The 55,807-nt window shown below is 69.6% G+C and carries 57 protein-coding genes (2 of these 57 cut by a window edge); 18 read left to right on the top strand and 39 right to left on the bottom strand.

Annotated features, from left to right (window positions below):
- The 4 genes from ACWDOP_RS19695 to ACWDOP_RS19680 all read left to right on the top strand — a co-directional run.
- Window positions 1-126: the 3' portion of a molybdopterin molybdotransferase MoeA gene (locus tag ACWDOP_RS19695; RefSeq protein ID WP_456346244.1), read on the top strand. 1,080 nt of this gene lie to the left of the window's left edge; only the last 126 of its 1,206 coding nucleotides appear in the window; its start codon lies off the left edge, out of view; the stop codon is at window positions 124-126.
- Between the two features lie 2 nt (window positions 127-128).
- Window positions 129-515, top strand: a complete 387-nt coding sequence (locus tag ACWDOP_RS19690; protein ID WP_456346243.1) for a nuclear transport factor 2 family protein — start codon at window positions 129-131, stop codon at window positions 513-515.
- Between the two features lie 212 nt (window positions 516-727).
- The gene (gene moaCB / locus ACWDOP_RS19685; protein WP_456346242.1) at window positions 728-1,906 is read left to right on the top strand and encodes a bifunctional molybdenum cofactor biosynthesis protein MoaC/MoaB; all 1,179 of its coding nucleotides are present in this window, start codon (window positions 728-730) and stop codon (window positions 1,904-1,906) included.
- Window positions 1,899-2,327 (top strand): molybdenum cofactor biosynthesis protein MoaE, encoded by a 429-nt coding sequence (locus ACWDOP_RS19680; RefSeq protein ID WP_454203284.1) that lies wholly within the window; start codon window positions 1,899-1,901, stop codon window positions 2,325-2,327. Before moaCB ends, ACWDOP_RS19680 begins: the two co-directional genes overlap by 8 nt.
- Window positions 2,328-2,452: 125 nt before the next feature.
- On the opposite strand, the gene ACWDOP_RS19675 is transcribed toward ACWDOP_RS19680, so the two are convergent.
- The gene (locus ACWDOP_RS19675) at window positions 2,453-3,817 is read right to left on the bottom strand and encodes a uracil-xanthine permease family protein (protein ID WP_454203283.1); all 1,365 of its coding nucleotides are present in this window, start codon (window positions 3,815-3,817) and stop codon (window positions 2,453-2,455) included.
- 182 nt (window positions 3,818-3,999) lie between these two features.
- Here ACWDOP_RS19675 and pucL point away from each other — a divergent pair, with 182 nt between their 5' ends.
- On the top strand, window positions 4,000-4,920 hold the full coding sequence (gene pucL, locus ACWDOP_RS19670; protein WP_456346241.1) for a factor-independent urate hydroxylase: 921 nt from the start codon (window positions 4,000-4,002) through the stop codon (window positions 4,918-4,920).
- Window positions 4,921-5,171: 251 nt separating this feature from the next.
- On the opposite strand, the gene ACWDOP_RS19665 is transcribed toward pucL, so the two are convergent.
- Window positions 5,172-6,695 (bottom strand): helix-turn-helix domain-containing protein, encoded by a 1,524-nt coding sequence (locus ACWDOP_RS19665; RefSeq protein ID WP_456346240.1) that lies wholly within the window; start codon window positions 6,693-6,695, stop codon window positions 5,172-5,174.
- A 107-nt stretch (window positions 6,696-6,802) separates the two neighbouring features.
- Here ACWDOP_RS19665 and ACWDOP_RS19660 point away from each other — a divergent pair, with 107 nt between their 5' ends.
- Window positions 6,803-7,948 carry a CobW family GTP-binding protein gene (locus tag ACWDOP_RS19660; protein ID WP_456346239.1) on the top strand — a complete coding sequence of 382 codons (1,146 nt, stop codon included), beginning with the start codon at window positions 6,803-6,805 and terminating at the stop codon, window positions 7,946-7,948.
- A gap of 86 nt (window positions 7,949-8,034) precedes the next feature.
- Here the strand turns inward: ACWDOP_RS19660 and ACWDOP_RS19655 are convergent, their stop codons facing one another.
- The 5 genes from ACWDOP_RS19655 to ACWDOP_RS19635 form a co-directional block, all read right to left on the bottom strand.
- A complete protein-coding gene (locus ACWDOP_RS19655; protein ID WP_456346238.1) occupies window positions 8,035-9,030 on the bottom strand; it encodes a sulfate/molybdate ABC transporter ATP-binding protein in 996 nt (331 codons plus the stop codon).
- Window positions 9,027-9,836 (bottom strand): sulfate ABC transporter permease subunit CysW, encoded by an 810-nt coding sequence (cysW, locus tag ACWDOP_RS19650; RefSeq protein ID WP_354985048.1) that lies wholly within the window; start codon window positions 9,834-9,836, stop codon window positions 9,027-9,029. Before cysW ends, ACWDOP_RS19655 begins: the two co-directional genes overlap by 4 nt.
- Window positions 9,833-10,627, bottom strand: coding sequence for a sulfate ABC transporter permease subunit CysT (gene cysT / locus ACWDOP_RS19645; RefSeq protein WP_456346256.1), 795 nt, complete (start codon window positions 10,625-10,627; stop codon window positions 9,833-9,835). The genes cysW and cysT overlap by 4 nt, the downstream gene beginning before the upstream one ends.
- 137 nt (window positions 10,628-10,764) lie before the next feature.
- A complete protein-coding gene (locus ACWDOP_RS19640; RefSeq protein WP_456346237.1) occupies window positions 10,765-11,805 on the bottom strand; it encodes a sulfate ABC transporter substrate-binding protein in 1,041 nt (346 codons plus the stop codon).
- A 194-nt stretch (window positions 11,806-11,999) separates the two neighbouring features.
- Window positions 12,000-12,089 carry an Ms4533A family Cys-rich leader peptide gene (locus ACWDOP_RS19635; RefSeq protein WP_324192512.1) on the bottom strand — a complete coding sequence of 30 codons (90 nt, stop codon included), beginning with the start codon at window positions 12,087-12,089 and terminating at the stop codon, window positions 12,000-12,002.
- A gap of 65 nt (window positions 12,090-12,154) precedes the next feature.
- Between ACWDOP_RS19635 and ACWDOP_RS19630 the strand changes: the two genes are divergently transcribed.
- Entirely contained in the window at window positions 12,155-13,210 is a 1,056-nt protein-coding gene (locus tag ACWDOP_RS19630) for a M48 family metallopeptidase (RefSeq protein ID WP_456346255.1), read from the top strand.
- Window positions 13,211-13,234: 24 nt separating this feature from the next.
- Here the strand turns inward: ACWDOP_RS19630 and ACWDOP_RS19625 are convergent, their stop codons facing one another.
- Both ACWDOP_RS19625 and ACWDOP_RS19620 read right to left on the bottom strand, forming a co-directional pair.
- The gene (locus tag ACWDOP_RS19625) at window positions 13,235-13,489 is read right to left on the bottom strand and encodes a hypothetical protein (RefSeq protein ID WP_454203277.1); all 255 of its coding nucleotides are present in this window, start codon (window positions 13,487-13,489) and stop codon (window positions 13,235-13,237) included.
- A gap of 151 nt (window positions 13,490-13,640) precedes the next feature.
- Window positions 13,641-13,877 carry a hypothetical protein gene (locus tag ACWDOP_RS19620; protein ID WP_454203276.1) on the bottom strand — a complete coding sequence of 79 codons (237 nt, stop codon included), beginning with the start codon at window positions 13,875-13,877 and terminating at the stop codon, window positions 13,641-13,643.
- A 65-nt stretch (window positions 13,878-13,942) separates the two neighbouring features.
- Here ACWDOP_RS19620 and ACWDOP_RS19615 point away from each other — a divergent pair, with 65 nt between their 5' ends.
- Window positions 13,943-15,997 carry a glycoside hydrolase family 15 protein gene (locus ACWDOP_RS19615; protein WP_456346236.1) on the top strand — a complete coding sequence of 685 codons (2,055 nt, stop codon included), beginning with the start codon at window positions 13,943-13,945 and terminating at the stop codon, window positions 15,995-15,997.
- A gap of 65 nt (window positions 15,998-16,062) precedes the next feature.
- Here the strand turns inward: ACWDOP_RS19615 and ACWDOP_RS19610 are convergent, their stop codons facing one another.
- From ACWDOP_RS19610 to lepA, 3 genes are all read right to left on the bottom strand, one after another.
- Window positions 16,063-17,847, bottom strand: a complete 1,785-nt coding sequence (locus ACWDOP_RS19610) for a hypothetical protein (RefSeq protein WP_454203274.1) — start codon at window positions 17,845-17,847, stop codon at window positions 16,063-16,065.
- 23 nt (window positions 17,848-17,870) lie between these two features.
- The gene (locus ACWDOP_RS19605; protein WP_456346235.1) at window positions 17,871-20,036 is read right to left on the bottom strand and encodes a hypothetical protein; all 2,166 of its coding nucleotides are present in this window, start codon (window positions 20,034-20,036) and stop codon (window positions 17,871-17,873) included.
- A gap of 365 nt (window positions 20,037-20,401) precedes the next feature.
- Complete coding sequence (lepA, locus tag ACWDOP_RS19600) at window positions 20,402-22,246, bottom strand: translation elongation factor 4 (protein ID WP_456346234.1); 1,845 nt, start codon at window positions 22,244-22,246, stop codon at window positions 20,402-20,404.
- Window positions 22,247-22,402: 156 nt separating this feature from the next.
- Here lepA and ACWDOP_RS19595 point away from each other — a divergent pair, with 156 nt between their 5' ends.
- Complete coding sequence (locus ACWDOP_RS19595; RefSeq protein WP_454203268.1) at window positions 22,403-22,978, top strand: type II toxin-antitoxin system PemK/MazF family toxin; 576 nt, start codon at window positions 22,403-22,405, stop codon at window positions 22,976-22,978.
- Window positions 22,979-23,044: 66 nt separating this feature from the next.
- Here the strand turns inward: ACWDOP_RS19595 and ACWDOP_RS19590 are convergent, their stop codons facing one another.
- From ACWDOP_RS19590 to ACWDOP_RS19575, 4 genes are all read right to left on the bottom strand, one after another.
- Entirely contained in the window at window positions 23,045-23,824 is a 780-nt protein-coding gene (locus tag ACWDOP_RS19590) for an aquaporin (protein WP_456346233.1), read from the bottom strand.
- Between the two features lie 64 nt (window positions 23,825-23,888).
- Window positions 23,889-24,731, bottom strand: a complete 843-nt coding sequence (locus ACWDOP_RS19585; RefSeq protein ID WP_454203266.1) for a transglutaminase family protein — start codon at window positions 24,729-24,731, stop codon at window positions 23,889-23,891.
- Window positions 24,728-25,696 carry an alpha-E domain-containing protein gene (locus ACWDOP_RS19580; protein ID WP_454203265.1) on the bottom strand — a complete coding sequence of 323 codons (969 nt, stop codon included), beginning with the start codon at window positions 25,694-25,696 and terminating at the stop codon, window positions 24,728-24,730. The genes ACWDOP_RS19585 and ACWDOP_RS19580 overlap by 4 nt, the downstream gene beginning before the upstream one ends.
- A 54-nt stretch (window positions 25,697-25,750) precedes the next feature.
- On the bottom strand, window positions 25,751-27,391 hold the full coding sequence (locus ACWDOP_RS19575; RefSeq protein WP_454203264.1) for a circularly permuted type 2 ATP-grasp protein: 1,641 nt from the start codon (window positions 27,389-27,391) through the stop codon (window positions 25,751-25,753).
- A 213-nt stretch (window positions 27,392-27,604) separates the two neighbouring features.
- Here ACWDOP_RS19575 and rpsT point away from each other — a divergent pair, with 213 nt between their 5' ends.
- Complete coding sequence (gene rpsT, locus ACWDOP_RS19570; protein ID WP_454203263.1) at window positions 27,605-27,868, top strand: 30S ribosomal protein S20; 264 nt, start codon at window positions 27,605-27,607, stop codon at window positions 27,866-27,868.
- A gap of 174 nt (window positions 27,869-28,042) precedes the next feature.
- Complete coding sequence (locus tag ACWDOP_RS19565; protein ID WP_454203262.1) at window positions 28,043-28,786, top strand: LGFP repeat-containing protein; 744 nt, start codon at window positions 28,043-28,045, stop codon at window positions 28,784-28,786.
- Window positions 28,787-28,849: 63 nt separating this feature from the next.
- On the opposite strand, the gene holA is transcribed toward ACWDOP_RS19565, so the two are convergent.
- From holA to ACWDOP_RS19520, 9 genes are all read right to left on the bottom strand, one after another.
- Window positions 28,850-29,821 (bottom strand): DNA polymerase III subunit delta, encoded by a 972-nt coding sequence (holA, locus tag ACWDOP_RS19560; protein WP_456346232.1) that lies wholly within the window; start codon window positions 29,819-29,821, stop codon window positions 28,850-28,852.
- A gap of 10 nt (window positions 29,822-29,831) precedes the next feature.
- Window positions 29,832-30,770: a ComEC/Rec2 family competence protein gene (locus ACWDOP_RS19555; protein ID WP_456346231.1), complete on the bottom strand. Its 939-nt coding sequence runs from the start codon at window positions 30,768-30,770 to the stop codon at window positions 29,832-29,834.
- Between the two features lie 1,216 nt (window positions 30,771-31,986).
- Window positions 31,987-32,814, bottom strand: coding sequence for a ComEA family DNA-binding protein (locus ACWDOP_RS19550; protein ID WP_456346230.1), 828 nt, complete (start codon window positions 32,812-32,814; stop codon window positions 31,987-31,989).
- Window positions 32,815-33,343: 529 nt separating this feature from the next.
- On the bottom strand, window positions 33,344-34,186 hold the full coding sequence (locus tag ACWDOP_RS19545; RefSeq protein ID WP_456346229.1) for a DegV family protein: 843 nt from the start codon (window positions 34,184-34,186) through the stop codon (window positions 33,344-33,346).
- Window positions 34,187-34,203: 17 nt separating this feature from the next.
- Complete coding sequence (octT, locus tag ACWDOP_RS19540; protein WP_456346228.1) at window positions 34,204-35,061, bottom strand: diglucosylglycerate octanoyltransferase; 858 nt, start codon at window positions 35,059-35,061, stop codon at window positions 34,204-34,206.
- Window positions 35,051-35,713: a histidine phosphatase family protein gene (locus ACWDOP_RS19535; RefSeq protein ID WP_454203256.1), complete on the bottom strand. Its 663-nt coding sequence runs from the start codon at window positions 35,711-35,713 to the stop codon at window positions 35,051-35,053. Before ACWDOP_RS19535 ends, octT begins: the two co-directional genes overlap by 11 nt.
- Entirely contained in the window at window positions 35,713-36,126 is a 414-nt protein-coding gene (gene rsfS / locus ACWDOP_RS19530; RefSeq protein ID WP_454203255.1) for a ribosome silencing factor, read from the bottom strand. The genes ACWDOP_RS19535 and rsfS overlap by 1 nt, the downstream gene beginning before the upstream one ends.
- Entirely contained in the window at window positions 36,123-36,767 is a 645-nt protein-coding gene (gene nadD / locus ACWDOP_RS19525) for a nicotinate-nucleotide adenylyltransferase (RefSeq protein WP_454203254.1), read from the bottom strand. Before nadD ends, rsfS begins: the two co-directional genes overlap by 4 nt.
- A gap of 71 nt (window positions 36,768-36,838) precedes the next feature.
- Window positions 36,839-37,534, bottom strand: coding sequence for an RsiV family protein (locus tag ACWDOP_RS19520; protein WP_456346227.1), 696 nt, complete (start codon window positions 37,532-37,534; stop codon window positions 36,839-36,841).
- 207 nt (window positions 37,535-37,741) lie between these two features.
- Here ACWDOP_RS19520 and ACWDOP_RS19515 point away from each other — a divergent pair, with 207 nt between their 5' ends.
- Window positions 37,742-38,392, top strand: coding sequence for a Uma2 family endonuclease (locus ACWDOP_RS19515; protein WP_456346226.1), 651 nt, complete (start codon window positions 37,742-37,744; stop codon window positions 38,390-38,392).
- A 62-nt stretch (window positions 38,393-38,454) separates the two neighbouring features.
- On the opposite strand, the gene ACWDOP_RS19510 is transcribed toward ACWDOP_RS19515, so the two are convergent.
- Entirely contained in the window at window positions 38,455-39,237 is a 783-nt protein-coding gene (locus tag ACWDOP_RS19510; protein ID WP_456346225.1) for an SDR family NAD(P)-dependent oxidoreductase, read from the bottom strand.
- 96 nt (window positions 39,238-39,333) lie between these two features.
- Here ACWDOP_RS19510 and ACWDOP_RS19505 point away from each other — a divergent pair, with 96 nt between their 5' ends.
- Entirely contained in the window at window positions 39,334-39,969 is a 636-nt protein-coding gene (locus tag ACWDOP_RS19505) for a TetR family transcriptional regulator (protein WP_454203248.1), read from the top strand.
- Between the two features lie 19 nt (window positions 39,970-39,988).
- Here the strand turns inward: ACWDOP_RS19505 and ACWDOP_RS19500 are convergent, their stop codons facing one another.
- The 5 genes from ACWDOP_RS19500 to ACWDOP_RS19480 form a co-directional block, all read right to left on the bottom strand.
- Window positions 39,989-40,387, bottom strand: coding sequence for a hypothetical protein (locus ACWDOP_RS19500; RefSeq protein WP_456346224.1), 399 nt, complete (start codon window positions 40,385-40,387; stop codon window positions 39,989-39,991).
- A gap of 187 nt (window positions 40,388-40,574) precedes the next feature.
- Window positions 40,575-40,844 (bottom strand): DUF6959 family protein, encoded by a 270-nt coding sequence (locus tag ACWDOP_RS19495; RefSeq protein WP_456346223.1) that lies wholly within the window; start codon window positions 40,842-40,844, stop codon window positions 40,575-40,577.
- A 592-nt stretch (window positions 40,845-41,436) separates the two neighbouring features.
- Window positions 41,437-41,607 carry a hypothetical protein gene (locus tag ACWDOP_RS19490; protein WP_456346222.1) on the bottom strand — a complete coding sequence of 57 codons (171 nt, stop codon included), beginning with the start codon at window positions 41,605-41,607 and terminating at the stop codon, window positions 41,437-41,439.
- Between the two features lie 145 nt (window positions 41,608-41,752).
- Window positions 41,753-42,205 carry a hypothetical protein gene (locus ACWDOP_RS19485; protein ID WP_456346221.1) on the bottom strand — a complete coding sequence of 151 codons (453 nt, stop codon included), beginning with the start codon at window positions 42,203-42,205 and terminating at the stop codon, window positions 41,753-41,755.
- Between the two features lie 85 nt (window positions 42,206-42,290).
- Window positions 42,291-42,977, bottom strand: a complete 687-nt coding sequence (locus ACWDOP_RS19480) for a hypothetical protein (RefSeq protein ID WP_454203245.1) — start codon at window positions 42,975-42,977, stop codon at window positions 42,291-42,293.
- 125 nt (window positions 42,978-43,102) lie between these two features.
- On the opposite strand from ACWDOP_RS19480, the gene ACWDOP_RS19475 reads away from it, so the two are divergent.
- Complete coding sequence (locus ACWDOP_RS19475; protein ID WP_456346220.1) at window positions 43,103-43,888, top strand: RNA ligase family protein; 786 nt, start codon at window positions 43,103-43,105, stop codon at window positions 43,886-43,888.
- Between the two features lie 57 nt (window positions 43,889-43,945).
- On the opposite strand, the gene ACWDOP_RS19470 is transcribed toward ACWDOP_RS19475, so the two are convergent.
- From ACWDOP_RS19470 to ACWDOP_RS19450, 5 genes are all read right to left on the bottom strand, one after another.
- The gene (locus tag ACWDOP_RS19470) at window positions 43,946-44,278 is read right to left on the bottom strand and encodes an MmcQ/YjbR family DNA-binding protein (protein WP_456346219.1); all 333 of its coding nucleotides are present in this window, start codon (window positions 44,276-44,278) and stop codon (window positions 43,946-43,948) included.
- Window positions 44,279-44,293: 15 nt separating this feature from the next.
- The gene (locus ACWDOP_RS19465; RefSeq protein ID WP_456346218.1) at window positions 44,294-45,796 is read right to left on the bottom strand and encodes a vWA domain-containing protein; all 1,503 of its coding nucleotides are present in this window, start codon (window positions 45,794-45,796) and stop codon (window positions 44,294-44,296) included.
- Window positions 45,797-45,800: 4 nt separating this feature from the next.
- Window positions 45,801-46,685 carry an AAA family ATPase gene (locus tag ACWDOP_RS19460; RefSeq protein ID WP_454203241.1) on the bottom strand — a complete coding sequence of 295 codons (885 nt, stop codon included), beginning with the start codon at window positions 46,683-46,685 and terminating at the stop codon, window positions 45,801-45,803.
- Window positions 46,686-46,710: 25 nt separating this feature from the next.
- A complete protein-coding gene (locus ACWDOP_RS19455) occupies window positions 46,711-47,979 on the bottom strand; it encodes a glutamate-5-semialdehyde dehydrogenase (RefSeq protein WP_456346217.1) in 1,269 nt (422 codons plus the stop codon).
- Between the two features lie 93 nt (window positions 47,980-48,072).
- Window positions 48,073-48,729 carry a TetR/AcrR family transcriptional regulator gene (locus ACWDOP_RS19450; protein WP_454203239.1) on the bottom strand — a complete coding sequence of 219 codons (657 nt, stop codon included), beginning with the start codon at window positions 48,727-48,729 and terminating at the stop codon, window positions 48,073-48,075.
- A gap of 137 nt (window positions 48,730-48,866) precedes the next feature.
- Here ACWDOP_RS19450 and ACWDOP_RS19445 point away from each other — a divergent pair, with 137 nt between their 5' ends.
- Together ACWDOP_RS19445 and ACWDOP_RS19440 are read left to right on the top strand one after the other, a co-directional pair.
- On the top strand, window positions 48,867-50,906 hold the full coding sequence (locus tag ACWDOP_RS19445; RefSeq protein WP_456346216.1) for a CocE/NonD family hydrolase: 2,040 nt from the start codon (window positions 48,867-48,869) through the stop codon (window positions 50,904-50,906).
- A gap of 88 nt (window positions 50,907-50,994) precedes the next feature.
- Entirely contained in the window at window positions 50,995-52,530 is a 1,536-nt protein-coding gene (locus ACWDOP_RS19440) for an MFS transporter (RefSeq protein ID WP_456346215.1), read from the top strand.
- Window positions 52,531-52,544: 14 nt separating this feature from the next.
- Here the strand turns inward: ACWDOP_RS19440 and ACWDOP_RS19435 are convergent, their stop codons facing one another.
- Both ACWDOP_RS19435 and ACWDOP_RS19430 read right to left on the bottom strand, forming a co-directional pair.
- Window positions 52,545-52,955, bottom strand: coding sequence for a hypothetical protein (locus ACWDOP_RS19435; protein WP_456346214.1), 411 nt, complete (start codon window positions 52,953-52,955; stop codon window positions 52,545-52,547).
- Window positions 52,956-53,009: 54 nt separating this feature from the next.
- The gene (locus tag ACWDOP_RS19430; protein WP_454203235.1) at window positions 53,010-53,726 is read right to left on the bottom strand and encodes a helix-turn-helix transcriptional regulator; all 717 of its coding nucleotides are present in this window, start codon (window positions 53,724-53,726) and stop codon (window positions 53,010-53,012) included.
- A 112-nt stretch (window positions 53,727-53,838) separates the two neighbouring features.
- On the opposite strand from ACWDOP_RS19430, the gene ACWDOP_RS19425 reads away from it, so the two are divergent.
- Window positions 53,839-54,699 carry a ribokinase gene (locus tag ACWDOP_RS19425; RefSeq protein WP_456346213.1) on the top strand — a complete coding sequence of 287 codons (861 nt, stop codon included), beginning with the start codon at window positions 53,839-53,841 and terminating at the stop codon, window positions 54,697-54,699.
- A 72-nt stretch (window positions 54,700-54,771) separates the two neighbouring features.
- Here ACWDOP_RS19425 and ACWDOP_RS19420 read toward each other — a convergent pair whose 3' ends face one another.
- Complete coding sequence (locus ACWDOP_RS19420) at window positions 54,772-55,353, bottom strand: TetR/AcrR family transcriptional regulator (protein ID WP_456346212.1); 582 nt, start codon at window positions 55,351-55,353, stop codon at window positions 54,772-54,774.
- Window positions 55,354-55,470: 117 nt separating this feature from the next.
- On the opposite strand from ACWDOP_RS19420, the gene ACWDOP_RS19415 reads away from it, so the two are divergent.
- On the top strand, window positions 55,471-55,807 hold the beginning of the coding sequence (locus ACWDOP_RS19415) for a nitroreductase family deazaflavin-dependent oxidoreductase (RefSeq protein ID WP_456346211.1). It continues 1,424 nt past the right edge of the window; 337 of the gene's 1,761 nt are visible here — the first part of the coding sequence; the start codon lies at window positions 55,471-55,473; its stop codon lies off the right edge, out of view.

Genomic DNA, 55,807 nt, shown 5'->3' with positions numbered 1-55,807 from the left:
CGATTGGTGGCGGGCCCCGGATCCCATCTGATCGCCACCATGGCCCAGGCCGATGTGCTCATCGAGATTCCGGGCGACGTCACCGACGTGCCCGCCGGAACACCCGTCACCACCTGGGAGCTGTAGCCGTGACCACCGAGGACGCCACCGCCGCCGAACTGCGCGGGATCGCCGACGACTGGGCGGCGGCCATCGTCGCCAACGACGCGGAACTGATCTCGGTCTTCATGGCCGAGGAATGGGTGATCGTCTCGGAGACGGGCGTGTCCACCAAACGCGAGTTCCTCGACGAGATCCTGTCCGGCCGGCTCACCCATTCGGCCATGGACCGGGTCGGCGAGCCGCACATCCGGGTGTACGGCGACACCGCGATCGTCACCGCCCGCGTCACCAATACCGCGCACTACGAGGGCAGGCGCTTCGACGCCGACGAGTGGACCACCGACGTCTTCCGCCGCCGCGACGACTGCTGGTTCTGCGTCCACAGCCACATCACCCCGGTCCGCCCGGCCTGACGTCCCGCCCCGGCGAGCCCGGGGTGCCGGTGCGCCCTACGCGATGTGCCCGGCGAGTATCCACCGCGACCGACTGTGCAGACCCCGGTGCTGCGGCGCGGACTTCGGCGCCGACGGCATTCGCACTCACCATCTCGATCCGCCCGCGGTGAGGCCGAACACCGGGCCGCCCCGTGCGACCCGGGCACGGGGCAGTGCCTACGCTTGCGGGTATGAGTGAGTTGTCGCATGTCGACCAGGAAGGTCGCGCGCGCATGGTCGATGTGAGCGCGAAGGCCGACACCGCCCGTGTCGCGGTCGCGGCCGGCGAGCTGCACACCACCGCGGCGGTCGTCGCGCTGGTCCGCGCGGACGACATGCCCAAGGCCGACGTGCTGACCACCGCGCGCCTGGCCGGGATCAACGGGGCCAAGAAGACCTCCGAGCTGATCCCGCTGTGCCATCAGCTGGCGCTGTCGTCGGTGAACGTCAGCTTCGGATTCACCGCGGACACCATCACCATCGAGGCCGTGGCCAAGACCAAGGGCCCGACCGGCGTGGAGATGGAAGCGCTCACCGCGGTCGCGGTCGCCGGGCTCACCCTGCACGACATGATCAAGGCGGTGGATCCGGCCGCGACCCTCAACGGGGTGCGGCTGCTCACCAAAGACGGTGGCAAGCGCGGACATTGGGAACGGTCCGCGGCGACGTCCGGCGCGCCGGGCAGCGACGTCGCGCCGCTGTCCGACGCGAACACCCCGCCGCACGACGCCGGGGCGGACTCGGGCGGCACGCGAGACTCGGAAGCGCCTGCCGGGCGGGCGGACGAGCACGCGCGGCGGCACGGCGATGTTTCCGGTGCCCGAACTGGCCCGAAAAGCGCCGTGGCGCAGGCTGATTCCGGCACGGCGCCGCTGGACGAGTCGGGCTTCGGCGCGGGACGTCCGGCCGTGGTGCTGGTCGCTTCCACCGGCACGGCGGCCGGTACGCGCGTGGACACCACCGGCCCGGTGCTCGCCGAATGGCTGGGCGGACTGGGTTTCTCGGTGCGCGGCCCCCTGGTCTACGCCGACGCCGACATCGCTGTCGGGCTGGCCGAGGCGCTGTCGGGCGAACCGGCGCTGGTGATCAGCACCGGCGGCACCGGCGCCTCCCCCACCGACGGCACCCCGGAAGCCACACTGGCCGTGCTGAATCGGGAGCTGCCGGGCGTGGCGGAGTCGATCCGGCAGCGCGGCACCGCGAAATTCCCGCTCGCGGCCCTGAGCCGGGGCGTCGCGGGCCTGGCCGGGAACACCGTGGTGGTCAATCTGCCCGGCTCACCGGGCGGGGTGAAGGACGGCATCGCGGTACTGGAACCGCTGCTCGATCATCTGCTGGCCCAGGTGGCCGGAGGAGGCAGTCATGAGTGAGGGTCACGCGCTGCTCGCGCGCATCAGCGATCAGCCGCTGAATCCGGACGAGGTGGAGAAGTCGGTGACCGGCCCCGAACACGGGGCGGTCGTGGTGTTCACCGGCAAGGTTCGCAATCATGATGGCGGACAGGCGGTTTCGGCGCTGGAGTACTCCGCCCACCCCGACGCCGAGAAGTTCCTGGCCCGGGTCTGCGCCGAGGTGGCGGCCGAGTCGGGCCTGCCCGTGGCCGCGCTGCACCGGATCGGCGCGCTCACCATCGGCGATATCGCGATCGCCGTGGCGGTCGCGGCCCCGCATCGCCGCGAGGCGTTCACCGTCTGCGCCGATCTGGTGGATCGCATCAAACACGAAGTGCCCATCTGGAAGCGGCAACTGTTCGCCGACGGCATGTCCGAATGGGTCAACGCCTGCGGGTAGGGCTGCTCTCGGAACGCACGGACCCGGCGGCAGAAGACAGCCGAGGCCGCGGGTTCCGGCGGCGCCGAGGTGAGAGCGCACGGCGCGGGAACCCGCGGCCTCGTCCCCGATGAGGAGGCGGGGCTTCAGGCGGCGACCGGGTCCGGCGGCACCGGGTCCACCGGCTCCGGATCGGTTGTGCCGCGGGCTATCTCACCCAATTTGGTGTGATTGAAGAGCAGGTTCAGACCGAACACGGTGACGGCCGCGAGGGTGATGCCGCTGTTGAGCAGAATCTCCGCCGCGCTCGGGAACCGGTCGAACATGCCCTTGGTCAGGACCGGCACCAGCCCGACGCCGACGGCGACCGCGACGATCCCGAGGTTCACCCGATCGGTGAGATCGGCCCTGCGCAGGATGCCGATGCCGATGACCGCGATCGTGGCGAAGAGCATCAAACCCACCCCGCCCACCACGGGTTTCGGCACCGCCGCCACGACCGCGCCGATGCGCGGAACCGCCCCGAGCAGCACCAGGATCGCACCGCTGACCGCCGTCACGTAGCGGCTGTACACGCGGGTGCCCGCGACCGCGCCGACGTTCTGGTTGAAGACGGTGTCGATGAAGGAGTTGAACACGCCCGCCAGGATCGCGGAGAGCCCGTCACCGACCAGGCCGCGCGCGATATCCGCGTGCCGCAGGGGTTTTCCGGTGATCTCGCCGATCGCCAGCATGCTCGCGGTGGACTCGGCGAAGACCACGGCCACCACGATGCTCATGGCCACCACGGCGGTGAGCGGGAACTCCGGCGCACCGAAATAGAACGGGTGCGGGACGCCGAGCCACGCCGCGTCCGAGACGCCGTCGAGCCGGACGAGTCCCATCGGAACGGCGATCAGTACACCGGCCACCAGCGCGATGAGCACCCCGAGCTGCGACCACACCCCGCGCCCGAGCGTGGTGCACGCGAGTGCGATGAGCAGCACCACCGCGGCCAGGGCGATGTTCGACGGCGCGCCGTAGGTCGCCGACTTCGGATCACTGCCGACGATCAGCCCGCCCGCGACGCCGATGAGCGAGATCCCGACGACGGTGAGCACCGTGCCGCTGACCAGCGGCGGGAAGAACCGCACCACCTTGGCGAACGGCCAGGCCAGGGCTACGCCGAGCACGCCGCCGACGAGCATGGAGCCGTACACCGCCGGGAGTCCGTATTCCTTGGCGATGAGGATCATCGGGCTCATGGCGACGAAGGTCGCGCCGGTGACGATCGGCAGCCGTGCGCCCGCGAAACGACCGAGCCCGAGACTCTGCACCAGCGTGATGATGCCCGCGACCAGTAGATCCGCGCTGATCAGCATGGCGATCGTGGACTTGTCCAGGCCGACGGCGGCGCCGAACACCAGCGGGACCGTGACGCAGCCGGTGTACATGATCAGCACGTGCTGGATGCCGAAGGCCAGCAGCCGATGCCAGGGCAACCGGGTGTCGACGGGGTGGGGCGCGGTCATGGTGCCTCCTTGCGGCGCGTCGGTTCCGGTCAGGCTAGGCAGCGGCGACGGAACGGCGGTTTGTCGAAAAGCACTGATACCGGGCCCCGGCGGACGCGGCGTTTTGTGCTCGGAACCAGCGTGTGCGGCGGCGGGGATGGGCCACAGTGGGGCAAGGTGATCATCGACCACGGGAGGCGACCATGTCCGAACTGTCCGGCAAGATCGTGCTCGGCCCGCACCAGTACGGCAAGGCCGAGAACCGGGTGGTGCGCATCTACCGCGACACCGCCCGGCATCGCATTCGCGACTTGAACGTATCGTCCTGCCTGCGTGGGGCTTTCGACGACGCGCACACGGTGGGCGATCAGGGCGCGGTGCTGCCGACCGACTCGCAGAAGCAGACCATCTTCACCTACGCCAAGACGCACGGTGACGGCAGCGTCGAGGAGTACGGGCGGGCGCTGGCCCGGCATTTCGTGAACGACGTCGAGCCGGTGGAGTCCGCCCGCATCGAGATCGAAGAGTATGCGTGGCAACGGGTTCCGGTCGACGGGGTGGGCCACGACCACACCTGGACCCGGCTGGGCCCGGAGGTGCGCACCGCCGCGGTGACGGTGAGCGGTACGGGAACCGCGCAGCGGGAGTGGGTGATCGGCGGTTTCAAGGACCTGGTGATCCTGAAGTCGACCGGTTCGGAGTTCACCGGCTTCCTGACCGACGAGTTCACCGTGCTGCAGCCCGCCGCCGACCGGGTGCTCGCCACCTCCCTGACCGCCCGCTGGCGTTTCGCCGCCGACCCGGCCGACTGGGACGCCACCTACGCCGGCATCCGCTCGACGATGATCACCACGTTCGCCACCCGCCACTCGAAAGCCCTGCAGCAGACCCTGTTCGACATGGGCAGCGCGGCCCTCGAGGCCCACCCCTGCCTCGCCGAGATCCGCCTGTCGGCGCCCAACAAACACCACTGGTCCTTCGACATAGCCCGCTTCGGCGCGGAGAACAACGGCGAGGTCTTCTACGCTGACGACCGCCCCTACGGCCTGATCCACGCGAGCGTCCTGCGCGCCGACGCCCCCGACGCGGGCATCGCCTGGGACCCGTACACCGGCCTGGCTTGACCCCGCCCCGAGGAGCGCGGCCGACGGTCGCACGACTCGCCCGGCACCCGGGCACCGGTGCCCGATCGCACCAACCACTGTCCGGCGGACACCACCGGTGAGGTCGTCGACGCGCCCGATCGGACAGCAATTGACATGCGGTGCAAACGCATTCGGCTGGCGGATCGGCGAATGAGGTCCGCAGGTGACCGGCCACCGTGCCCGCACCGGCCGCATGCTTCGCACTCGAGCGCCCCGCCGAGTTGCGGACTTCACTTCTCGGCGAGGGCTGTCCGGCCCGAGAGGGTCCGGACGGCCAGGTAGAGGTCGAGGCGGTCGTCGAGGCGGTTCGGGTCGCGGCCGGTCAGGTCCGCTACGCGGCCGATCCGGTAGCGAACCGTGTTGAGGTGCAGGTGCATTCGGGCGGCGGACTCGCGCCAGGAGCCTTCGCAGGCGAGGAAGACCTCGAGGGTGTCGAGCAGGCCGGCGTTGTTCTTGCGGTCGTAGTCGAGCACGGGGCCGAGCACGCGTTCGGCGAAGCGGCGGCGCAGGCCGCCGGGGACCGCGGTGAAGAGATCGGCGGCCGTGTCGAGGTCGGCCGCGCGGACGGTGATCGGGCGCTCGTCGTCGCGGACGGTGGCGGCGGCCGCCGCGGCGGCCACGGCGCCCGACATCGATTCGCCGGGCTGCCTCGCGCTGACACCAAGGGTCAGCCGAATCCCGTTGAGCGCGGGGGTCAATCGTCCGAGGCGGCGGCGCAGGTCCCGGACGACCTCGTCCTGCCTTCCGGCGCACACACCGACGAGGCGGCCCTCATGGTCGACGCTCGTCGTGATCCCGGGCAGGGCATCGTGCAGTGCGGCGCGGACAATGGCTACCGGTTCGGAGTGATCAGGTGAGCCACCCTGGCCAGCTTCGAACGGGAACGGCGGGACGCCGGGCAGCTGGACCTCGCAGACCAGCGCGACCGTCGACGCGGCGGGTCGATCCGTGTGCGGGGCGGGGAAGCGGTCGGTCAGTTCCCAGTCCAGGTGCAGGCGGTCGGCGGCGCGGCGGCGATAGAGCTCGGCCACGGCGGCCAGATCCGCGGCGACGGGGGCGGGGTCGGGGGTCGAGGGGCGAACCACCAGGTACCAGGCGGTCATTCGGTCGCCGGTGCCGACCTGGAGCACTCGCATCGCCCCGGCGGTGACGGCGGGGAGGCGGGGGGCGCAGAGGGCGGTGGCGACCACGGGGTCGAGTTCGTCGTCGGTCAGGGGCGCGGTGCCGGCGACGACGCGGCCGGTGGCCGTGACGAGCCAGGCCGAGATCCGCTGGGCGGCGGCGACATCCGCGAGGAGCTCACCGACATCGCTGCCGCCCGCCACCGCGGCGAGCAGCCTGCGCTGCTGTTCGGCGTCCGATCGCACGCGCCCCCAGCGGGCCTCGGCGGCCTGCTCCGCCAGATGTTCGACGACCCGGCTGAACGGCACGCTCTGCGGGGAAGCCAGGAGCGGCAGGCCGCGCCGCTCGCACGCGGCCACCACGTCCTCGGGCACGTGCCCGTGCAGCGCGCGGCCCGCGACCACCCCGGCCACGCCCGCCGCGTCGAGCATCGCGATATAGCGGTCCGAGTCGCCCGGCGCGTGCCGCCACACCAGCCCGGTGCACACCAGCGCGCCCGGCGTCACGAACGGCCGCGGATCGGGCATGTCGGTCGTGCACACGCGGGCGACCGGCCGTTCGAGCGCGGCCTCGTCCCCGTGCAGCAGCCGCATGCCCAGCTGCGGCGCGTCGAGAATGTCCCGCACCCGCACGGCGCACCTCCGATTCGGTCGAATGTCCGACACGCTAGGACGCCCGTATTTCCGCCCCGTTTCCGCCATGCTGCGGGCGCCGTACAGCCCCTCGGTAGGGTGGCCGGGTGAGTCGGCGCATCCCTGTCCTGATCGTGGCCGGATTCCTCGGTGCCGGGAAGACCACCCTGCTCAACCGCCTGCTGCGCCGGCGCGACCTGCGAATAGGCGTGGTGGTCAACGACTTCGGCGCGGTGAACATCGACGCCATGCTGGTCGCGGGCCAGGTCGACGCCATGGTCTCGCTGGGCAACGGCTGCGTGTGCTGCGCGGTGGACGTCACCGAACTCGACGACCTGTTCACCAAGCTCTCGCATCCGAAGCAGAAGATCGACGTCATCGTCGTGGAGGCCAGCGGCCTGGCCGAACCGCGCAACCTCATCCGCATGGTGATCAACAGCGAGAACCCGCGCATCCGCTACGGCGGGCTCGTCGAGGTCGTCGACGCCGAGCACTTCGCCGAGTCCCGCGCCCGCCATCCCGAACTCGCCACCCACCTGCGCATGGCCGACCTGGTGGTCCTCAACAAGTCCGATCGCGTCACCCCCGAGGCCCTGCACGCGCTGCGCACCGAGATCACCGACCTGGTCGGCCAGGTGCCCGTCTACGCCACCACTCGCGGCCACCTCGAGCCCGGCCTGCTCTTCGACATCCCCGCCCGCGACGCCCGCGAGCCCCGCGTCGGCGAGCAACTCAGCTTCGACGAACTGCTCTTCGCCGACGACAACGGTGAAACCGACAGCGACGGCCACGATGCGGACGACTGTCACGACGCGGAATCCCATGGCGCCGAGGGCCACTCGTGCACCGGCACCCACTCCCACCCCGGCCACCGCCACCTGCACGACGACTACACCAGCGTCTCGTTCACCTCCGCCACTCCCCTGAACCCCCGCTCCCTCATCGCCTTCCTCGAAGACCCGCCCGCCGGCCTGTTCCGGGCGAAGGGCGTCCTGTCCTTCGCCGTCCCCGAGGACCCCCGAAAGTTCGTCCTGCACATGGTCGGCCGCCACATCACGATCACCCCGACCCCCCGCCCCCGCCACGAACCCCCCACCACCGACCTGGTCCTGATCGGCACGACCCTGAACTCCGCCGACGCGACCTCGCGCCTGGAGTCCACCGTCCACACCGACCCCACCCCCCTGGACGAGAACGCCCTCCTCCCCCTGTGGCGCTACGCCCCCGCCGACCTGGAGTCGGCCGACAGCTGAGCCCCCAACCCGCAGAGCACATTCGGACCCATAGCGAAAGGCCCGGCCGCAACGGTTCAGTCGCGGCCGGGCCTTCTGTACATGCCTCAGGAAACCGGGAGCTCCGGGATCCGGGTCGCGCGGGCGTACACCGTCTCACCCTCGGCCAGGTGCAGGGCCTCGGCGTCGCCGCGGGTCACCTGGGCGGTGAACAGGTCGCCGGTGGCGGCGTTGCGCAGCTCCACGCGGACCTCGAAGCCCAGGTGCACCACGCGCTCCACCGTCGCGCGGGTGACGCCCGCCGACTGCGCGGTGCCCTCGTGCGCGGCCAGGGCCATGCTGGGGTCGCGGCCCACGCGAATGTCGTGCGGGCGGACCAGGTGGCCGTTGAGCTTGGCCACCGCGCCCAGGAACGACATGACGAAATCGTTGGCCGGACGGTCGTACACATCCTCGGGCGTGCCGACCTGTTCGATGCGGCCCTTGTTCATGACCGCGATCCGGTCGGCCACGTCCAGCGCCTCTTCCTGGTCGTGCGTGACCAGCACCGTGGTGACGTGCACTTCCTCGTGCAGGCGGCGCAGCCACTGCCGCAGATCCGCGCGCACCTTGGCGTCCAGCGCGCCGAACGGCTCGTCCAGCAGCAGCACCTGCGGGTCCACCGCGAGCGCGCGGGCCAGGGCCATGCGCTGACGCTGACCGCCGGACAGCTGGGCCGGGTAACGGTGCTGGAAGCCGTCCAGACCGACGATCCCGAGCAGGTCGTCGACCTTCTTCTTGATCTCCGGCTTGGGCCGCTTGCGAATCTTGAGACCGAAGGCCACGTTGTCGCGCACGGTCATGTGCTTGAACGCCGCGTAGTGCTGGAAGACGAACCCGATGTCGCGCTTCTGCGGCGACACCCGGGTCACGTCCTTGCCCGCGATCACCACCACGCCGCTGTCGAGCGATTCCAGGCCGGCGATCGAGCGCAGCAGCGTCGACTTGCCCGAACCGGACGGGCCCAGCAGCGCGGTCAGCTCACCGGAGGGGATCTCCAGGCTGACGTCGTCGAGAGCGGCGAAGGAACCGTAGTTCTTGTTCGCGTTGGTCACGGTGATCATTTGGCAGTGCCCCGCTTGCGTTCGAGGAGGGTCATCAGGAGAAGGACAACGATGGCGATGGCCATGAGCAGGGTCGCCGCGCTATATGCGCCGAATGTGTTGTGGTCGTCGATGTAGCGGCCGTGCACCAGCAGCGTCAGGGTCTGCGACACACCGGGCAGGCCGGTGGACACCATGATGACCGCGCCGAATTCACCGAGCGAACGCGCCACGGTGAGCACCACGCCGTAGGTCAGGCCCCAGCGGATGGCGGGCAGGGTGATGCGCCAGAAGGTCTGCCACCGCGACGCGCCCAGGGTGGCCGCGGCCTGTTCCTGGTCGTCGCCGATCTCGTGCAGCACCGGCTCGACCTCGCGCACCACGAACGGCAGCGTGACGAAGATGGTGGCCAGCACCATGCCCGGCAGACCGAAGATCACCTTGATGCCGTGGTTCTCGATACCGCCGAACCAGCCGTGCACACCCCACAGCAGGATCAGCGACACACCGACCACGACCGGCGACACCGCGAACGGCAGATCGACCAGACCCTGAACCAGGTTGCGGCCGGGGAACTTTCCGCGCACCAGCGCGATGGCGGTGAGCACGCCGAAGATCACGTTCACCGGCACCACGATGGCCACGATGATCAGCGACAGCTGGAACGCCGACTGCGCGGCGGGGGTGGTGATCGAGTCGAAGAACGCGCCGATCCCACGTTCGAAGGTGCGCCACAGGATGATCACCAGCGGCAGCACCAGCAGTACGGCCAGGTAGCTCAGCGCGACCGTGCGCAGCGAGATACGAGCCCAGGGAGCGAGTTTCATCGCGCCTCCTGCTCCTTTCGCGCGGTGCGATCGGCGAAGATGCGCAGCACCAGCAGGGTCAGGAAGGAAATCGCCAGCAGCACAACCGAGACCGCGGCGGCGTTGACCGGCCGGTCGACCTCGATCTGCTGCTGGATGTACTGCGAGGTCATCTGCGTCTCGCCCGGGATGTTGCCGCCGATGAGCACCACCGAGCCGTATTCGCCGATGGCGCGGGCGAAGGCGAGCCCGGTGCCGCTGATGATGGCCGGGGCCAGCGTCGGCAGCAGCACGGTGCGGAAAGTGGTCCAGTTGTCCGCGCCCAGCGACGCGGCCGCCTGCTCCACTTCCTTGTCGACCTCCATGAGCACCGGCTGCACCGAGCGCACCACGAAGGGCAGCGTCACGAAGGCCAGCGCCACGATGATGCCGGGCTGGGTGGCGTTGAGGTGGACGCCGACCGGGCTCTGCGGCCCGTACAGCGAGAGCAGCACGATGCTGGCCACGATGGTGGGCAGCGCGAACGGCAGGTCGATGAGCGCGTTGACGATCCCCTTGCCGGGGAACTCGTCGCGGACCAGCACCCAGGCGATGAGGGTGCCCATGAAGACGTTGATCAGCGCCACGATGATCGAGACGAAGATCGTCACCTTCAGCGAGTCGATCGCCCTGGGGGCGGTGACCGCGTCCCAGAAGCCGGACCAGCCGTCCTCGAAGGAATTGACGGTGAGGGCCGCCAGCGGCAGCAGCACCATGATGCTGAGCCAGAGCACCGCCGTGGCAATGCCGAGCGGACCGACCGAGCCGGTCACCCGGAGCCACGACCGCGGATCACGGCCGCGTTTCGCGGGTTTCTTGGTTAGCGAAACGCCGGGACCGGACACGGTCCCGGCGTTCGTGCTGCTGTCACTCACGGTATCGAGTATCGCTTGTGCTTCAGGTCACTCGACTACTTGGTCGCCTTGTCGTAGATGATGGCGACGCTGCCGGTGCCCTGCGCGAAGAGCTCCTTGTCGACGGTCTTCCAGCCACCCAGGTCGGCGATGGTGTAGAGCTTGGCCGGGGCCGGGAAGTCCTTGGCGAACTCGGCGGCGACCTTCGGGTCGACCGGACGGAAGCCGGCCTCGGCCCAGGCGCGCTGGCCGGCCTCGGTGAACAGGAAGTCCTTGAAGGCGGTGGCCTTGGCGGCGTTCTTGCCGTTCTTGATCACGGCGACCGGGTTCTCGATCTTGAAGGTGATCGGCGGGTTGATGTGCTCGATCGGGTCGCCCTTGCGCTCGGAGAAGATGGCCTCGTTCTCGTAGCTCAGCAGCACGTCACCGGTGCCCTGCAGGAAGGTCTCGGTGGCTTCGCGGCCCGACTTCGGCTGCACCTTCACGTGCTCCGGGGAGACCAGCTTGGACAGGTAGTCCAGACCGGCCTGCGGGTTCTTGCCACCCTCGCTCTTGGCCGCGTACGGGGCCAGCAGGTTCCACTTGGCCGAGCCCGAGGAGAACGGGTTCGGGGTCACGACCTCGACGCCCGGCTTGAGCAGGTCGTCCCAGTCCTTGATGCCCTTGGGGTTGCCCTTGCGAACCACGATGGACACGACCGAGCCGAAGGGAATTCCCTTGTTGGCGTCGGCATTCCAGCTCGCGTCGACCAGACCGGCATCCACCAGGCGGGTGATGTCGGGCTCGACGGAGAAGTTCACGATATCGGCCTCGGCGCCGTCCTTGACCTTGCGGGACTGATCGCCCGAGGCGCCGTAGGACTGCTGGACCTGCACGCCCTTGCCGGCGTCGGTCTTGTTGAAGGCCGGGACCACCTTGTCGTAGCCCGGCTTGGGCACCGCGTAGGCGTAGAGGTTGATGGTGCCGCCGCTGCCGTCGGCCACGCTCTCGTCGGTGGAGTCGCTCGCGCCGCCGCTGCACGCGGTCAGGACGGTGGCGGCGACCGCGGTGAGGGCGACAGCGAGGGAACGGCGCGAGAGCCGCGAGCTGGGGGACATCTGGGTGGACCTTTCCGGGGGCCCATCGTGCGAAAGATGCTCGACGGGAAGAAGATTCGTACTGCCGTAGACCCGTCCCCGGACAAAGGGACGGTGACGCGAAGACCCGGGAGGGTCCGCCGGGATTCGAACACAGGCCACAGAGGTGCGCGCGCCAGTCTACTCAGAGATGTGCGGCGGTGTTCGGTCAGCGATCAACGACAGTGAATGTCCGCGACCACGAGGCAGCCCACAGCGATCAACGCCAATTCATGGCGGACCTGGGGAACAACACTCGACGACACGCGGCAGACTGTAGCAGAGCAACGCGACACGTCGCGACTCACTGTGAACCTGCACACGGGGGAAGATCATGACCAGTCCCGCACGACTCCGCCGGGAATTTCCCGGAATATCCACGCGCGCTTGGGAACACCCGGCCGACCGGACAGCGCTGGTGATGCTGCGCTCGCTGTCGGGCTTCGACCTGGTGCTGCGCACGCTGTCCGGCCTGCTGGCCGAGCGACAGCACCGGCTGCTCTACCTGGCGACCGCGGTCCGGGTGGACGAACGCCAGTTCAAACAGGTGCATCACCTGCGCCAGGACGCCGTCCGCATCCTGGACGCGCGGACCACGCCGGAGATGTTCGTCCTGCAGGACCCGCACGCCAACGCCTTCACCATCGGCATGGACCGGCCGTTCATCGTGCTGACCACCGGCCTGCTGGATCTGCTCGACCCGGAGGAACTGCGCTTCGTGGTCGGGCACGAACTCGGGCACGCGCTGTCCGGGCACGCGGTGTACCGGACCATGCTGATGCACCTCATGCGGCTGGCCTCGAACGTCGGCTGGATGCCGGTGGGCGGCTGGGCATTACGGGCCATCGTGGCCGCGCTCATGGAGTGGAGCCGCAAGTCCGAACTGTCCGGCGATCGCGCCGGACTGCTCGTCGGGCAGGACGTGGAAGCCTCGGTGCGGGTGCACATGAAGCTGGCGGGCGGCTCGCGCGTGGACGAGATGAGCCACGCGGCGTTCCTGGCCCAGGCCGACGACTACGCGCGCTCCGGCGACCTGCGCGACGGCGTGCTCAAACTGCTGAATCTGGAACTGCAGACGCACCCGTTCTCGGTGCTGCGCGCGGCCGAGCTGCGGCGCTGGATCACGAGCGGGGACTACGACCGGATTCTGGACGGGCGCTACCCGCATCGCGATCAGGACAAGACCGCGAAGGTCAGCGATCAGGTGCGCGAGGCCGCGCGGTCGTATCGCGCGAACTTCGATCAGTCGGAGGATCCGCTGATCCGCACCGTGCGCAACCTGGGCCGCGACGCGGCGGCCACGGTCGGCACGGTGGGTCAGGAGGTCGGCGAAACCGTCACCAAGATCGGCAAGCGGTTCAGCGAATGGCGGGACGCTCAGGGGTGAGCTGACCGGGAACGCCGAGGGTGACTATTCGTCGCCCTCGACCACCGGCGGGGTCTCCAGGATGTCGAGAATCCACTCCTCGGTGGCGGTCTCGGCATCGTCGTCGTCGGGGCGGATGCGGTTGCCGAGCCGGACGCCCAGGCCCAGCAGCTGCGCCGCCTTGACCATTTCCAGGGCCTCGTCGGGCCCGCACAGGTGGGTGGCGATCAGGCGCGGCTCATCCTCGAAATCCTCTTCGGACAGCAGCGTCTCGAGTTCCAAGCCTTCATCGGTTGACATGGTGCAGCAGCGTACGCGCAGCATTCGCCCGACAGGGAGGGAAGTCCGATTCGCCCGATGAACAGCCGGCGAAATCAGCGCGTGAAGAACCAGGCCACCACGAGCAGGACGAGCAGCGCGATCAGGGCGAGCTGGACGCGTGAACGCGGCATCAGGCGGCTTCCTTCTTCAAACGACGCGGTGCGGCGGCGGGCGCCGCGGCCTCCTGAACAGCCACGCGATCCCGGCCCAGCACATGCAGCGCAAAACGCAGCACCCGGTCCAGCGCGTAGGCGATGACGAAACAGACCGGCACCACGGTGACGAGCACCACGGCGAACTGGGGGACGAAGGGCAGACCGGCGACCCACAACTCGACGCCGTCCCACCATCCTGCGATCCGATGCACGACATCAGCCTAGGCCGCGGACCCCATGGTGGACGATTCGGGCCGATCGGACAGAAGATGGGGGTATGGAGTCCTTCGACGAACCGGAGTACGACGACAAGCCCCGGCGCGGGGACAACCCCGCCCTCGACGCCGTCACGATCGGCCCGCCCCGGGACGCCGTGGAGCGGCCAGACACCTCGATCACCGACGACTACCTGCCCTCCGCCATCGGCGGGACCTCGCACAAATCCCCGTTCCCGCCGATCGACGACTACGCGTTCCTGTCCGACTGCGAAACCAACTGCCTCATCGCGCGCAACGGTTCGGTCGAGTGGATGTGCGTGCCGCGCCCGGACTCCCCCAGCATCTTCGGGGCCGTACTCGACCGCAGCGCCGGGCACTTCCGGCTCGGGCCGTACGGGCGCAATGTGCCCGCCGCGCGGCGCTATCTGCCCGGCGGGCTGATCGTGGAGACCACGTGGCAGACCGAGACCGGCTGGCTCATCGTGCGCGACGCGCTGGTGCTGGGCCCCTGGCACAACAACACCCAGCGCAGCCGCACCCACCGCCGCACCCCCATGGACTGGGACGCCGAGCACATCCTGCTGCGCACGGTGAAATGCGTGAACGGCGTCGTCGAACTCGAGGTGAGCTGCGAACCCGCCTTCGACTACCACCAGGCTCCGGCCCGGTGGGAGTACAGCGGCGAGGTCTACGAACAGGCCCGGGCCACCTGCAACATCGAGGGCCTGGCCACCCTGACCCTCACCACCGACCTGCGCCTGGGCCTGGAGGGCCGCGAAGCCCGGGTACGCACGCGGATGAAGGAGGGCGACGAGGCGTTCGTGGCGCTGTCCTGGTCCGAGTTGCCGCCCCCGCGCACCTTCGCCGACGCCGCGCAGAAGATGTGGACGACCATCGAATCCTGGCGGCAGTGGATCACCCTGGGCCGGTTCCCGGATCATCCGTGGCGCGGGTACCTGCAGCGCAGCGCGCTCACCCTCAAGGGCCTGACCTACGCGCCGACCGGCGCGCTGCTGGCCGCCGCCACCACGTCGCTGCCGGAAACCCCCGGCGGGGAACGCAATTGGGACTACCGCTACACCTGGGTGCGCGATTCGACGTTCGCGCTGTGGGGCCTGTACACGCTCGGGCTCGATCGCGACGCCGACGACTTCTTCGCCTTCCTGCACGATGTGACCACCGGCGGCAACGGCGAACCGCTGCCGCTGCAGGTGCTCTACGGCATCGGCGGGGAGCGCGAACTCACCGAGGTCGAACTGCCGCACCTGACCGGCTACGACGGCGCGCAGCCGGTGCGGATCGGCAACGGCGCGTACAACCAGGATCAGCACGACATCTGGGGCACGCTGCTGGATTCGGTGTACCTGCACGTGAAGTCGCGCCAGCAGGTCCCGGAAACGTTGTGGCCCATGCTGGAACGGCAGGTGCAGGCCGCGATCAGCAACTGGGACAAGCCCGATCGCGGCATCTGGGAGGTGCGCGGGGAACCGCAGCACTTCACCTCGTCGAAGGTCATGTGCTGGGTGGCGCTCGATCGCGGCGCGAAACTGGCCGAGTGGCACGGGGAATACGACTACGCCAAGAAGTGGCACGACATCGCGGATCAGATCCACCAGGACATCCTCGATCACGGCGTCAACGCCGACGGCGTCTTCACCCAGACCTACGGCGGGGACACCCTGGACGCCTCGCTGCTGCTGGTGCCGCTGCTGCGCTTCCTGCCGCCCACCGACCACCGGGTGCGCGCGACCGTGCTCGCCATCGCGGACGAACTCACCGAGAACGGCCTGGTGCTGCGCTACCGGACCGCCACCACCGACGACGGCTTGCTCGGTGAGGAGGGCTCGTTCACGATCTGCTCGTTCTGGCTCGTCTCGGCCCTGGTGGAGATCGGCGAGCTCGACCGCGCCCGCCAGCTCTGCGAACGCCTGCTCGGCTACGCCAGCCCTTTGAAGCTGTACGCCGAGGAGATCGACACCCGCACCGGCAGGCACCTGGGCAACTTCCCCCAGGCCTTCACCCACCTGGCCCAGATCAACGCCGTCATGCACGTCATCCGCGCCGAGGAGTCACACAACGCCGGCCAGTTCAACCCGGCCCACCCGGGCCGGTGAGATCCGCTCGAAACGACGGAACCGGCCGCATCGCAGCCGGTTCCGTGGTTCGTCGAGCCCGTTGATCAGTACGGCCGCGCGTCGCCCTGGGCGTCGGCGCGCTCCCGGAGGTCGCGCAGGCGGACCAGGGACGACTCGATCTCGGTGAGGCGCTGTTCGCGGCGCTGGCCCGAATGCACGGCGGCGGCCTCCTCGGCGGCGCGCAGCGACGCGTCCACCGACCGCAGCGTCTCGTTGGCGATCTCGGTGAAATGGTCACGGAGACTGCGCTGTACCCCGCGCAGGCGGTAGCGCGACTCCTTGCTCACCTGGAAGATCACGTCGTCCATGAGCCGCGCCACGGCCACCTTCGCCTCGGTCTGACGGCGCTGGCGGCGGGCCTTGCGGTCGTCCCAGAGCGCGTTGACGCCCAGCAGCACGCCCGCGCCCGCGGAGTACCAGTTGACCAGCGACATACCCAGCAGGCTGGTGGCCAGGCCGACCATGAGGATGCCGCCGTAGGAGCCGCGCAGCGCGCTCAAAGCCTGTTGCGTGACACTGGGTTTCGCGCTGTCCAGGGAATCGATGGGCGCGACCGGTTCCAGCACCGCCCCGACCTCGCCCGGATTGTCCAGGCGCAGTTCGGGTGTCGGGATGCCCCGGTCCGGGAACTTCGCCGCCACCTGTTCGGCCAGTTCGACCGAGCGGTAGTGGGCGATGACGAAGTTCTCCTCCACCGCCTCGCAGATCTTCGCGTCCAGCTCGGCCCCGAACTCGGGCCAGCGCCGCGCCGGATCGCGCTGCATGATGTCGGCCTCGGCGTCGCGAATGAGACTGCGCAGGCGATGGCGCAGATCGTGTTCGGTGTCCGCCATCAGCTCACCCGCGCCATCGGCCAGGGTGACCTGCCAGTTGGCCGACCGCTGGCGCAGCTGCTCGGCCTCCTCGCGGGTGCGGCGCAGCTGCTCGGTGATGACGCTGTACCGGCGCGGGTCGCGCAGCGTCTCGGCCTCGGTGCGCAGCGAGAGCGCCAGATGATCGGTGATGAGCCCGATGTCGCGGACCGCGGCCTCCGCGGCCACCACGTCGGCGCGCCCGAGCACGTAGTCGCGCAGATGGTCGAGCAGTTGCGGCACACCGGATTCCAGATCCAGCTGCTGGTCGCCGGTGGCCACGGCCTGCTGGTGCAGGCGCGCCGAGGCCGGCGCCACCGCGAAGGCCAGTTCCGCGGCGTCGAGCAGGCGGCGATCGTGCTGCTGCACCTGCGGCCACTGCGGATACTGGTCGATCTTGTTGAGCACGCAGATCACCGTCGGGCACACCTGCTGAATGCGCTTGAGCTGGTTGATCTGATCCGCGGTGAACGGCTTCACCGCGTCGGCGACGTAGAGCACGGCGTCGGCGACCGCGAGCAGCGACCAGGTGGCCGGGGTCTCCGCGGGCGAACCCGGCGCGTCCAGCACCACGAAGCCCTCGGCCAGCAGCGGGCTCGGCGCGGTGTACTCGGCGCGGATCACGCCCTCGGACAGCGCGTTCAGCGCGTATTCGGCGTCGACAACCTGTCGTTCGGCGCGCCCGCCCGCCGCGACCCGCACCAGCGTCGCGGTGGCCTGTTCACCGTATTCGGCGACCACGGGCACGCTGAGCTGGCCTTCGGTGGCGCTGACGGCGGTCCCGACCAGGCTGTTGACGAGCGTGCTCATCCCGCTCTTGGACTCACCGACCACGACCAGGCGCACGCGCGGATCGGCCAGCCTGGCCCGGGCGACGCCGAGCCGTCCGGCCAGATCGGCCCGTCCCGCGCTGTGCACCGGCTCGAGCAGTTCGTCGAGCAGGCCCAGCAGCGGACCCATCGCATCGGGGTTCTTCACGGCGATTCGATGTTCGGCGTCGCTCACAGCAGCGCGTGGTCGTATGCGCCGTGTACCTCGTAGTGCGATTCGGCGAAGGCTTCGGGCATGAGGTGGGTCGACAACCCGCCATCGTGCAGCAGGTAGGTGGACAGCGGCGCGGTGTCGGCCGCGACGGGTACCAGCCCGTGACCCGAATCCTGTACCTCGGCAACCGGTTTGACCGGCTTGGGCACGTCCGGCACCGGCTTGGGCTGGGTGGTCATCGGGTTCACCGTCGGCACCGTCGGCGCGGGCTGATCCAGCGAGACGCTCGGCTGATGGGTCGGCGCGTCCACGGTGGGCGCGACGGTCGGCACCGTCACGTCCGGGTTGGTCACCACCGGCGGCTTGGTCGGATTGCTGACCGAGGGCTGCTGCGACGGCCCGGTGTCCACGTCGTGCGGACGGGTGGTCGGCGGGGTGGTGTCGTCCTGGCTCGGCACGCTCGGGCGGGTGGTGACCCCGTCGTCCTCGGACGGACCGGGCCTGGTGGTCACCTCCGGCGCGGTGGTCGGCGGTACCAGCGTGACACCCGGCAGCTTGGTGGTGGACGGATCGCTGACCACCGGCGGCTTGGTGATCGTCGGCACCGACGGCGCGGTGGTGAGCACCGGGTCCTTGGTCGGCACGCTGATCGAGGGCACGGTGGAACCGGGAATGTCGGTGACCGGCAACGGTTTCGCGACCACGGTGCCCGCGTCGTCGTGCGATCCGGGCCCGGTCGTGGTCACCGGAGGCCGGCTCTGCTCGAACAGGGTCGGCGCGATCGCGGCGGGCGCGGTCAGCGGCGACTGGGCCGGCATGGTCAGCAGATTCGCGATCGGCTGGGTAGCGGCGTCGGGCTGGATGGTGGTCTGCAGCGGGGTGGTGACCACCGGCTGCGCCACGGCGACCGGGGCGACCGCCGCCGGAGCGACCACGGCGGGCACCACGGGGGCGACGGGCGCGATCTGCGCGGCGGGCGCGACCGGAGCCGGAGCGACGGGTGCGACCGGAGCGGGCGCGAGCGCGGGCGCCGGAGCCGCGGCGCCGGGCAGGCCGAAACCACCGGCGGGCGCGGCGCCCGGGGCGGGCGCGGCACCGCCCGCGGCGCTGGGCGAGACTCCGCCGGGAGCCGAACCCGGCGCACCGGCGGGCGCACCCGGGGCGGCGCCGGCGCCGATCGCGCCGTCCGCCGCTTGCTGACCGACGGCCGCGGGCGCGTCCGCCGCGCGCGCACCCGAGGCCAGGGGCTGCCCGGACTGCTCGAGACCGGGGGCGGGGGCGCCGCCGGGGATGTGCGAAATCCCCTGTCCGAGTTCCTGTCCGAACTGATCGAGCTGATCGCCGACGTTGCCGAAGCCGATGTCGACCTTCAGATCCGACTGGAATCGGATCCCGTCGAGTCCGACGTGCGCGTCCACGCTCCAGTCGGTGCGGATGTAGAGCCCGAGCTGATCGAGGTCGAGTCCCTCGGGAATCGAGGGGTTGCCGAAGTCGCCGCCCAGCTCCGGCGGCCGGTAGCCGCTGCCGAGGCCCGGCATGTGCACGCCGCCGTCGGGTCCGGGCAGGTTCAGTCCGGGCAGCGAGAAGCCCGCGCCCGGTTCCATGCCGGGCAGGGTGAAGCCGTGACCGCCGCCCGGCAGCGAGAGTTCGGTGTCCCCGGCGCCCGCGCCGGGCAGGGCCATCTCGGCGTCGGAATCCACGCCGGGCAGGGTGAAGCCGGCGTTCGGGTTCGTGTTCGAGACCGGCAGGGTGAAGCCCGCGTCCGAATCGGGCAGGCCGAGTCCGCCGAAACCGGCCATGCCCGCGCTGCTCGCCGAGGACTCGCCCATGGACTGCGGGAAGAGCCCGGCGTCGGTGCCCTTGTAGCCGGGCAGGGCCACCGGCGAGACGGCGCCGTAGTCGGCCTGCGGCATGTCCGAGGGGGTGAGGTCGGGGAACGTGAGGGTCGGGCTGGGTACGTCGGGTTGCGGGTCGTTCACCTGCGACCAGCCGACGTTGCGGCTGTCGTGGTTGATCGGGGGCTGTTCGCCGCGGCTGCCCGCCGCGGCCACGAGCGCACCACCGGTGACATACGCGCCTGCCCTCGTCACGCGCGCGACACCGGTGGCAATGCGGTACGCGGTGTCGCCCGAGTACTCGTCGCCGGCCCCGGTTTCGTCGTCGAAGGGCAGCTCACGCGTCATACAGGCTCCGCTCTCGATGATCCGGCGGCCCACCGCGGCGGGCCGCCGTCCTCAAACTCGTTTCACACCCTATTTCCGGATAACCGGTCTGTCACATCCTCCTGGTAGGAGACGTAGTGCCCAGTGGTGCGAGACATAGCTTGTCATCCTGCATATCAGGACGGAAGCCCCTGATTTCCCCTGACTAGCGAACCGGCCGCTTCCCTGTCCAGCTGCTCAGCTCACTCCCGTACCAATCGGCTTGTTTTCTAACTTTTTCCTATCGATCCGGCTACCCCCGCGCCCCAAAGGTGCGCATCGGCCCTGGATACGCGACGTGCCCCGGCGTCCGGAGACGGCGGGGCACGCGGGGGATGCGAGCACCCCTACTTCTTGGGCTTCTCCGAATCGGTGGACAGCGCCGCCACGAAGGCTTCCTGCGGCACCTCGACGCGGCCGATGGTCTTCATGCGCTTCTTGCCCTCCTTCTGCTTCTCGAGCAGCTTGCGCTTACGGCTGATGTCACCGCCGTAGCACTTGGCGAGCACGTCCTTGCGAATCGCGCGAATGTTCTCGCGCGCGATCACCTTCGAGCCGATGGCCGCCTGGATGGGCACCTCGAACTGCTGACGCGGGATGAGCTCGCGCAGCTTGGTGGTCATCTTGTGCCCGTACGCCTGCGCGGCGTCCTTGTGCACGATCGCCGAGAACGCGTCGACGGCCTCACCCTGCAGCAGGATGTCCACCTTCACCAGCTGGGCTTCCTGCTCGCCGGCCTCCTCGTAATCGAGTGAGGCGTAGCCGCGGGTGCGCGACTTCAGCGAGTCGAAGAAGTCGAAGATGATCTCCGCCATGGGCAGGGTGTAGCGCATCTCGACGCGGGTCTCGGACAGGTAGTCCATGCCGAGCAGCTCGCCGCGCTTGGCCTGGCACAGCTCCATGATCGTGCCGATGAATTCGCTGGGCGCGATGATGGTGCACTTGGTGATCGGCTCGAAGATCTGCTTCAGCTTGCCCGGCGGCCAGTCCGAGGGGTTGGTGACGATCTTCTCGCTGTTGTCCTCCTGGATCACCCGGTACACCACGTTGGGTGCGGTCGAGATGAGATCCAGGTCGAACTCGCGCTGCAGGCGCTCGCGGGTGATCTCCATGTGCAGCAGGCCGAGGAAGCCGCAGCGGAAGCCGAAGCCCAGGGCCACCGAGGTTTCCGGGACGTAGGTCAGCGCGGCGTCGTTGAGCTGGAGCTTGTCCAGGGCGTCGCGCAGGTCCGGGTAGTCCGAGCCGTCGACCGGGTACAGGCCGGAGTAGACCATCGGCCGCGGATCCTGGTATCCCGCAAGAGCTTCGGTCGCGCCGTCGCGCGCGATGGTGACGGTGTCGCCGACCTTGGACTGGCGCACGTCCTTCACGCCGGTGATGAGGTAGCCGACCTCGCCGACGCCGAGGCCCCGGGTGGGCTTGGGCTCGGGCGAGACGATGCCGATCTCGAGCAGTTCGTGCTGTGCGCCGGTGGACATCATCTTGATCTTGGTGCGCGGGGTCAGCTTGCCGTCGACCACACGCACGTAGGTGACGACGCCGCGGTAGGTGTCGTACACCGAGTCGAAGATCATGGCGCGGGGCGGGGCGTCCGACTCGCCGACCGGCGCGGGCACCTCGGCGACGACCTTGTTCAGCAGCTCGGCCACGCCGACGCCGGTCTTGCCCGACACACGCAGCACGTCGTCGGGCTCGCAGCCGATGATGTGGGCGATCTCGGAGGCGTAGCGGTCCGGGTCCGCGGCCGGGAGGTCGATCTTGTTCAGGACCGGGATGATGTGCAGGTCCTTGTCCAGGGCCAGGTACAGGTTCGCCAGGGTCTGCGCCTCGATGCCCTGCGCGGCGTCGACCAGCAGGATCGCGCCCTCACAGGCTTCGAGCGCGCGCGAGACCTCGTAGGTGAAGTCGACGTGCCCGGGGGTGTCGATCATGTGCAGGACGAAGTCCTCACCGTCGACCTGCCACGGCAGGCGCACGTTCTGGGCCTTGATGGTGATACCGCGCTCACGCTCGATATCCATGCGGTCCAGGTACTGCGCGCGCATGGCCCGCTCCTCGACCACACCGGTGAGTTGCAGCATGCGATCGGCCAGCGTCGACTTCCCGTGGTCGATGTGGGCGATGATGCAGAAGTTCCTGATCCGGGACGGATCGGTGAACGTCGTATCGGCGAAGCTGCTAATCGGAGTCACTCCTCGGCATGGCGAAACAGCGGCATGTCAACGGACGAGTCTACGGCGTACACGAGAGGCGGTTGACCAGCGGAGCACCCCCGGAACGAACCACGGCTCCGCACAGCCGATTCGGAGCAGATGAGAACCCGGCTCCGCGCCGCTAGGCTGCCCGACATGGCCGGCAGGTGGAACGCTCTGGGGAAGCAGTTGGGGATCGTAGCCAAGGAGCAGGGTTCCCAGCTCGTCAGGCAGCAGGCGCCCAAGTTGATCGGGCGGGTACAGAAGTCATCGGTGTGGGACAAGGCGATGCGGGCGGTCGCGCCCAAACCGGCGCCGCCGCGGGTGCGGCCGCGGGCCTCGGCGGGTGTGCCGTCCGCGGAGCGCGCGCGGCTCATCGTCTACAGCCCGCAGCTGGACGGGCGCGCGGATCCCGGTGAGATCGTCTGGACCTGGGTGCCGTACGAGGAGGACCCGAGCAACGGCAAGGACCGCCCGGTGCTGGTGGTCGGCCGCGAGCGCGATCAGCTGCTCGGGCTGATGCTGTCCTCGAACGAGGACCACGAACACCACTCGAACTGGGTGGGCATCGGCTCGGGCCCGTGGGACAACCAGGGCCGCGACAGCTGGGTGCGCCTGGATCGGGTGCTCGACGTGCCCGAGGCGGGCATTCGCCGCGAGGGCGCGATCGTGCCGCGCAAGACCTTCGACCGGGTCGCGCACCGGCTCTGCGCCGAATACCACTGGCACTAGGCCCTCGAACGCGATCGTGCCCCGTTCCGAATCGGAACGGGGCACGGTCTTTTCGCGCGCGGCGGCTCAGCTCAAGGGATTGCGCGAGCGTCCGAACAGGGCGCTGTACACCAGCGCGCCGAGCACGCCGCCGATCAGCGGGAACACCAGGAACACCCACAGCTGCCCGGCCGCGCCGTCCTGATAGAACGCGACCGCCAGGCTGCGCGCCGGGTTCACCGAGGTGTTGTCCACCGGAATCGAGATGAGGTGGATGACGGCCAGGGTGATACCGATGGACAGGCCCGCCAGCGGCACGTCCGAGAGCTGATCGGTGGAGGCCAGCACCACGAACACCAGCAGCGCGGTCAGCACGATCTCGACCGTGATGGCCGCGGCCAGCCCGTAGCCGTTGGTGGTCACCCCGCCCAGCTCGACCGCGGACGGCGAATGCGCGCCCCAGCCGTTGGCGCCCAGGCCGTCCGCCGCCCGGTTGTAGGAGGGCAGGTTCTTGGCGATGGCGTAGATGACCGCACCGCCGGCCAGACCGCCGATGATCTGTGCGACCCAGTACGCGCCCAGCGTGGCGGCGTTGATCCGGCCCAGCAGGAACTGTCCGACGGTGACCGCCGGATTCACATGGCAGCCGGAGATCGGCCCGATCGCGTACACCAGGAACAGCAGGGTGAAGCCGAATGCCAGGGCCACGCCGAGCGCGCCGACCCGGTCACCGGCCAGGACCGCGGTGCCGACACCGCCGAGCACCAGGACGAAGGTGCCCAGGCCCTCGGCGAAAAGTTTCCGGCCCAGGGTGATCGGTTGTAGTTCCGATAGTTCTTCGGCGAATTCCTGCGCTGTAGGGGACATGAGCCACCTTCCCGGATCGTCCCGCCTTGTGCGGAGAGCATCTTCAGGTCTGCCGTATCGCGCATCACGCGAGCCGAGTGATCTCCACAACCACGTCGAGATCGGTCGAGCCGCTGCCGCTGAAGATACCTTTCAAAGGGGGCACATCGGCGTAATCACGACCGACGCCGACTGAAACGTGTTGCTCCGTGACCGGGATGTTGTTGGTCGGGTCGTAACCCCACCACTGCCCGGTCCAGGCCTCCACCCAGGCGTGCATCTGACCGGCGACCGTGTGCCCCACTTCCCCGCCCGGATCCGGGTGCAGATATCCCGAGACATAGCGGCTGGGAATTCCCATGCTGCGCAACAGCAGTAGCGTCAGATGCGCGTAATCCTGGCAAACTCCCTGCCTTTCGGCGAACGCCTGCACCGCGGAGGTGTGCACCGAGGTCTTTCCCGCGAGATAGGTCATTTCCCGGTGCACCCATTCCGCGCCGCGCACAACGGCTTTGGCGGGCGGCACGCCCCGGGCGAGCTGGCGGGCCACCGGGGCCAGGCGGCGTTCGCGGGGAACATAATCGGTGGGGGTGAGCAGTTCGTCGAACCGATCCGCGATCGGGTCGGCGCGCAGTTCCTCCCAGGAGAGTTCCTCCGCGGGCCCGGCGAAAGGCTCGGTCTCCACCACCGAGGCGCTGGTCACCTCCAGTTCGGTGTGCGGGGCGTGCAGATCGAAGGCGGTGACGGTGGTGCCCCAGTAGTCGGTGTAGCGATAGGACCTGGTCGAGGGCACGGTGTCGACCCGGTTGAGGATGACGTTCTGGCGGCTGTCCGCGCGCGGGCTCAGCCGCGCCTCGTTGAACGACCGCGTGACCGGCCCGTCGTACACGTACCCGGTGGTGTGCACCACCCGCATGCGCCAGCTCATACCGATTCCCCGACCCGGAAGCCGTTGAGCCCGTGCAGCCCGGTCCAGGCCACCCAGGATTCGGCGTGGAAGTACTGCAGCGCGACCGCCTCGCCGATCTCGTGGCAGGTCGCCTGCAGCCACAGCAGCCGGCTCGGCAGGTCCTCGAGCAGTTCGGCCGAGGGCAGGAACTCCAGCTCGCTGCGGGCGCGCCCGAGCAGCCGGTGGGCTTCCTGGCGGGCGGCGAACCGGCTGTTGGGGCGCTGATCCAATTCCTGCAGGCAGCTCTCGGCCATGTGCAGCGAATGGAAGACCGACCGCGGGAAGAGCCGGTCCAGCAGGATGAATTCGGCGATCTGATTGGCGTCCAGCACCCCGCGGTGCGTGCGCAGGTAGGGATCGTGCGCACCGGCCGAGCGCAGGACCGTCACCCACGCGGGCGAGGAGGTGCGATCGCCGGCCCGCGAGAGCAGCAGGCGCACCGTCATGTCGACGCGTTCGATGGAGCGGCCGAGCAGCAGGAACCGGTAGCCGTCGTCGCGGCTGAGGGTGGAGTCCGAGAGTCCGGCGAACATCGCGGCGCGGTCGGTGATGTAGTGACAGAACTCGTGCGGGCCGAGCGCGCGGGCGGCGCGTTCGGCCGCGGCCAGTCCGTTATAGGTGGCGTTGAGACACTCCCACATTTCGGTGGAAGCGACTTCCCTTGCGCCCCGGGCATTTTCCCGGGCCCGGTGCACGGAATCGACGATGGAGCCGCCGTGTTCGCGGCCGAAGGCGACCAGTTCGGTCACCGACCACACGTCGAGTTCGGTTTCGGGCGGTTCTATGCCGAGTACCCGCAACAGCACCCGGGAAGTTCGATCCGGGTCCACGGTGGCGTCCTCGAGCAATTGATGCACCGCGACGTCCAGAATGCGTGCCGTGTACTCGGCGCGTTCTACGTATCGGCCGATCCAGAATAGGGATTCGGCATTGCGCGCCAACATATTTACCGCCTTACGGGTCCTACTGCTACCTCCGCCACGCTGCGGTTCTTTTGCCTACTGCGATTGTTGTTGCTGACCGGCCCGGTGCGGGGTGGGTTCGCGGGATTGGTCCCGGTCCTGCGGAATATGCTGTTCGCCGACCAATTGCGTGCCGGCCAATTCCCGCTGTGCCACAGAGGTTCTGGGGGCCAGTACCCAGGTGTCCTTACTGCCGCCGCCCTGGCTGGAATTGACGACCAGGGAGTCCTCCGGCAGCGCCACCCGCGTCAAACCGCCGGGCAGCACCCAGATGTCGTCGCCGTCGTTCACCGCGAAGGGCCGCAGATCCACGTGCCGGGGCTGCAGTCCGCCGCCGATCTTGCTGGGCACCGTGGACAATTGGACGACGGGCTGCGCGATCCAGCCGCGCGGATCGGCCCGCACCTTGCGGCGGACGGCGTCGAGTTCCTTCTGCCCGGCGTCGGGCCCGATGACGATGCCGTACCCGCCCGAGCCCTCCACCGGTTTCACCACCAGTTCGGCCACCCGGTCGAGCACCTCGTCGCGCTCGTCGGGTTCCCAGCAGCGGTAGGAGTCCACGTTGGGCAGGATCGGCTTCTCGCCCAGGTAGTACTCGATGAAGGCGGGCACGTAGGTGTACACGAGTTTGTCGTCGCCGACGCCGTTGCCGACCGCGTTGGCCAGCACCACCGAACCCGCGCGGGCGGCGTTGAGCACCCCGGCGACGCCCAGCATGGAATCGGGGCGGAACTGCATCGGGTCGAGGAAGGTGTCGTCGATGCGGCGGTAGATGACGTCGACCTGACGCTCGCCCGCGGTGGTGCGCATGTAGACGACGCTGTCGCGGCAGAACAGGTCCCGGCCCTCGACCAGTTCCACGCCCATCTGCCGGGCCAGCAGCGAATGCTCGAAGTAGGCGGAGTTGTAGACCCCGGGGGTGAGCACCACCACGGTCGGATCGGCCTCGTTGGGCGCGGCGGCCGCGCACAGCGCGCGCAGCAGATGGCTGGGGTAGTCGCCCACCGCGTGCACCCGGTGCGAGGCGAACAGGTCCGGGAACACCCGGGCCATGGTGCGGCGGTTCTCCATCACGTAGGAGACGCCCGAGGGTGAGCGCAGATTGTCCTCGAGCACCCGGAAGTCGCCGTGCTCGTCGCGGATCAGGTCGATGCCCGCGACGTGGATGCGAACACCGTTGGGCGGCACCAGCCCGGCGGCCTCGCGGTGGAAGTGCGCGCACGAGGTGACGAGCCGGCGCGGGATCACCTCGTCGCGCAGGATCGTCTGTTCGCCGTAGACGTCGGCGAGGAAGGCCTCGAGCGCGCGCACGCGCTGTTTGATGCCGCGCTCGAGTTTGGTCCATTCCGCGGCGGCGATCACCCGGGGCACCAGGTCCAGCGGAAAGGGTCGTTCCTGGCCGGACAGCGAGAAGGTGATGCCCTGGTCGACGAACGCGCGGGCCAGCGCCTCGGCCCGGGCTTCCAGGTCGGCCGCGTCGGCGGTGGCCAGCGCCGCGAAGATGCCCCGGTAGGGGGCGCGCGGGTGGCCTGCGGGATCGAACATCTCGTCATAGGCGTCGGCATAGCGGCCGGTCCGGTAGCCCGCGAAGACCCCGTCCGCCGCAGTGTGGATCTCGGCACGGCCGTTCGATGATGGAGCGGCCGCGGCCGATCGTGCGCCGGCTACGGGGGTCATGCAAAAATAGTCCATCACGCAGGGGCAACACGCAGTTGGACGGGGATAAATTTCTCGTATCGTCCATGTAGCGAAGAGGGCCGATTTCATACACCGGTGTGTTGCCTGGTAATCTCGACCGTCGGTGCTGCGCTACGGATACGTGAGTGTGCGCCCGAAGACTTTCAGTACTTACCTCATACACACCACACGAAGGAACACGAGGAAACAGGCGTGGCCAACATCAAGTCCCAGATGAAGCGGATCCGTACCAACGAGCTTGCGCGCCAGCGTAACCAGTCGGTGAAGTCCTCGCTGCGCACCTCGATCCGCAAGTTCCGCGAGGCCGCCGCCGCCGGTGAGAAGGACAAGGCCCTCACCCTGCTGCAGTCCGCCAGCAAGAGCCTGGACAAGGCCGCCTCGAAGGGCGTCATCCACATCAACCAGGCCGCGAACAAGAAGTCGGCGCTGTCGCTGGCTTTCAACAAGCTCGGCTGATTTCCGCCGGTATTCCATTCCGGTAAGCATGCTTCGAACAGCCGCCGTGGCCACGACGACCACGGCGGCTTTTGTCGTATCCTCGCTGCCGAGAACTTGCCGAGGCCGACGGTTCCCTGCAGGATGGCTGCGACCGCCAGGCTATTGGATCGACCACCCTCGTTGGGAGCACCCTTGACACCGCTTCGCCGTACTCGCCCGTCCTGGACCCGCGGTGCCGCGGCCGCCGGTATCGTCGCGGTCGCGCTCACGACCGGTGTCGGCACCGCCGCCGCCCGGCCGATCGGCCCGTTCGAGGTGGGCGGGGCGATCGAGGTCGAATACGACCGGGCGGGCGGCTTCGACGCCTTCGGCGACCCGGTCGGGCCCGAGGTGGACGCGGCGGCCGGCGGTCGCAAGCAGGATTTCGCTCGCAACGTGTCCATCTACTGGACCCCCGCGACCGACGCGCGCGCCATCGGCGGCGCGATCCGGGACAAGTGGTGGCAGCAGGGCGCGGAGGGCGGGGCGCTGAAGTACCCCGTTGTCAACGAGGGCGCGACGGCCAAGCCGGGGCGTTTCCAGCACTTCCAGAACGGGTCGATCTACTGGTCGGTCGGCACCGCGGCGCACGTGCTCACCGGTGTGATCCTCGACAAGTACGGCAAAGCCGGCTGGGAGAACAGCCCGCTGGGCTTCCCCATCACCGATGAGGGCAAGGCCAGCAAGGAGAACGGCAAGTACACCCTCTTCGAGGGCGGCGCCATCTACTCCACCCAGAAGACCGGCACCCACACCATCTGGGGCGCGATTCGCGACGAGTGGGTGCGCAACGGCGCGGAGAACGGGCGCTACGGCTTCCCGACCAGTGACGAATACGACTACGAGGGCGGCAAGGCCCAGGACTTCCAGGGCGGCAAGCTCACCTGGGAGCCCTGATCCGGCTCGGCCCTCGAACCCGCTCGGCGCCCGTGTGGCACGGGCGGGTTCGCTCGTTGCGGCTCAGGCGGATTCGCGCAGGTCGAGGATGCGTGCCAGGGCGTGTTCGAGGGCGTAGTTGGTGTCGGCCGCGCCGCCCTTGACGTCGGCGTTGAGGGTGGCCACGACCTGCAGGGCCGCGCCGATGGTGGCTCCGGTCCAGCCGCGGGCCTGGCCCTGAGCTTTCTTGACCTTCCAGGGCGGCATGCCGAGATCGCCGGCGAGCTTGAACGGGTCGCCGCGACCGGCGGAGCCGACGCGGGCGATGGTGTGTACCGAATCGGCGAGGGCATCGGCCAGCAGAACGGCCGGGACACCGCGGTCGGTGGCCCAGCGCAGGGCTTCCATGGCGGCCGGGCGATCGCCGGACACGGCCAGGTCGGCCACGTCGAAGCCGGTGACCTCGGCCCGGCCGGAGTAGTAGCGGTGTACCGCGGCCACGTCGACCTTGCCGCCGGTGTCGGCGATCAACTGTGAAGTGGCGGCGGCCAATTCGCGCAGTTCCGAGCCGACGGACTCGATGATCGCCTGCACCACGTCGCCCGAGGCCCGCACGCCGGCGGTGCGGAACTCGTTGCGCACGAATTCGATTCGCTCACCGGCCTTGGTGACCTTGGTGGCCGGGTGCACCACCGCGCCCATCTTCTGCAGGGCCGGGGCGAGCGCCTTGGCGCGGCCGCCGCCGGAGTGCAGGATCACCAGCACGACGCCTTCCGGCGGGTCGGTGGCCGCGTCCTGCACCACCGCGACGGCGTCCTTGCCCGCTTCGGCGGCGGCCTCGAGCACGATGACCCTGTCCTCGGCGAACAGCGAGGGGCTCAGCAGCTCGGCCAATTCCGCGGTGCTGGCGTCGCCCGCCCGCAGCCTGTCCACCGGCATGGCGGCGGCGTCCGGGCTGGCGGCGCGCGCCTGGGCGGTTATCGCCGCCACCGCCCGCTCCACCAGCAGTTCTTCATCACCGAGCACGAGATGCAGGGACGCGGGTCGTTGGCTCACGTCCCCGATCCTACGAGTCACGCCCGACACCGCGCCGACGCGGGCGCAGCGCGCCGAGCACGATCGCGCAGAGCACCGCGGCGATCACCCCCGACCGCACCCCGCTGGGCAGCCGCACCGAGGCGTGCAGCGCCGCCGCCCGATCGGCCACGGTGAGCAGCCACCACAGCGGCGGCCCGGTACACCGCACGACGACTTCCGCCGCCGGCGACCAGAGGCAGGAGAGCACGGCCCCGAGCGCCCCCAGCACGGTGATCGGCGCGATCACCGGTTCCACCAGCACATTCACCGCGATCGCGATCAGACTCACGTGACCGGTCATCGCGATGACGATCGGCGTGGTCACCACGAACGCGGCCGCCGAGACCGCCACCGCGTCGGCGGGCGCTCGCCACCAGCCCCGTTCTCGCAGCCACTCCGACCAGCCCGGGGCGAACACCACGAGCCCCGCGGTCGCCACCACCGACAGTGCGAATCCCCAGTCGACCGCCAGTCCCGGCGACCATCCCACCAGCCCGATCACCGCCGCGCACAACGCCGGAACGGCCTGCTTGCGCCGTCCACCCACCATCGCCAGCAGCGCCACCGCCCCCATCACCGCGGCGCGCAGCACGCTCGGCGAGGGCCGGGCCAGCACGACGAACATCACCAGCGCGGCCCCCGCGACCACCACCCCCACCCGCGGATCCACGGTGAGCGCCCGCATCGCCAGCAGCACCGCCCCCAGCAGGATGGTGACGTTGGCCCCCGACACGGCGGTCAGGTGCGACAGATGTGTCTCCCGGAAGTCCTCCCGGACCTTCTCCGATACTCGCGAAACGTCCCCGATGACCAGCCCCGGCAGCAGCCCCGCCGCCTCCTCCCCCAGACTCCGCTCCGCCACCCCCGCGAATTCCGCCCGCACCCCACCGGCCACCCGCTGCCACCACGGCGCCTCCCCCACCCGCACCGGAACCCCCTCCGCCCGAACGACTCCCACGGTCACCCCACGCCCCCACCCCACGTCCACCTCCCCCCGGAAAACGACCCGCTGCCCTGGCAACAGCCCCACCCACCCCGCCTCCCGGACGAAGGCGATCACCTCACCCCCGCCCCGCACGACTTCCGCACCACCCACGCCGGGTTCACCCGCGCGGTCTCCCCCTCCGACATCCCGCCGAAATTCCACGAGCTCGAGCCGCACGATCCAGTCCCGCCCCCGAAACCCCGCCCCACTCAACTTCTTCGGGTCCTCGGCCACCACGGCCGTGACCCGAACCCGTTCCCCATCCACCAGCGCCCCCATCGGATGCCCCTCGACCCGGTAGGCCACCCATCCCCCCGCCACCCCGTACCCCACCCCAACCACCAACCCCGCCAACACAACCCATACATATCCGCCGGCCCACCACCCCGAACCCCGCCCCGCACGAGTCCTGCGGTCGAAGTCGCCCCGTCCCGCGTCACCATCCCCCGCCCCGGACCGCCCCACGCCACCCGCCCGAACCCCTCCCGCCCTCGAACGCCCGATAACCCAGCAGCACAAACAGATCGCCGCGATTCCACACACCCCGGCCAGCCCGAGCGCGGCCCGCCATCCCCCAACCAGCGCCACGATCATCGACCCCCACGCGCACCCCGCCGCAGGCACCAACCGCGCGTCCAGAACCTGCGGAGCCTCCGCGTCCTCCGTCTCCCCCGGCGCGCCGCGCTCGCTCCTCCCGCCCGTCACGGCAAGACCTGCGGTTGACTGCGACCGGAGCCGGAGGGTCCCACTCCCGCAGGCGAGTTCGACTCCCATTCCACCGTGAAACCGACGCCGGCACGCCGCCGGAAACCAACTGCATCACCACCCGATCCGACGCCTCCTTCCGCGGGGCGGCAGCACATTTCACATGGGCCATCGCCGCACTCCCGATCGCGGCGTGGGGTTGGTCCCAACTCCGAAAGGCATGGTCCATCCGCCTGAAGCGATCCATCGGGCGCTTCATTCCCAGGGCCGGTAGGGCCCGGACGGATCGAAGCCGACGCGGCCGAGCGCATGCGATGATCATCGCGGCTATCGAAGGTGTGGATCATGTGTCGGCCAGGTGGTGGTGTCGCGTTCCCCTCGCAGCGCCGGTAGCAAAGTGCCACAGCGCTTTTCGTGTCGAAGCGAGTCGTCGGGTGCGTACCGCCCGGCGTGGTCATATCGTCACCGAGGCGCGGAGGCGGGCCAGGCGGGCGGGGCCTATGCCGTCTATGTCGGCGAGTTGGTCTATCGAGGTGAAGCGGCCGTGGGTGGTTCGCCAGGTCACTATCGACTTGGCGGTGATGGGACCTACGCCGGGGAGGGCGTCGAGTTCGGCCTCGGTGGCGGTGTTCAGGTTGATCTTGGCGGCGGGGGTCGCGGGGCGGGCGGAGGTGGGGGCGGTCGCGGTGGACGGGGGTTTGGCGGAATTGAGGATGGTGGTGGCTATCTGCTGGGGGCGGGGAGCGGGTTTGCCCACCACTATCTGGTCGCCGTCGGTGAGGGGCTGGGCCAGGTTCAGGGCGGAGAGGTCGGCGTCGGGGCGGGGGGACGCGGACTTCAGGGCGTCGGCCACCCGGGAGCCGGCGGGCAGGCGGCGGAGGCCGCCGTACTCGACGAAGCCGATCACGCTCACGACCAGCTCGCCGGTGGACGCCGGGTGTCCGTTCACCTCGGACGGGCCTGGCGCGGTGGGATAGCGGGAGGGTGCGGCCTCGTCCGGCTGACCCTGCGGGCCGGGACCCGAACTGCCGGGACCGTTCTCGGCTTTCGCGACAGCACCGCCCCCGCCGGCGTTCGGGACACCGCCCGAACCATCCGGCGCCGCACCGGATACCGGCCCGGCACTCGTCAGCGGTCCGATGGGCGGCACCGCGTACACCTCGGGTTCCTCCCGCAGCGCGACCATCCCCGCCAGCACCACGGCGAGCACCGCCACCACCGCCAGCACCACCACCCCGCGCGGCCCGGGATCCCACCGCGTGCCCCGGAACCGCTCGGGCATCACCCGCGCGTACCAGGGCACCGCGCCCCCGCCGCCCCCGGAATACCAAGCGGGAGCACATAATCCGCCGGGCTCGCGCGCCTCCCGCTCCCCGCTGCTCCGCGCCGCCCCGTGATCGAGCCGCGCCGTGTGCCCGGAGATCTCACGTTCGTCCGACGTTTCGTACGCCCCACCCGGCGGTCGCGAACCACGCCGGCCGTCCGCCCGCCCGGGAGCGAATCCGTCCGCCCCGCAATCCCGGAACTCCCGCGCGGGTGGATCGACCGAATTCTCGTCCCAGCGAGATCCGCCGCGCGGCCCGGGATCAGGTGGGGTGGGCTCGGAGCCGGTCAGTGCGCCGAGCCTGCGAGCCGCGGGAGTGTGTTCGTCGATGCGTGGCATGCAGGCGACGGTAGGGCGCGAGCGCAGGCCGACATGTGCCGCGACCCGGCATTTCCGCGGGCCTGTGGATAGCGAATTCCGTTGTGGAAAGCCAGATTTTAACGCGGCCCGCGCACGACCACAGCGCTCTGATCAGCGATTACGCCGATCACCCGCATCCGCCGGGCACGACGAGCGCACCCACCGCACCCATACCGAGATGCACTCCCAGCGTCGGTCCGAATTCGTTCACGATCAGCTCCCGAATTCCCGGAACCAGGTCCCGCAGCTGCCCCGCGATGGTGTTCGCCGCCTCTTCCGCCCCGAGGTGCTGCACCGCCACCGCGGCACCGTCCTCGCCCGCCGCGTCCACCGCCGCCGCGACCAGTTTCGCGAACGCCTTGGACCGCGTCCGCGCCTTCTCGCGCAGCTCGATGCGCCCGTCCACGATCTGCAGAATCGGCTTGGTCACCAGCTCGGTGCCGAAGAACGCCGCGGCACTGCTCAATCGCCCGCCCCGGCGCAGCTGCTCGGTCCGGTTCACCACGATGAACGTGCGCCCGCGGCTGGCCGCGGACACCGCCGAGTCGTACACCACGTCCAGCGGCGCCCCGGTTCGCGCCCGGCGCGCGGCCGCCAGCACCGGCAATCCGGTCCCGAGCCCGGCGCTGAGCGAATCCACCAGCCGCACCCGGTCGGCGGCGTCCATGTCCCGCACGGCCGTGCGCCCGGCTTCCCAGGTGCCCGAGAGCTGCCGCGAAATGTGCACGGCGACAACACCGTCACCGTCGCTCATGTCCAGCGCGCGCTCGTACGCCGCGCGCAGATCACCCGGCGAGGCGCCGGAGGTGGTCACCGCGGAGGAGCTGTAGTCGATCTCGCAATCGTCCACGCCCTCCCGGATCTCGCGATCGTCGACCAGCACGTGCAACGGAACCGTGAGCACGCCCAGGTCGGCGGCGAGGTCCGCGGGCAGGCTGGCCGACGAGTCCGTGACAACCACGACGGCCATCGGCTAGCGGACCTTCCTCATGCGGTCTTGCCCTCGCGCACCGCGACCTCGGACAGCACCTTCACCATGGCCCGGGCGACGGCGCTGTGCCCCTCCCAGCCCCAGTGGATGCCGTCGGGGTTGGCCTCACCGTGGAAGACGTTGTCCCGCACGGCTTCGCCGAGGTCGACCAGCGGAATCGACCTGTTGCGCGCCCAGTCGCTCACGGCCCGCACCATGGGCTCGCGCCCGGTGTGCACGCGCGCGTACGCGTCGCACTTGTGCACCGACGGCAGCACCGCGATCATCGGCAGCTCCGGCCGCAGTCCGGCCAGCGCGTCGCGCGACTGCTCGAGGTAGTCGACGCTCACCGCGGGCGGCAGCGCCACCGGCCAGCCCAGCGGAGAAAGCTTGGGCTGCAACCAGTTGTACGCCTCGCGCACCCGGCGCCGGGCGGTGGCGGGCCGCACGTAGCGGATCAGCTCACGCAGGGCGGTCGGCAAAGGCGAAGGCAGCGAATCCATTCCGGCGGTCGCGAAGACCACCGCGCCGGCGCGCGGCACGCTCGCCCACACGCGCGGGTCGCCGATCAGCGCCCAGTACGCGTCGCGGCAGGTCCAGCCGATCCGCGCGACCAGCTCCACGTCCCAGCCGAGTTCGGCCGCAACGAGATTGGGCCAGATGCGGGGATGGTCCGCGGCGAGCCCGCCCTTGGGCCCGAAATAGGACAGCGAGTCGCCGATCACCAGGAGCACCGGTCGTGCGGTGGTGTCGGGTTCCGGCTCGGTCGCGCCGCCGAACAGCGCGTCCGGCGCCTGCCTGACGTTGGTCACCTCCGACGCCTGGCGCAGCAGTTCGTCGGAGACTTGCCGTTCACCGGCGGTATCAGAGGACATCGGGGGCTACCTTCGCGACCGCGTTCCACACATCGAGCCGCCAGCCGGGCCGGTCCATGCTCGGACCGTGGCTGGTCAACTGCACCCAGCTGGTGTTGGCCAGTCCACCCAGCGCGGGCCAGTTCACGGGCGGCAGGTCCAGGATCGCCGCGGTCAGTGCCGCGATCAGGCCGCCGTGCGCGACGAGCACGATCGTACGGCCGGGCCAGTCCTGGCGCTCGGTGAAGAACTCGTGCACCACGGGCAGCGCGCGGGCGCCGACCTGGAGCTTGGATTCGCCACCGGGCGGGGTGAAGGTCGGATCCATGCGCCATTCCTTGCGCGCACCGGGATACAGCGAGTCGACCTCGTGGTGGGTCATGCCCTCCCACTGCCCGAGATCGGTTTCGCGCAGCCGGGTGTCGGTCACCACCGGCAGGCCGGCGTGATCGGCGACGGCGAGCGCGGTGTCGTGCGCGCGCCGCAGATCCGAGGAGACGATGTGGATGACATCGCTGGTGGCCATGTCGGGGGCGCAGTCCTTGGCCTGACGGCGGCCCAGTTCACTGAGTTCGGTGTCGATCTGGCCCTGCATGCGGTCGGTGGCGTTCCATTCGGTCTGCCCGTGGCGCAACAGGATCAGCCGGCGGACGCCGGCGAGTTTACTGCTCACTACTCGTCTCCGGCCTCGTCGTTCGCGTCGGCCTCGACCTTGGCGCGCTGCGCTTCGATGCCCTCGATCGGAATCTGCGGGCAGTCCTTCCACAGCCGCTCCAGGCCGTAGAAGTCGCGTTCGTCGTTGTGCTGGATGTGGATCACGATGTCGACGTAATCCAGCAGCGCCCAACGACCTTCGCGGGTGCCCTCGCGGCGCACCGGCTTGTACCCGGCGTCGCGCAGCTTGTCCTCGACGTTGTCGACGATGGCGTTGACCTGGCGCTCGTTCGGCGCGGACGCGATCACGAAGCAGTCCGTGATCACGAGCTGCTCGGAGACGTCGAGCACGACGACTTCCGCGGCCAGCTTCTCATCGGCCGCCAATGCCGCCACCGTCGCCATCTTGACCGCTTCGACTGATGCGCTCACCCTGCCGCCACCTTCCCATTGCTGTGCGGCACGTAGAGGTGCCGCTTCGATATGTACTGCACGACGCCATCCGGGACGAGGTACCACACCGGCCGGCCCTCGCTCGCTCGCCGCCGGCATTCGCTCGAAGAGATGGCGAGGGCGGGGATCTCGATCATGGTTACGGCGTCGGCGGGGTGATCACGGAGATAGTCGGCCAGGTGGTCGATGTTCAATTCGTACCCCGGACGGCTGACCCCGACGAATTTCGCCAGTTCGAACAGTTCCGACCAATCCTGCCAGGTGAGGATGCTGGCCAGCGCGTCGGCTCCGGTGATGAAGTACAGATCCGCGTCCGGATACTGTTCGCGCAGCTCACGCAGGGTGTCGATGGTGTAGGTCTTCTTGCCGCGCTCGATGTCGGTCCGGCTGACGGAGAAGCTCGGGTTCGACGCGGTGGCGATGACGGTCATCAGATATCGGTCTTCGGCCGAACTCACCAGCCGGTCCGCCTTCTGCCACGGCTGCCCGGTCGGGACGAAGATGACCTCGTCGAGTTCGAGGGTGTTGGCGACCTCGCTCGCGGCAACCAGATGCCCATGGTGGATGGGGTCGAAGGTGCCGCCCATCACCCCTAGCTTGCGGCGCCCTGTCGTATGCACGAATAGCGAGCTTACCGGGGGCAACCGCCGGAACGTCGTCCCGGCGGTTGTCATTTTCGGTTGTGGGTGGGTCAGGCGGTGAGGGCGGCCTTCATCTCGGGCTTCAGGACGTTGTTCAGGGCCTGCCACGGGATGGTGATCATGATGTTTCCGGCCGCGTGCGAGGCGATCTCGCCGAAGTAGATCCGCAGGCCGTCCTCGGCCACGGCCCAGTGCCGGTAGTTGTCTTCCTTGGGGAGCAGGGCGTCCTTGTAGTAGGGCTCGCCGTGGGTGGCCTGGGGCACCAGGGTCACGGCCTGGTCCTTGAGGACCGCGAGGCCGCTGTTCACGTCTTTGAACAGGTCCCGCAGCACGAGGGCCTTGCCGGTCTCGGTCCGGGTGTTGTGGGTGATGAAGTCCTCGTACGGGTGCGCAGCGCCCTCGGCGTAGATGCTCACCGAGAACTTGGTGCTGAGCACCTGCTGATTGGTGTAGACGTAGTTCGTCCCGGTCTTGACGTCCACGTGGTCCCCCGCCCGCGCGATGTAGATGTCGGCCGCGCGCCGCACCGAGCGGTTGAAGACGTCCCGGGCCTGCAGGTAGGCCCCGTCGACCCCGTCGATGTCGAATCGCGGAACGTCGACCTTGTAGTGGTGTCCCTCGAGGGTGTAGGTGCTCGACCGAAATCCGACCACCGCCTCACCCCTGGCCACCACGCTGACCGCGCCCATGGTGAGCGCCGCCAGCACCATGGCGAGTAGAAGATGAACTGTCTTACGCTGCCCCATGTCGCTCTCCGAAGTCGCAGGCTGCCGGGCTGTTCCCGGCGTTGCGACAACTGTCGGGCCACCCGCCAACGGTTCCCTAACGAGCGGCCAATGGTCCGGGGCTACTCCGCTTTCCGTAGCGGCGGGCATCTTGCACGAAGCACGGCCGCAGGGTCGCGCGCGACCGGAAGCCGCTGGTGAACGGCCTGTCCTCGGTACTCTGACCGCATGTCGATCCCGCACGTGGAGAAACCGGATCTCCCGGAGTTCATGAGCTGGGAGCAACTCGACGAGCTGCCCGACGAGATCGCCGGGCAGATCGAACTGTGGGCCGGTCGAGTGGTGTGGGCCCGGCGTGGGCCCGCAGAAGACCAGGATTGCCCGGTCGAGTTCCGGAATGCCCTGCGCCGGTGCGCCCGTGCGGCGATGACCGAGCGCCTCGACGACTGCTGGCGCGCATCCGTCGAAACCAACGTCTTCTTCGGCAAGACAGGCAAATCCGACTTCGTGACCCCGGACTTCCTCGTCTATCGCTGCCTCGACCAGGAGTACCAGGACATCCGCGCGTCCGATGTCCTGCTCGCCGGTGAGGTGCTGTCCCCCTCGAACACCGAACGCGACGTCGAGGCGAAGAAGGCCCGCTACGCGGCCGCCGGCATCCCCTGGTACTGGGAGGTGATCCTCGGCCGAAACCCCCGCCGCATCAAGGTGGTTCGCGTGTACGGCCTCGAAACCAGCCACGGGCTACTACCGGACGGCGTCGCACCTCTGCGCCCGGCCAACTACATCGTCGCGGGCGAATGGACCGATGCTGTCGACGGCATCGACTTCGATCACCCGTTCCCGATCCACATTCCCTGGACCGAACTGGAATTCTGAATCGGTGCCGATGCCGCCCGGTCCGAGATGAGCCCTTGCGGAATCCCGGACCGGGGTGGGGATTACGTGTGCGCGCCGCCGTCGATGCGGATCTCCGTCCCGCTGATGAAGCGGCCGTCGTCCGAGACGAGCATCGCGATCACGCCCGCGACGTTCTCCGGGCTCGCCATCTCGGCCGGATTGTCCTGGGGGACAATCGCGATCAGGCGCTGGAACAGGGACCAGTCCGAATCCTGGGGCAGGTAGCCGGGAGTCGCGTCGGTGATGCCGGACTTGATGCCGCCGGGGGCGACGCTCACCGCGCGCAGGCCGCGCTTGCCGTATTCGAGAGCCAGGACGTGGGTGAGGGTCTGGATCCCGCCCTTGCTGGCGGAGTAGGCGGCCATGTAGGGGTGCGCGAAGTTCGCGGAGGTGGAGCTGAAGTTCACGATCGTGGAGCTGGGGTTGGCCAGCAGGGCGGGCAGGGCCTCGCGGATCACCAGGAAGGTGCCGGTCAGGTTGACGGTGATGATCTGGTTCCACAGATCCAGGGAGGTCTCGTGGGTGTGCGCGGCGCGCAGGATGCCCGCGGCGTTGACCAGTGCGTCCAGGCCGCCGAGGGTGTCGACGGCGCTCTTGACGCCCGCGACGACGTTGGCCTCGTCCGCGATGTTCAGCTCCAGGGCGGTGAAACGCTCGCCGGTGCCGGCTTCGGTGGCGTTCTTGTGGGTCAGCTCCAGACCCTCGACGTTGACGTCCGCGCCGACGACGATTGCCCCCTCGGACAGCAGACGAAGTGCGGTGGCCTGGCCGATGCCGGAGCCCGCGCCGGTGACCAGGATGCGGCGCTGTTCGAGACGGTTCATGAGATCTCTTCCTCGACGGTGAGTACTTTAGTGACACAATATGCCATAAATGGCACACCGCGCCACTAAATCTTTCCCGCTCTGTAGAGTGCGCCTGTGACCAGCGACCGAACCACGGCCACGCCCGGCCCCGGGCGTCCCGCCCTCAGCGAAACCCGCCGCGCGGCCACCCGCCGCCAGGTCGCCCTGGTCGCCGCCCGACTCTTCGCCGAAAACGGCTACGCCGCAACCACCGTCGAGGAGATCGCCGCCGCCGCGGGCATGGGACTGCGCACGTTCTACCGCTACTTCCCCGCCAAGGAAGACGTGGTCGCACCCCTGCTGGCAGCGGGAACGACGGCCTGGGCCGATGAACTCGCCGCCTGTCCCCCGGATCTGCCGCTGCGCGACGCGCTCGCCAGGTCCTATCGCTCCGCGACCGCCCACGCGCTCACCGAGGCGGGCATCCCCGACACCCTCCTGCACCCCGTGCTGCGCGCGGTCACCGAGCTTCCCGCCCTGCGTTCCACGTGGCTGCGGGTCCAGCAGGACGCGGAAACCCGGCTGATTCCCATCATCGCGACGCGCACGAACCGCTCGGCCACCGATATCTCCGTGGCGCTCACCGCGGCGATGGCGAACACCGCAGTCCGCCTGGCCACCGAGCACTGGGCCGCGACGACGGGTGAGACCTCCCCCGCCGACGTGGTGGACACCTACCTGGCCCACCTGGCCGAGGGAACGCTGCTGTAAGCCCTTCGGCCCCACGCCATTACGTTCCGAGAGTCTCCGCCTGCCACGTCTCGGGCAGTTCGAGCCTCAACGACTCGACCGTCCCTGCTCCGCAGATGTAGAGCGCCCACCACAGCTCCTCGCACGGAATGTGCTCGTCTCCAACGATATCCACCCACACCGCGACCGTTCCGTTCGCGCGAACCGTCACGTCCCACCAGGACCAGCGGCGCAGTCCGGGCGCGAAACAGGAAATCCACTCCCGGATCGTCCAGGGCTCCTCGGCGCGCGCCTCCGAGTACCTGCGGTCGGCGATGAAAGCGATCTCGTCCCGCTCCAAGAACCACGGCGGCAACGCCTCGAAAGACGCCGGCTCGCCCGCGAAATCGAGTTCCGCGATCGTCAACGCCCCCGAAATCAGCTGTCGCAGCCGATCCATATACAACCTGGGCTCGATGGCGGGCCACACGACAAACGTCGCGAGCGACCCCCTCGGCCTACCACTCGGCCGGGCCAGTACCCGCACCCGCTCCGAATCGAACTCTCCCACCACAACTTCCGCCCCCTTGGAATGTCTCGCGCAGCGATCGGCACCCACTATGCCGGAACGACCTGGACCCCGGTCGTCACCGCTGGTAAGGCAAATCCTTCCCCACCGAGGCCATCATCGCCTCGTACGCCCGCTGCATGTCGGTCAGCGCCTCCCGAACCTCCGCCAGCGCGAACCCCGCGTCCTCGGCGTTCCCCCGCGCGAGCTCCGCCTCGGCTTCCTCGGCGGCCGCGACCAGAATGCTCAGTGAATCCCCCTGAATGGTGACGCCGGGAAACCGCCGACCCTCCCATTGCACCAGCGTGTGCTGTCCGGCGGTGGCCAGGATCGTCGCCTCGTACGTCATCCCCGCCCCACCCGCTGCCCGAATCGCGACCGCCCGTCGACGCCCGCCGGATCTGCCAGCGCGAGTGCGACCCCGATCGGCATCCCGGTGCGCTCGGCGAGGTTCACGCGCTCCCGAACCTCCGCCAACGTCCGAGGCCGATATCCCGGCCCCGTCCCACAGCAGCCCGCACGGAACGTCAGCCCCGCGCCGAGCACGATCGCGAGCACGCGCCACCCGGCCGTATCCGCCTTACGCGGAACCGCGAGCTGCTCACCGGCATTGATCAACCCCGCCCGGCACTGCGGACACACCGCCGGCTCTCGATACCCCGGCATCTTGTACGAGACCCGGCACCCCAAACACACCCAATGCGACTTACACGGATGAAACCCCATGCCCGCAGGCTACGCAGCCGACCGCACCGAATCGACCGTTTATCGGTCCGAGCAAGGCCGCCGCGTCAACGCCCGCCCACACCCGGCCGCCGGTCGAATATCGTCGGATCGAACAATGCCAGCGCCTCCCCGACCGAAATACCCTCCCGCCGTGCGAGGTTCACGCGCTCACGAACCTCACGCGATGTACGCGGCCGATACCCGGGACCGGTGCCTCAGCACCCGCCGTGAAAGGTCAGCCCCGACTCGAGCACCGTCGCGAGGACTCGCCACCCGGCCCGGTCGGCCTTGCGCGGCACCTCGAGATGCGGTCCGGCGTTGGTCATCCCGCCCCGGCACTCCGGGCACCGCGCCCACAGCCGCCCCGTCGGATGTTTGAACGACACACGGCATCCCAGGCACACCCAGTGCGACGTGTTCGGGTAGAAGCACATGGGGACACGGTAGGGATGCCGCGCCCGCCGCGTCGATCCGTTTTCGACGCTCCCCGCCGGTCGACACCAACTGCTGCCGGCGCGTTCCTCAATCCGCCTACGGCCCCGTGCACTTCCGCAACTGCCGAACGGCCCGGTGCCGGATACGCTGCGTGGTCCACGACCGATCCGCCAAGAGTGACAACACATCCCGCAACTCCACCGGCACCGGCCCCGCCTCCACCCACGAGAGCCCCAGCTCGGTCCAGTAGACGCTCCTCATCCCGACGCCCGCCCGCAACAGCGATTCGACGCCCACGGTCGCGCACATGGAAGCCGGACAACCCAATTCGATCATCCGTTCCCCGACTGCGGATTCGACCATCTCGCGGTCGAACTCGAGCAACGGCAACAGCGGAATCGGGTAGCGCCCCTCGACAATCCTCCTGGGCGCGCCCCGATCACCGAGCCACACTGCGCACTCGAACACACCGATCCACGCTCCGGACCGGAATTGGAGCAATGGCTCCCACCCCGGCTCCGCCGTCTCCCCTGCCATCGCCACTTCCATGTCAGGTGTCGGCGTGGTCTGTGAGCGATGCCCGCAGCCGAGGCCGACGCCCGCAGCACGGTGTCGAGCGCGGCCGCTGGTCCGCTCAGGGCTCGCGGGTCCAGAGGGTGGCGGTCAGTTCGCGGAGGTGGGTGTCGTCGGGGACGTCGGCGGTCACGCGGAAGTAGACGACGGCGTTCTTGCTCGTGATCGCGCAGTACTCGGCGCCGGCGGGCAGGAGGTCGGTCGTCTTCGGCATCGGCTGTTCGAGGGCGTCGGTGCGGCAGCCTTCGGGGGTGGGGCCGGAGACCGAGAGGCCCAGGGCCTGGCCGGCGCCGGTCGTCAGAGCGCCGCCGCAGCCGATCTTCACGGACAGGTCGGTGTCGCGGGTCGTCGTGGGCTGGCCGGCGGGGAGGTCGAAATCGACGCCGGACTGGGCGCACGCGGTCGTCGCGGCGGGGATGCTCAGGGCCCGGTCCGTGTAGACCTCGCTCCAACCGGGGAAGGTGACCGCCTCGGTGGTGGTCGGCACCGTGGGAATCACGGGGATCGGCGCGCTCGCCACCGTCGTGGTCGTGGTGGGGATCGCGACCGTGGCGTCGTCGTCGGCTTCCAGGGCGGAGATGCCGAGCAGAATGCCGAGCAGGCTCACGAACGCCAAGGTCGCGGCGGCGAGCGCCATGCGCAGTTTGGAGCTCGACGAGGGGGGCGTCGGCTGTCCGGTGCCCAATCCGTTCGGCAGCAGCGCACTGCGCGGGCTCGGCGGAGCGGGCGGGGACGGGTGTGGGCTCATGCGGTGGGATCTTTCCGTCGAAAAGTCAACGGGGTCAACACTCTCATGACAAATGCCGTGATGGCCCGATTCGGCGAGTCCGAAATGAGTGGACAGCGGTCGCGGGCGGCGCGCACGATACCGCGATGACGTTCGATCTGCGCACGGCCGACCTAGAGGTGATCAACAGTGCGACCAAGTACCCCTCGATCGCGACCTATCACCGCCTCGGTGAACGCGGCGCGCTGACCGACGCCGTCACCGAATTCGACGGACCCGTCATCGGCACGGAGAAGGTCGACGGATCCAACTCCCGCGTCATCTGCCTGCCCGACGGCACCTGGCTGCTCGGCAGCCGCGAGGAACTGCTGTGCGCCAAGGGCGATCTGATCGGAAACCCCGCGCAGGGCATCGTGGCCGCGCTGCGCGACTTCGCCGACGCCCTCGACGCCCCGGGCGACGCGGTGCGGGTGTACTTCCTGGAAACCTACGGCGGCAAGGTGACCGCGGCGAGCAAGCAGTACACCGGCACCCTGACGGTCGGCTACCGGCTGTTCGACGTGGCGGTGCTGCACGACTACACCGAGCTGTTCACGCGCCCGGTCAAGGAGATCTCCGCCTGGCGCGAGGCGGGCGGCCAGTCGTTCGTCGACGAGACCGAACTGACCGCCGCCGCGGCGCACGCCGGGGTCGAGCTGACCCCGCGCCTGTTCACCCTCGATGCCGCGGACCTGCCCCGGGAGCTCGACGCGACGCGCGACTTCCTCGCCGCGCGCCTGCCCGAAACCCGGTGCGGGCTGGACGATAAGGCGGGCGGACGTCCGGAGGGCATCGTGCTGCGCACCCCGGACCGCTCCGTCATCGCCAAGGCTCGCTTCGAGGATTACGAGCGGACGCTGCGCCGGCGGCGCTCGGCCGCCGCGTCGAAGTAACACCCCGAACCGACCGCGGCCCGTACCGTGCGGAACACCCGTGCGGTACGGGCCCGCTCATACCGTGGGCCGCTTGGCTTTCGGCAGTTTGGCGACGATGGTCTCGTACGACGCGTCGATCAACTCCCGCAGTTCGTCCTCGGGGATCTTCCCGCCGAGCGCGATGCTGTTCCAGCCGTACCGCCCGATATAGGCCGACACCGACACGTCCTCGGGGTACACCGCGATCAACTCGTCCGCCTCGGCCCGGGTACCGCACTGGAGCCCGATCGAGTCACCGTTGCCGAGGAAGGCGAAGATCTTGTCGCCGACCTTCGCGACGATGTCTCCCTCCCACGGTTCGTCCTGCCACGCACCGGGTTTGGCCAGGCAGTAGGCGAGTACATCCATGGCGCGCTCCTCGAATCAGATGGGCAGCAGGCGGCCGACCACGGCGGTGAGCTGGCGGGCGGAACGGCACTCGTGCATCTCGATGATGTCGGCGTACTTCTTGGCGGCCGAATCGCCGGTACCCCACATCTTCTCGGCCTCGGGGTTGAGCCAGTAGGCGTGCTTGGCGACGCCGACCAGTTGACGCAGGGTGTCCAGCGCCGGATCGCGATAGTTGGTGCGGGCGTCGCCGAGGATGAGCAGCGAGGTGCGGCTGGTGACCGCGTCGGGGAACTGCTCCGCGAAACCCTCCAGGGCCGAACCGTAATCGGAGTGGCCCTCGATGCCGACCACGTGCGCCTCGGTGAAGATGCGCCGGGTGATCTGATCCAACGGGGTGGTGGCGTCGAACAGCTGGGTGACCTCGTCCACCCGATCCACGAAGGCGAAAATCCGTACGCGGGAGAACTGTTCGCGCAACGCGTTCACCAGCACCATGGTGAAGCTGGAGAATCCCGCCACCGAACCCGAGATATCGCACACCAGCACGAGATCCGGGCGGCCCGGGCGCGGCTTGCGAGTCACCAGGTTGACCGGAACGCCACCGGTCGACATGGACTTGCGCAGCGTCTTGCGCAGGTCGATCTCCCCGCGACGCGCCTTGCGCCGCCGGGAAGCCAAGCGCGAGGCCAGGATCCGCGCCAGCCGCTGACTGCTGCGCCGCAGATCGTCGAGCTCGTTCTGGGAGATGCGCAGGAAGTCCGCGTCCTCGGCCTGGCGGGCCACACCGTAATTGGCGACCCGCTCGCGCCCGATGCGCTCGGCGACGCGACGCCGGGTCTCGGCCTCCACGGTGCCCCGGAACGACTTGATGCGCTGGCGCGCGGTGCGCCGGGCGACCTCGGTATCGAAGTCGGAGTTGTCCATTCCCGCCGCGAGCCCGGCCAGCAGTTTGGCCACCAGCAGTTCGGGCTGCAGATCCTTGAGCGTCTGATAGCTGGAGAACGACGGCCCGCCGGCGGCCTGGTACTGCCCCATCTGCTCGACCATCTGCGCGGCCAGCGCCTGGAGCTGCTGCTCCTGCTCCGGCGAGGGCTCCTGCATCAGCAGCTCGGCCAGCATCTGCCGCAGTTCGATGATGTTCACCGAACCGTCCGGCTTGTAGGGGATCTCGACCTCGGCCGCCCCGATGCGTTCGCCCAGCGCCGCCGGGAACCACAGGTCGAAGAGCCCGTCGTAGGTGGCGCGCTGGGTGGTCCGGCGCAGCAGCGCACAGGCGAGCCCCTCGCGCACCGCCTCCCGGTCCATCAGGTCCAGCACGGTGAGCACCTGTGCGGCATCGACCGTTTCGGACGGCCCGACCGGAATTCCCCTGGCGCGCAGCGCTTCCACGAAACCCACCAGGTGCCCGGAGAACCCGTGCTCGGCGGTCGGGCCCGGCACCGCGGTGGCCGGGCGCGGCGCGGGCGCTCCCCCGCCGGTGACCGCGCGCACGGCCGCGGAGACGAAGCCGCGGGACGAGCTGGAACCGCCGCTCATGGCCTCAGGCCAGCTTCAGCTCGGACTGGGCGCGCAGGTGATCGGCCTGATGCTTGAGCACCACGCCGAGCGTGGCGCGCACGGTCTTGTCGTCGAGATCCTTGGCGCCCAGCGCGATCAGCGTGCGCGCCCAGTCGATGGTCTCCGCCACCGAGGGCAGCTTCTTGAGCTGCATGCCGCGCAGCACGTGCACCACCCGCACCAGCTGGGCGGCGACCGCGGGCTTGAGCTCGGGCACCCGGCTGGCCAGGATGCGACGCTCGAGATCCTCGTCCGGGAAGTCGATGTGCAGGTACAGGCAGCGGCGCTTCAGCGCCTCGGACAGCTCGCGGGTGGCGTTGGAGGTGAGCACCACGAACGGCTTGCGGGTCGCGGTGATCGTCCCCAATTCCGGCACGGTGACCGAGAAGTCGCTCAGGATCTCCAGCAGCAGGCCCTCGATCTCGACGTCGGCCTTGTCGGTCTCGTCGATGAGCAGCACGGTCGGATCACTGCGCCGGATGGCGGTCAGCAGCGGGCGCGAGAGCAGGAATTCCTCGGTGAAGACGTCGGATTTCGTTTCCGCCCAGTCGTTCTCCGAGGACGCCTGGATCCGCAGGATCTGCTTGGCGTGATTCCACTCGTAGAGCGCACGCGCCTCGTCCACGCCCTCGTAGCACTGCAGGCGCACCAGTTCCGCGCCCGCGACCTGGGCCACGGCCTTGGACAACTCGGTCTTGCCGACGCCGGCCGGACCCTCGATGAGCAGTGGCTTGCCGAGCCGATCCGCGAGGAAAACCGACGTGGCGGTGGCCTTGTCGGCGAGATAGCCGGTGCCGGCCAGGCGCTCGATCACATCGTCGACCGACGAGAAGATCGGCTCCTGAATCGGTGCTGCTGTAGGAGCCACGGGAGCTGCCTTTCTTCGAAAGTGTTCAGACGGGCCGGATCTGGCCGTCGCCCCACACGATCCATTTGGTGGAGGTCAGTTCCGGCAGGCCCATGGGGCCCCGGGCGTGCAGCTTCTGGGTGGAGATGCCGATCTCCGCGCCGAAGCCGAACTGCTCGCCGTCGGTGAAGGCGGTGGAGGCGTTGACCATGACCGCGGCGGCGTCGACCCGGGTGGTGAACTCGCGCGCGGCTTTCAGATCACCGGTGACGATGGCCTCGGTGTGGCCGGTGCCCCAGTGGTTGATGTGCTCGACGGCCGCGTCCAGATCGTCGACGACCTTCAAAGCGATGTCCAGGGACAAGTATTCGTCGGCCCAGTCGGTCTCGGTGGCGGGCACCAGCCCGGGCAGGTCGCCGTGAACGGTGACGCCCGCGCCGTCCAGGGCCGCGAGCAGCCGGGGTACGGCGGTCTCGGCGATGGCGGCGTCGACGAGCACGGTCTCGGCGGTGTTGCACACGCTCGGGCGGCGGGTCTTGGCGTTGAGCAGAATGCTCTCGGCCATATCGAGATCCGCGTTCCGGTGCACGAAGACGTGGCAGTTGCCGGTGCCGGTCTCGATGGTGGGCACCAGCGCGTCGCGCACGACGGCGTTGATGAGCCCGGCGCCGCCGCGCGGGATGACCACGTCCACCAGCCCGCGGGCCTGGATCAGGTGGGTCACGCTGGAGCGGTCGTCGGCGGGCAGCAGCTGCACCGAATCGGCCGGAAGACCCTGCGCGGCAAGCGCTTCGCGCAGCACCTCGACCAGCGCGGCGTTCGAGCGCACCGCGGAGGACGACCCGCGCAGCAGCGCCGCGTTGCCGGACTTGAGCGTGAGCCCGAAGGCATCGACGGTGACGTTCGGCCGCGCCTCATAAACCATGCCGACCACCCCGAGCGGGACCCGCACCTGACGGATCTCCAGGCCGTTGGGCAGCGTCGAACCGCGCACCACGTCACCGACCGGATCCGGCAGCCCGGCCACCTGCCGCAGCCCCGAGGCGATGCCGTCGACGCGGGCCGCGGTCAGGCGCAGGCGATCGAGCTGCGCTTCCGGGGTGCCCCCGGCCGCCGCGAGCTCGATGTCCTCGCCGTTGGCGATGAGCAGTCGATCCTTGGCGGCCAGCAGGGCGTCGGCGGCGGCGTGCAGCGCGGCGTCCTTCTGCGCGGTGGTGAGCTGGGCGAGCGCGCGCGAGGCCACCCGGGCCCGGCGTGCGGCGGCGTGCACCACCTTGCGAACGTTGTCCAGTTCGGTGGCGGTCGAAGCTGTCATGGGTACAGCGTACTGACCGGGCCGGGGCGGGCTTTCGCCGACTTGGGGCAGACCGCCGCAGTCCCCGGGTCCCCGGTGCGGCGGGTGGGCGGATCACTCGGCGGGAGCCCGCAGCAGCGCGATCGCCGCGATGCTCAGGTCCGGGGCCAGGGCCGGGAGGCGGGCGGGGCCGGCGGTCTCCAGGCAGTCCCGGATGCGGTCCTCGATGCCGCCGATGAGCAGGTCCACCACGCCCGGCGACGGCGTGCCGGTCAGTTCGCCGCGTTCCACGCCCAGGGCGTGCGCGCGAATCATGCGGTCGGCGAAGACCTTCTTCATGCGATGGCGACGCTCGGCGAACGCGGGCCCGGCGGCCAGGGCCTCTATGTGCAGGGCGCGGGCGGCGGCCGGTTCGGCGGCGAGGATGGCCAGGTAGGACTCGAGGGAGCGGCGGATCAGGTGCTGCCAGTCCGCCTGCGCGTGCGCCTCCAGGGCCGTGCCGAGTTGGTTCTGCAGCAGTTCCATGGCGATGTCGAAGGCGTACGCGAAGCACTCCTCCTTACCAGCGAACAGCTCGTAGAAGGTGCGGCGCGAGACCTGCGCGTGCTTGGTGATGTCGGCGACCGTGGTGGCCGGGTAGCCCGATTCGGCCACCGCGTGCAGCACGGCCAGAGCGAGACGGCCCTGCTGGGAGGCGAGCACCTGCTCGCGGGTCAAGGCACTCGGACCGGGCCGCAGTCGATCTCGCGACACCTGCGCTGCGATTGCCATGTCTGCACTGTAGCGGCCTTGTCCGCGGAAGTGAGCCCGGTTACAGTGAGCCACGACAGTTGGGTACGCAACAGTTTCTATCCGGGCCGGCAGGGGCACGACGGTCTCGGACAGCCATGAAGGGGCGGATCGACGCCATGAGGAGAATCAGCGGCGCCGCGATGCGGTTGGCCGTGGCGGCAGTGGCCGCGACCGTGGTGGGCGCGCTCGCCACACCCATATCGACAGCGGAGGGCATCGATCCCGTCGCGGGCGCTCCGGACTGGAACGCCACCTACGACCAGGCTCCGCTCTACCCCGGCGTGCACATCGACTGGGATGTGCCGCTGACCATGAGCGACGGCACCGTGCTGAAGGCGAACGTGTACCGGCCGATGGACGGGGCCGGACGGATCGTCGAGACACCCACCCCGACCATCGTCAACCTCACGCCGTACACGAAACTCGCGTCCATGCTGGCGGATTCGGCCCAGTCGGTGCCGCTGCTGTTCGACGGTTTCGTCTCGGTCATGAACCGCTTCGACCTGTTCGATCTGAACGGCACCCCGGCCTCGGGCGTCGGCGATCTGGTGCGGACGCTGTCCGGTGGGATCACCCGCAACTTCGCCGTGGACCGCAAACTGCTGCAGAGCGGGTACACCCAGGTCGTGGTGGATGTGCGCGGAACCGGTTTCTCCCAGGGGATTTGGGAGGCGTTCGGGGCGCGGGAACAGCAGGACACCCTCGAGGTGCTGGAGTGGACCGCGAGTCAGTCGTGGTCGAACGGATCCATTGGCATGTCCGGGGTGTCGTACTCGGCGATCAATCAGGTGCAGGCCGCCGACAAACGACCGTCGGCGCTGAAGGCGATCTTCCCGGTGGTGCCGGGCTCGGATCTGTTGCGCGACACCGCGGCTCCCGGTGGCGGCGTCGGCGTCGGCTTCCTGCCGCTGTGGGTGTCGGCCATCGATTTCTCGAAGCTGATCCCGGATCTGACCGCGGCCGCGACCGGGCGATTCGACTGGAAGTGGCTGGCCGATCGGGTGGCGAGCCCGTTCACCTACCTGGACTTGATGATTCAGGCGCTGTTCGTGCCGTCGGTGGACGCCATCCCGCCGCATCTGCGTACCTTCCTCGATGCCGAGGGGCCGTTCCGCAGCGGACTGTTCGGCCGGCCCGAGAACATCCGGGTGCCCACGTTCGTGGTCGGCGGCTGGCACGACATCTTCGCCTACACCGAACCGCAGATCTACAACGAGATTCCGCTGCCGCCGGGACAGAAGCAGCTGCTCATGGGCGACTGGTACCACGTCACCGCGGGGTCGGGACTGGGTACGCCGGGTGCGCCGCCGCGCCTGGACGTGTTGCAGCGCGCGTGGTTCGACAGGTGGCTCAAGGGAATCGACAACGGCATCGACGGCTTCGGGCCGGTCACACTGGCGCAGCAGGGCGCGGGCTGGGTGAGCGACAGCTCGTTCCCGACGGCCGCGGCCGAACACCGCCGGATGTATCTGTCGGCGGATCCCAGCGGAACGACCGGGCAGGTGGTGCACGACGGGTCGCTGCGCGCCGACGTACCCGGACCGGCGCGGTTGACCGTCGCACCGGGGCTGTCCACGCTGTGCTCGCGCGACTCCGCGCAGATCACCGCCGGGGCGCTGTCGGTGATCGACGCCTGCGCCAAGGACTCGCGGATCGCCGAGACGGCCGCGCTGACCTTCACCGGCGCCCCGGTGGCCGAGGCCACCCGGATCTCCGGACCGATTGCGCTGCACCTGAACACGGTGCACGACGCCACCGACGGGTACTGGACCGCGACCGTGAACGACGTCGCGCCCGACGGCACCTCCACCGTGCTGACCTCGGGTCAGCTCACCTCGTCGCTGCGCGCGATCGACGAGAGCAGGAGCGAACGCTCGGCCAACGGCGACTACACCGATCCCTATCACTTCCTGACCCTGGAAACCCGGCAGCCGACGGTCCCGGGTGAGGCCGCGACCCTCGACATCGCCCTGGCCGCAACCGATGCCGTCCTGCGGCCGGGCCATCGCCTGCGCGTCGACGTCTACGCCTCGAATTTCCCCAAGGGCATGCTGATCCCGGCCCTGCTCATCGAATCCGAGCTGCGCCCACAGCATCTGGTGCTGGATCCGGCCGCGCCCAGCTGGATCAACATCCCCACCGACCGGCCGCTGTAAGGCGCCGGCGGCGAACACCGCGGACCCGGCGGCTCGCCCGGGATTTCTCCCGGCGGCCGGGGACCGGCTCGCCGGTTACCGTGACCGTATGACCGCGAGCATCCGGTTGTCGTCCGCCGCCGGCCGTTGGGTTCTGCTGGCCACCGTCCTGGGGTCGGGCATGGCGATGCTCGACGCCACGGTGGTGAACGTGGCGCTGCCCCGGATCGGGGCCGAGTTCGGGGCGTCGATGGCCGGATTGCAGTGGACGGTCAACGCGTACTCGCTGACGCTGGCCGGATTGATCCTGCTGGGCGGGGCGCTCGGGGACCGGTTCGGCCGGCGGCGGGTGTTCGTGATCGGGGTGGTGTGGTTCGCGGTGGCGTCCGCGCTGTGCGGGGCCGCGCAGAACGTCGAGATGCTGATCGCGGCCCGGGCGCTGCAGGGGGTGGGCGGGGCACTGCTGACGCCGGGATCGCTGGCGATCATTCAGGCGTCCTTCACGCCGCGGGATCGGGCGCCCGCGGTCGGCGCGTGGTCGGGGCTGGGCGGGGTGGCCGGGGCCATCGGGCCGTTCGTGGGCGGGTGGCTCGTGGAGTACGCGGGGTGGCGGTGGGTGTTCCTGCTGAACGTGCCGCTGGCGATCGTGGTGGTGCTGGTGGCGGTGCGGCACGTGCCCGAGACGCGGGACGCGGGGTCGCACGGGAAGTTCGACGTGCTGGGGGCGGTGGCCGCGGCGCTGTGCCTGACGGGCATCACCTACGCGCTGACCACCGCGCCGGAGGCGGGTGCGAATCGGGCGCTGGTGGTCGGGAGCGCGGTGCTCGGCGTCGTGGCGGGCATGGTGTTCGTGGTCGTCGAGCGGCGGCGGTCGGCCCGCGCGAACGGGCCCGCGCCGACCGGACCGCAGCCGATGGTGCCGGTGGACGTCTTCGCCTCGCGGCAGTTCACAGCGATCAACGCGGTCACCTTCGTCATGTACGGGGCGATGGGGGTGGTGTTCTTCCTGCTGGTGCTGACCCTGCAGGTGGTCGCCGGATTCAGCCCGATCGCCGCGGGAACGGCGTTGCTGCCCAGCACCGTGCTGATGCTGCTGTTCTCCGCGCGGGCGGGGGCGCTCGCGCAGAAGGTCGGACCGCGGTGGCCGATCACCATCGGGGTGCTGCTGGCCGCGGCGGGCATGCTGCTCATGACGCGCGTCAGCGAGCACACCTCCTATCTGGGCACGGTGCTGCCCGCCGCGATCGTCTTCGGCCTGGGGCTCACCCTCGCGGTGGCCCCGCTCACCGCCACGGTGCTGGCCAGCGCCGACGAACGGCACGCCGGGGTGGCGAGCGGGGTCAACAACGCGGTCGCGCGGGCCGCCGGACTGCTCGCGGTGGCGGCCATTCCCCCGCTGGCCGGGCTCACCGGCGACGCGTACAACAACCCCGCCGACTTCGAACACGGCTTCCGGATCGCGTTGTTCGTGTGCGTGGCGCTCATGCTGCTCGCGGCCGTGCTGACCGTGTTGACCGTCGAGGACGACGCCTTGGCCGCCGCGCCCCCGGAGGCCGAACCGGAATGCCGCACCTTCTGTGCCATCTCCGCGCCGCCGCTGGAACCGGCGCGCAGCGGCCGATCCACCGGGGGCGGCGCAGAATAGCGAATCCTTGACCGTCAGAAGGGGAAACGGCGTTCGGCGGTCACCGACCACACGCGGACCAGTCTGCCGTCGACGGTCTCGAAGAAGTCGATTCCGCTGCGGCCGTTGCCATCCGGAAGTTCGGCGTACCAGCGGCAGGAGAAGGCCGCGGGGCCGTTCCGGGTGAAGGTCCCCACCGCGTGGCCGTCGAGGACGAAGCGGATGCCGGTGCGGGCGCGCCGGTAGGCATGGAGGAACTCCGCGAATGCCGCCGGGCCGCGCACGGCGTCGGCGGGATGCTTGCCTTCGCCCTCGTCCCTGCCGAACGCGATGCGGAAGTCGCTGCCGCACAGGTCGTTCGCCAGCTCGGGCGCGCTGTTCCACATCTCGGTCCAGGCGGCGGCGAAGTCGTCGGCGGTGGTGATCTCGGTCGATACGGTGGTCATGGCTGCTCCCGGTGTCGTTCGATCGCCCCGGTATCGGGGCACAACACCCAGCGTTCAGTCCGTGCGCGACAACGGTATGTCCGTGATCGCCGCCACATCGATGAGCTTGCCGTCGCCGGTCGAGATGAGCGACAGGTCGATTCCCCTGTCCGGCACCCGATCCGGCAGCACCTCGGCGGACAGCACGCGGTCGAGCCGGAAGCCGCGGATCGCGCCGCGCAGCAGGCACCACGCCGAGAGGTACCAGTGCTCGCCGACGATGAGCCCGAGCGGCTCCACCAGGCGCGAACTCGCGACACCCGCCCGGTCGGTGTACGACAGCCGCAGCACCCGGCGGCCGATCAGCGCCTCCAGCACCTGCGGCGGCGCGGTCGGCGACTCCCCCGGAAGCAGCCGGATGCGGTCGCTGAGCTCGGCCGCGCCCGCCCGGTCCCCCTCGGTCAGCACCCCCAGCACCTTGTGCACGGCCGACCGGGCCGCGGGCGCGAACGGGGTCCCGGCCAAGCGCGGCAACGCGACCAGCAGCGCGGTCGCCTCGGTCGCGGTCAGCGACACCGGCGCCAGCGTGCGCCCCCGGTCCAGCGCGTAGCCCCCGTTGCGCCCCGGCATCGTCCGCACCGGCACCCCCGACTGCTGCAGCGCCGCGATGTCCCGCACGATCGTCCGCGGCGTCACCTCCAGTCGCGCCGCCAACTGCCGCGCCGACCGCGGCCGCGGGCTGTAGGCCCGCAGCTCCTCGGCGAGCGCGTAGAGCCGCTCGGTCTTGGTCACCCCCGCATTCTGGCGCGGGGGTACGACAGGTACGCGTGAGCGGGTTGCCGGGACGGGCCGAATCCGCGCGAGTCGGGCGATGGGTCGGTAGGTGCTCGTTTATCGTGCGGGTATGGCGCGGATCGTGGTGGTGGGCAGCATCAATATGGATCTGGTGACTACCGTCGGGCGGCGGCCGGAGCCCGGGGAAACCGTCAGCGGGGAGTCGTTCGCGCTCGTGCCGGGCGGGAAGGGCTCGAACCAGGCGATCGCGGCGCGGCGCGGCGGGGGCGCGGTGGAGTTCGTGGGGGCCGTGGGTGACGACGTGTTCGCGGAGGCCCTGGAAACAGTGCTCGCCACGGCGGGGGTGGGGGTTTCGCGGCTGCGGCGCGTCGACGGGCCGAGCGGGGTGGCGGCGATCATCGTGGACGGGGGCGGGGAGAACAGCATCATCGTTGTGGGCGGGGCCAATTCGCGGATGACCGACCTGAGCGAGGCGGACCTGGCGGCCATCGCGCAGGCGGATGTGCTGCTGTGCCAGTTGGAGATTCCGGTGGAGACCGTGCTGGCGGCGGCGGTGCACGCGCGCGCGAACGGTGGCCTGGTGATGCTCAATCCGTCTCCGGTGCGCGAACTTTCGGACGAGCTCTGGGCGGTGGTGGACATCGCGGTGGTCAACGAGGGCGAGGCCGCCGAGTTCGGGGCGGCCCTGGACGTGGTGCCGCACGTGATCACCACGCTGGGCGCGGACGGCGCGGTGTATCGCGGGCTCGACGGACGCACGATTCCGCAGGCGGGGATCGAGGTGGCGGTCGTGGACACCACGGGAGCCGGGGACACCTTCACGGGAGTGCTCGCGGCGCACTGGCACGAGGGGCCGGAGACCGCGATGCGATGGGCGTGCGCGGCGGGGGCATTGGCCACCACGACGTTGGGCGCCAGCGCGGCGATTCCGTCGTTCGAGCAGATCGAAGGGGCATTGGGCCCGGCCTGATCGTGCAACAATCCCACTGTTCGGCGGAATCCGCCGCCGTCGGGGTATTCGCGCACGATCCGACCGGGTATCTCACGCCGCCGCGGTCGGAGCCTTCCCCGTATGCAGCGCAACCAGATCCGCCAATTGCCGGCCCACCCGCTCCAGCGGCGCGGTGGTGCGCGACGCCAGCGACATGACCACCGCGCCCTCGATCGCCGCCACGATGGTCGTGGCCAGGGTCCGGGCGGTCTCGGGCGCGACCTGCTCGGCTTCGAGCCGATCGGCCAGGATGCCCTCCCACTCGCTGAAGGTCTCCCCCGCGACGTCGGCGGCCTCCGGCGATTCGGCGCGGCCGAGGGCGGCAGCGACTATCGGGCAGCCCGCGGTGAAATCGCTCGAGATCAGGGCGTCGCGCCACATGGCCGGGAAGGCCCCGATGACCGTCGCCAGGTCCGTGCCCGCGGTGACGGTGCGCATGAGGGCGCTCGACGCTTCGCCCGCCGTGCGCGTCGCCTCGGCCACCAGCTCGGATTTGCCGCCCGGGAAGTTCAGGTAGACCGAGCGGCGCGATATGCCGCTGTGCTCCAGGAGCTGGGCGATTCCGGTTCCGGCGATGCCCTTGCAGCGCATGAGCGCAATGGCGCTGTCGATGAGGCGGTCGCGCGCTCCCATGGTCGATTCCTTCCTTGCAGTATACCGATCGGTGTACTAGCGTTTTCCGTTATACCGATTGGTCTACCGAGTGTAGACCGGCGTAATCCACTTCGACGATGATTCGGAGCACCTGCCATGGCCACATCACCCTCCCGGCGGCCGGCCCCGGACCGAACCGCGCCAACTCCCAGCAACGGAGTGCCCGGTCTGTCCGATCCGCTGCCGCTGGCCAGTGGGCAGGTGCTGCCGAACCGCATGATGAAGTCGGCGCTGAGCGAGGGTCTGGGCACCACCGACTGCGCGCCCGACGAGCGCCTCGAGCGCCTCTACGCGCGCTGGAGCACCGGCGGCTACGGGCTGATCGTGACCGGCAACGTCATGGTCGACAGCCGGCACCAGGGTGAACCGGGCAATGTGGCGCTCGAGGACAAACGGCATCTGGCGGCGGTCACGCGGTGGGCCGAGGTGGCCA

The sequence above is a fragment of the Nocardia sp. NPDC003693 genome (assembly GCF_053981095.1).
The sequence above is the reverse complement of the archived record's forward strand: the minus strand, read 5'-3'. Positions and strand labels throughout refer to the sequence as shown.

Bases quoted from the DNA above. Each gene is read 5' to 3' on its own strand.
- moaCB (WP_456346242.1), top strand. From the start codon at position 728: ATGAGTGAGTTGTCGCATGTCGACCAGGAAGGTCGCGCGCGCATGGTC.
- ACWDOP_RS19680 (WP_454203284.1), top strand. From the start codon at position 1,899: ATGAGTGAGGGTCACGCGCTGCTCGCGCGCATCAGCGATCAGCCGCTG.
- ACWDOP_RS19675 (WP_454203283.1), bottom strand. From the start codon at position 3,817: ATGACCGCGCCCCACCCCGTCGACACCCGGTTGCCCTGGCATCGGCTG.
- pucL (WP_456346241.1), top strand. From the start codon at position 4,000: ATGTCCGAACTGTCCGGCAAGATCGTGCTCGGCCCGCACCAGTACGGC.
- ACWDOP_RS19655 (WP_456346238.1), bottom strand. From the start codon at position 9,030: ATGATCACCGTGACCAACGCGAACAAGAACTACGGTTCCTTCGCCGCT.
- cysW (WP_354985048.1), bottom strand. From the start codon at position 9,836: ATGAAACTCGCTCCCTGGGCTCGTATCTCGCTGCGCACGGTCGCGCTG.
- ACWDOP_RS19640 (WP_456346237.1), bottom strand. From the start codon at position 11,805: ATGTCCCCCAGCTCGCGGCTCTCGCGCCGTTCCCTCGCTGTCGCCCTC.
- ACWDOP_RS19625 (WP_454203277.1), bottom strand. From the start codon at position 13,489: ATGTCAACCGATGAAGGCTTGGAACTCGAGACGCTGCTGTCCGAAGAG.
- ACWDOP_RS19615 (WP_456346236.1), top strand. From the start codon at position 13,943: ATGGAGTCCTTCGACGAACCGGAGTACGACGACAAGCCCCGGCGCGGG.
- ACWDOP_RS19605 (WP_456346235.1), bottom strand. From the start codon at position 20,036: ATGACGCGTGAGCTGCCCTTCGACGACGAAACCGGGGCCGGCGACGAG.
- ACWDOP_RS19595 (WP_454203268.1), top strand. From the start codon at position 22,403: ATGGCCGGCAGGTGGAACGCTCTGGGGAAGCAGTTGGGGATCGTAGCC.
- ACWDOP_RS19590 (WP_456346233.1), bottom strand. From the start codon at position 23,824: ATGTCCCCTACAGCGCAGGAATTCGCCGAAGAACTATCGGAACTACAA.
- ACWDOP_RS19585 (WP_454203266.1), bottom strand. From the start codon at position 24,731: ATGAGCTGGCGCATGCGGGTGGTGCACACCACCGGGTACGTGTACGAC.
- ACWDOP_RS19580 (WP_454203265.1), bottom strand. From the start codon at position 25,696: ATGTTGGCGCGCAATGCCGAATCCCTATTCTGGATCGGCCGATACGTA.
- ACWDOP_RS19575 (WP_454203264.1), bottom strand. From the start codon at position 27,391: ATGACCCCCGTAGCCGGCGCACGATCGGCCGCGGCCGCTCCATCATCG.
- ACWDOP_RS19550 (WP_456346230.1), bottom strand. From the start codon at position 32,814: ATGCCCGAGCGGTTCCGGGGCACGCGGTGGGATCCCGGGCCGCGCGGG.
- ACWDOP_RS19545 (WP_456346229.1), bottom strand. From the start codon at position 34,186: ATGGCCGTCGTGGTTGTCACGGACTCGTCGGCCAGCCTGCCCGCGGAC.
- octT (WP_456346228.1), bottom strand. From the start codon at position 35,061: ATGTCCTCTGATACCGCCGGTGAACGGCAAGTCTCCGACGAACTGCTG.
- ACWDOP_RS19520 (WP_456346227.1), bottom strand. From the start codon at position 37,534: ATGGGGCAGCGTAAGACAGTTCATCTTCTACTCGCCATGGTGCTGGCG.
- ACWDOP_RS19515 (WP_456346226.1), top strand. From the start codon at position 37,742: ATGTCGATCCCGCACGTGGAGAAACCGGATCTCCCGGAGTTCATGAGC.
- ACWDOP_RS19510 (WP_456346225.1), bottom strand. From the start codon at position 39,237: ATGAACCGTCTCGAACAGCGCCGCATCCTGGTCACCGGCGCGGGCTCC.
- ACWDOP_RS19500 (WP_456346224.1), bottom strand. From the start codon at position 40,387: ATGGATCGGCTGCGACAGCTGATTTCGGGGGCGTTGACGATCGCGGAA.
- ACWDOP_RS19495 (WP_456346223.1), bottom strand. From the start codon at position 40,844: ATGACGTACGAGGCGACGATCCTGGCCACCGCCGGACAGCACACGCTG.
- ACWDOP_RS19485 (WP_456346221.1), bottom strand. From the start codon at position 42,205: ATGGAAGTGGCGATGGCAGGGGAGACGGCGGAGCCGGGGTGGGAGCCA.
- ACWDOP_RS19480 (WP_454203245.1), bottom strand. From the start codon at position 42,977: ATGAGCCCACACCCGTCCCCGCCCGCTCCGCCGAGCCCGCGCAGTGCG.
- ACWDOP_RS19475 (WP_456346220.1), top strand. From the start codon at position 43,103: ATGACGTTCGATCTGCGCACGGCCGACCTAGAGGTGATCAACAGTGCG.
- ACWDOP_RS19470 (WP_456346219.1), bottom strand. From the start codon at position 44,278: ATGGATGTACTCGCCTACTGCCTGGCCAAACCCGGTGCGTGGCAGGAC.
- ACWDOP_RS19465 (WP_456346218.1), bottom strand. From the start codon at position 45,796: ATGAGCGGCGGTTCCAGCTCGTCCCGCGGCTTCGTCTCCGCGGCCGTG.
- ACWDOP_RS19455 (WP_456346217.1), bottom strand. From the start codon at position 47,979: ATGACAGCTTCGACCGCCACCGAACTGGACAACGTTCGCAAGGTGGTG.
- ACWDOP_RS19450 (WP_454203239.1), bottom strand. From the start codon at position 48,729: ATGGCAATCGCAGCGCAGGTGTCGCGAGATCGACTGCGGCCCGGTCCG.
- ACWDOP_RS19445 (WP_456346216.1), top strand. From the start codon at position 48,867: ATGAGGAGAATCAGCGGCGCCGCGATGCGGTTGGCCGTGGCGGCAGTG.
- ACWDOP_RS19440 (WP_456346215.1), top strand. From the start codon at position 50,995: ATGACCGCGAGCATCCGGTTGTCGTCCGCCGCCGGCCGTTGGGTTCTG.
- ACWDOP_RS19435 (WP_456346214.1), bottom strand. From the start codon at position 52,955: ATGACCACCGTATCGACCGAGATCACCACCGCCGACGACTTCGCCGCC.
- ACWDOP_RS19425 (WP_456346213.1), top strand. From the start codon at position 53,839: ATGGCGCGGATCGTGGTGGTGGGCAGCATCAATATGGATCTGGTGACT.
- ACWDOP_RS19420 (WP_456346212.1), bottom strand. From the start codon at position 55,353: ATGGGAGCGCGCGACCGCCTCATCGACAGCGCCATTGCGCTCATGCGC.